Source organism: Hyphomonas sp. (assembly GCF_022844445.1).
Taxonomy (GTDB): Bacteria; Pseudomonadota; Alphaproteobacteria; order Caulobacterales; family Hyphomonadaceae; genus Hyphomonas.
In genome coordinates, this window is record NZ_JALHLS010000011.1 from 54989 (window position 1) to 109740 (window position 54752).

Annotated in this window: 62 protein-coding genes and 1 riboswitch (1 of these 63 cut by a window edge); of the genes, 47 read left to right on the top strand and 15 right to left on the bottom strand. The window is 60.1% G+C overall.

The features are described from left to right. The 14 genes from Q0C17_RS12915 to Q0C17_RS12980 all read left to right on the top strand — a co-directional run. Positions 1–64, top strand: partial view of a helix-turn-helix domain-containing protein gene (locus Q0C17_RS12915; protein WP_291206992.1) — the 3' portion only. The gene continues 146 nt to the left of window position 1, outside the view; the window shows 64 of its 210 coding nt (coding positions 147–210); the start codon falls outside the window, past its left edge; it ends in the stop codon at positions 62–64. A gap of 11 nt (positions 65–75) precedes the next feature. Beyond that, the gene (locus Q0C17_RS12920; RefSeq protein WP_291206995.1) at positions 76–561 is read left to right on the top strand and encodes a hypothetical protein; all 486 of its coding nucleotides are present in this window, start codon (positions 76–78) and stop codon (positions 559–561) included. Next, positions 561–1451 carry an ATP-binding protein gene (locus Q0C17_RS12925; RefSeq protein ID WP_291206998.1) on the top strand — a complete coding sequence of 297 codons (891 nt, stop codon included), beginning with the start codon at positions 561–563 and terminating at the stop codon, positions 1449–1451. The genes Q0C17_RS12920 and Q0C17_RS12925 overlap by 1 nt, the downstream gene beginning before the upstream one ends. Before the next feature lie 15 nt (positions 1452–1466). Next, the gene (locus Q0C17_RS12930) at positions 1467–2162 is read left to right on the top strand and encodes a hypothetical protein (protein ID WP_291207003.1); all 696 of its coding nucleotides are present in this window, start codon (positions 1467–1469) and stop codon (positions 2160–2162) included. Between the two features lie 10 nt (positions 2163–2172). Next, complete coding sequence (locus tag Q0C17_RS12935; protein ID WP_291207011.1) at positions 2173–3855, top strand: DEAD/DEAH box helicase; 1683 nt, start codon at positions 2173–2175, stop codon at positions 3853–3855. 213 nt (positions 3856–4068) lie between these two features. Next, on the top strand, positions 4069–4284 hold the full coding sequence (locus Q0C17_RS12940) for a DUF6511 domain-containing protein (RefSeq protein ID WP_291207015.1): 216 nt from the start codon (positions 4069–4071) through the stop codon (positions 4282–4284). Beyond that, positions 4284–5051, top strand: coding sequence for a hypothetical protein (locus Q0C17_RS12945; protein ID WP_291207020.1), 768 nt, complete (start codon positions 4284–4286; stop codon positions 5049–5051). The genes Q0C17_RS12940 and Q0C17_RS12945 overlap by 1 nt, the downstream gene beginning before the upstream one ends. Further along, entirely contained in the window at positions 5048–7417 is a 2370-nt protein-coding gene (locus Q0C17_RS12950; protein WP_291207023.1) for an AAA family ATPase, read from the top strand. The genes Q0C17_RS12945 and Q0C17_RS12950 overlap by 4 nt, the downstream gene beginning before the upstream one ends. Before the next feature lie 347 nt (positions 7418–7764). Next, the gene (locus tag Q0C17_RS12955) at positions 7765–8280 is read left to right on the top strand and encodes a hypothetical protein (RefSeq protein WP_291207026.1); all 516 of its coding nucleotides are present in this window, start codon (positions 7765–7767) and stop codon (positions 8278–8280) included. Next, the gene (locus tag Q0C17_RS12960; protein WP_291207029.1) at positions 8277–8561 is read left to right on the top strand and encodes a DUF6378 domain-containing protein; all 285 of its coding nucleotides are present in this window, start codon (positions 8277–8279) and stop codon (positions 8559–8561) included. Before Q0C17_RS12955 ends, Q0C17_RS12960 begins: the two co-directional genes overlap by 4 nt. A gap of 3 nt (positions 8562–8564) precedes the next feature. Then, positions 8565–9122: a hypothetical protein gene (locus Q0C17_RS12965; protein WP_291207030.1), complete on the top strand. Its 558-nt coding sequence runs from the start codon at positions 8565–8567 to the stop codon at positions 9120–9122. 125 nt (positions 9123–9247) lie between these two features. Continuing rightward, the gene (locus Q0C17_RS12970; protein ID WP_291207032.1) at positions 9248–9502 is read left to right on the top strand and encodes a hypothetical protein; all 255 of its coding nucleotides are present in this window, start codon (positions 9248–9250) and stop codon (positions 9500–9502) included. A 561-nt stretch (positions 9503–10063) separates the two neighbouring features. Continuing rightward, on the top strand, positions 10064–11335 hold the full coding sequence (locus Q0C17_RS12975) for a site-specific DNA-methyltransferase (protein ID WP_291207035.1): 1272 nt from the start codon (positions 10064–10066) through the stop codon (positions 11333–11335). After that, the gene (locus tag Q0C17_RS12980) at positions 11335–11550 is read left to right on the top strand and encodes a hypothetical protein (RefSeq protein ID WP_291207037.1); all 216 of its coding nucleotides are present in this window, start codon (positions 11335–11337) and stop codon (positions 11548–11550) included. Before Q0C17_RS12975 ends, Q0C17_RS12980 begins: the two co-directional genes overlap by 1 nt. A 43-nt stretch (positions 11551–11593) precedes the next feature. On the opposite strand, the gene Q0C17_RS12985 is transcribed toward Q0C17_RS12980, so the two are convergent. Next, positions 11594–12118 carry a DUF3489 domain-containing protein gene (locus Q0C17_RS12985; RefSeq protein WP_291207040.1) on the bottom strand — a complete coding sequence of 175 codons (525 nt, stop codon included), beginning with the start codon at positions 12116–12118 and terminating at the stop codon, positions 11594–11596. Positions 12119–12215: 97 nt separating this feature from the next. Continuing rightward, entirely contained in the window at positions 12216–12437 is a 222-nt protein-coding gene (locus tag Q0C17_RS12990; RefSeq protein ID WP_291207042.1) for a hypothetical protein, read from the bottom strand. 106 nt (positions 12438–12543) lie between these two features. On the opposite strand from Q0C17_RS12990, the gene Q0C17_RS12995 reads away from it, so the two are divergent. The 12 genes from Q0C17_RS12995 to Q0C17_RS13050 all read left to right on the top strand — a co-directional run bounded on the left by Q0C17_RS12995 (position 12544) and on the right by Q0C17_RS13050 (position 23194). Continuing rightward, entirely contained in the window at positions 12544–13092 is a 549-nt protein-coding gene (locus Q0C17_RS12995) for an elements of external origin (RefSeq protein ID WP_291207045.1), read from the top strand. Next, on the top strand, positions 13034–15013 hold the full coding sequence (locus Q0C17_RS13000; protein WP_291207048.1) for a phage terminase large subunit family protein: 1980 nt from the start codon (positions 13034–13036) through the stop codon (positions 15011–15013). Before Q0C17_RS12995 ends, Q0C17_RS13000 begins: the two co-directional genes overlap by 59 nt. A gap of 5 nt (positions 15014–15018) precedes the next feature. Then, positions 15019–15234, top strand: coding sequence for a hypothetical protein (locus Q0C17_RS13005; protein ID WP_291207051.1), 216 nt, complete (start codon positions 15019–15021; stop codon positions 15232–15234). A gap of 4 nt (positions 15235–15238) precedes the next feature. After that, positions 15239–16741, top strand: coding sequence for a phage portal protein (locus tag Q0C17_RS13010; RefSeq protein ID WP_291207054.1), 1503 nt, complete (start codon positions 15239–15241; stop codon positions 16739–16741). Between the two features lie 4 nt (positions 16742–16745). After that, positions 16746–17726 carry a head maturation protease, ClpP-related gene (locus Q0C17_RS13015; RefSeq protein WP_291207057.1) on the top strand — a complete coding sequence of 327 codons (981 nt, stop codon included), beginning with the start codon at positions 16746–16748 and terminating at the stop codon, positions 17724–17726. 4 nt (positions 17727–17730) lie between these two features. Further along, on the top strand, positions 17731–18096 hold the full coding sequence (locus Q0C17_RS13020; RefSeq protein ID WP_291207060.1) for a head decoration protein: 366 nt from the start codon (positions 17731–17733) through the stop codon (positions 18094–18096). A gap of 47 nt (positions 18097–18143) precedes the next feature. Next, positions 18144–19157 (top strand): major capsid protein, encoded by a 1014-nt coding sequence (locus Q0C17_RS13025; protein ID WP_291207062.1) that lies wholly within the window; start codon positions 18144–18146, stop codon positions 19155–19157. A 15-nt stretch (positions 19158–19172) separates the two neighbouring features. After that, complete coding sequence (locus Q0C17_RS13030) at positions 19173–19523, top strand: hypothetical protein (RefSeq protein ID WP_291207065.1); 351 nt, start codon at positions 19173–19175, stop codon at positions 19521–19523. A 658-nt stretch (positions 19524–20181) separates the two neighbouring features. Further along, positions 20182–21288, top strand: coding sequence for a hypothetical protein (locus Q0C17_RS13035; RefSeq protein ID WP_291207068.1), 1107 nt, complete (start codon positions 20182–20184; stop codon positions 21286–21288). Positions 21289–21293: 5 nt separating this feature from the next. Continuing rightward, complete coding sequence (locus tag Q0C17_RS13040; protein WP_291207071.1) at positions 21294–22394, top strand: hypothetical protein; 1101 nt, start codon at positions 21294–21296, stop codon at positions 22392–22394. 9 nt (positions 22395–22403) lie between these two features. Beyond that, entirely contained in the window at positions 22404–22748 is a 345-nt protein-coding gene (locus tag Q0C17_RS13045; protein ID WP_291207074.1) for a hypothetical protein, read from the top strand. Then, complete coding sequence (locus Q0C17_RS13050; protein ID WP_291207077.1) at positions 22745–23194, top strand: hypothetical protein; 450 nt, start codon at positions 22745–22747, stop codon at positions 23192–23194. The genes Q0C17_RS13045 and Q0C17_RS13050 overlap by 4 nt, the downstream gene beginning before the upstream one ends. Positions 23195–23206: 12 nt before the next feature. On the opposite strand, the gene Q0C17_RS13055 is transcribed toward Q0C17_RS13050, so the two are convergent. After that, positions 23207–23629: a nuclear transport factor 2 family protein gene (locus Q0C17_RS13055; RefSeq protein ID WP_291207080.1), complete on the bottom strand. Its 423-nt coding sequence runs from the start codon at positions 23627–23629 to the stop codon at positions 23207–23209. Between the two features lie 200 nt (positions 23630–23829). Here Q0C17_RS13055 and Q0C17_RS13060 point away from each other — a divergent pair, with 200 nt between their 5' ends. From Q0C17_RS13060 to Q0C17_RS13130, 15 genes are all read left to right on the top strand, one after another. After that, positions 23830–24336, top strand: a complete 507-nt coding sequence (locus Q0C17_RS13060; RefSeq protein WP_291207082.1) for a hypothetical protein — start codon at positions 23830–23832, stop codon at positions 24334–24336. A gap of 8 nt (positions 24337–24344) precedes the next feature. Then, positions 24345–24746, top strand: a complete 402-nt coding sequence (locus Q0C17_RS13065) for a hypothetical protein (RefSeq protein ID WP_291207084.1) — start codon at positions 24345–24347, stop codon at positions 24744–24746. Between the two features lie 41 nt (positions 24747–24787). Further along, on the top strand, positions 24788–24946 hold the full coding sequence (locus tag Q0C17_RS13070) for a hypothetical protein (RefSeq protein ID WP_291207087.1): 159 nt from the start codon (positions 24788–24790) through the stop codon (positions 24944–24946). After that, complete coding sequence (locus tag Q0C17_RS13075; protein ID WP_291207090.1) at positions 24943–25581, top strand: DUF6441 family protein; 639 nt, start codon at positions 24943–24945, stop codon at positions 25579–25581. The genes Q0C17_RS13070 and Q0C17_RS13075 overlap by 4 nt, the downstream gene beginning before the upstream one ends. Further along, the gene (locus Q0C17_RS13080) at positions 25581–28391 is read left to right on the top strand and encodes a hypothetical protein (protein ID WP_291207093.1); all 2811 of its coding nucleotides are present in this window, start codon (positions 25581–25583) and stop codon (positions 28389–28391) included. Before Q0C17_RS13075 ends, Q0C17_RS13080 begins: the two co-directional genes overlap by 1 nt. 1 nt (position 28392) lies before the next feature. Further along, a complete protein-coding gene (locus Q0C17_RS13085; RefSeq protein WP_291207096.1) occupies positions 28393–28818 on the top strand; it encodes a hypothetical protein in 426 nt (141 codons plus the stop codon). Between the two features lie 2 nt (positions 28819–28820). Beyond that, on the top strand, positions 28821–30512 hold the full coding sequence (locus Q0C17_RS13090; RefSeq protein WP_291207099.1) for a hypothetical protein: 1692 nt from the start codon (positions 28821–28823) through the stop codon (positions 30510–30512). Between the two features lie 18 nt (positions 30513–30530). Further along, the gene (locus Q0C17_RS13095) at positions 30531–30902 is read left to right on the top strand and encodes a hypothetical protein (protein WP_291207101.1); all 372 of its coding nucleotides are present in this window, start codon (positions 30531–30533) and stop codon (positions 30900–30902) included. 6 nt (positions 30903–30908) lie between these two features. Continuing rightward, on the top strand, positions 30909–31430 hold the full coding sequence (locus Q0C17_RS13100; RefSeq protein ID WP_291207103.1) for a hypothetical protein: 522 nt from the start codon (positions 30909–30911) through the stop codon (positions 31428–31430). 35 nt (positions 31431–31465) lie between these two features. Then, entirely contained in the window at positions 31466–32389 is a 924-nt protein-coding gene (locus Q0C17_RS13105; RefSeq protein ID WP_291207105.1) for a hypothetical protein, read from the top strand. A gap of 3 nt (positions 32390–32392) precedes the next feature. Next, positions 32393–33688, top strand: coding sequence for a hypothetical protein (locus tag Q0C17_RS13110; RefSeq protein WP_291207108.1), 1296 nt, complete (start codon positions 32393–32395; stop codon positions 33686–33688). Between the two features lie 7 nt (positions 33689–33695). Next, on the top strand, positions 33696–34136 hold the full coding sequence (locus Q0C17_RS13115) for a hypothetical protein (RefSeq protein ID WP_291207111.1): 441 nt from the start codon (positions 33696–33698) through the stop codon (positions 34134–34136). Between the two features lie 63 nt (positions 34137–34199). Further along, a complete protein-coding gene (locus Q0C17_RS13120; RefSeq protein ID WP_366914823.1) occupies positions 34200–34448 on the top strand; it encodes a DUF6127 family protein in 249 nt (82 codons plus the stop codon). Positions 34449–34463: 15 nt separating this feature from the next. Next, on the top strand, positions 34464–35192 hold the full coding sequence (locus Q0C17_RS13125) for a lysozyme (RefSeq protein WP_291207116.1): 729 nt from the start codon (positions 34464–34466) through the stop codon (positions 35190–35192). Continuing rightward, positions 35189–35428: a hypothetical protein gene (locus tag Q0C17_RS13130; protein WP_291207118.1), complete on the top strand. Its 240-nt coding sequence runs from the start codon at positions 35189–35191 to the stop codon at positions 35426–35428. Before Q0C17_RS13125 ends, Q0C17_RS13130 begins: the two co-directional genes overlap by 4 nt. Positions 35429–35563: 135 nt before the next feature. Here the strand turns inward: Q0C17_RS13130 and Q0C17_RS13135 are convergent, their stop codons facing one another. From Q0C17_RS13135 to Q0C17_RS13165, 7 genes are all read right to left on the bottom strand, one after another. After that, positions 35564–36529 carry a GIY-YIG nuclease family protein gene (locus Q0C17_RS13135; RefSeq protein ID WP_291207121.1) on the bottom strand — a complete coding sequence of 322 codons (966 nt, stop codon included), beginning with the start codon at positions 36527–36529 and terminating at the stop codon, positions 35564–35566. 36 nt (positions 36530–36565) lie between these two features. Beyond that, positions 36566–39301, bottom strand: a complete 2736-nt coding sequence (locus Q0C17_RS13140; protein ID WP_291207123.1) for a phospholipase D-like domain-containing anti-phage protein — start codon at positions 39299–39301, stop codon at positions 36566–36568. 24 nt (positions 39302–39325) lie between these two features. Continuing rightward, the gene (locus Q0C17_RS13145) at positions 39326–42331 is read right to left on the bottom strand and encodes an anti-phage-associated DUF1156 domain-containing protein (RefSeq protein WP_291207126.1); all 3006 of its coding nucleotides are present in this window, start codon (positions 42329–42331) and stop codon (positions 39326–39328) included. Beyond that, a complete protein-coding gene (locus Q0C17_RS13150; protein ID WP_291207129.1) occupies positions 42332–42964 on the bottom strand; it encodes an anti-phage-associated DUF3780 domain-containing protein in 633 nt (210 codons plus the stop codon). A gap of 3 nt (positions 42965–42967) precedes the next feature. After that, a complete protein-coding gene (locus Q0C17_RS13155; RefSeq protein ID WP_291207132.1) occupies positions 42968–46087 on the bottom strand; it encodes an anti-phage-associated DUF499 domain-containing protein in 3120 nt (1039 codons plus the stop codon). Further along, on the bottom strand, positions 46084–46281 hold the full coding sequence (locus Q0C17_RS13160; protein WP_291207135.1) for a hypothetical protein: 198 nt from the start codon (positions 46279–46281) through the stop codon (positions 46084–46086). The genes Q0C17_RS13155 and Q0C17_RS13160 overlap by 4 nt, the downstream gene beginning before the upstream one ends. A gap of 102 nt (positions 46282–46383) precedes the next feature. Next, a complete protein-coding gene (locus Q0C17_RS13165; RefSeq protein WP_291207138.1) occupies positions 46384–46509 on the bottom strand; it encodes a hypothetical protein in 126 nt (41 codons plus the stop codon). A 366-nt stretch (positions 46510–46875) separates the two neighbouring features. Here Q0C17_RS13165 and Q0C17_RS13170 point away from each other — a divergent pair, with 366 nt between their 5' ends. The 6 genes from Q0C17_RS13170 to Q0C17_RS13190 all read left to right on the top strand — a co-directional run bounded on the left by Q0C17_RS13170 (position 46876) and on the right by Q0C17_RS13190 (position 51862). Continuing rightward, complete coding sequence (locus Q0C17_RS13170) at positions 46876–47256, top strand: helix-turn-helix transcriptional regulator (protein WP_291207141.1); 381 nt, start codon at positions 46876–46878, stop codon at positions 47254–47256. 13 nt (positions 47257–47269) lie between these two features. Next, the gene (locus tag Q0C17_RS13175) at positions 47270–48331 is read left to right on the top strand and encodes a hypothetical protein (protein ID WP_291207144.1); all 1062 of its coding nucleotides are present in this window, start codon (positions 47270–47272) and stop codon (positions 48329–48331) included. Between the two features lie 144 nt (positions 48332–48475). Further along, a complete protein-coding gene (locus Q0C17_RS18195; RefSeq protein WP_366914824.1) occupies positions 48476–48841 on the top strand; it encodes a DUF2493 domain-containing protein in 366 nt (121 codons plus the stop codon). A 71-nt stretch (positions 48842–48912) separates the two neighbouring features. Further along, positions 48913–49428, top strand: coding sequence for a hypothetical protein (locus Q0C17_RS13180; protein ID WP_291207147.1), 516 nt, complete (start codon positions 48913–48915; stop codon positions 49426–49428). Positions 49429–49497: 69 nt separating this feature from the next. Beyond that, complete coding sequence (locus Q0C17_RS13185) at positions 49498–50790, top strand: hypothetical protein (protein ID WP_291207150.1); 1293 nt, start codon at positions 49498–49500, stop codon at positions 50788–50790. Positions 50791–50944: 154 nt separating this feature from the next. Next, the gene (locus tag Q0C17_RS13190) at positions 50945–51862 is read left to right on the top strand and encodes a hypothetical protein (RefSeq protein ID WP_291207152.1); all 918 of its coding nucleotides are present in this window, start codon (positions 50945–50947) and stop codon (positions 51860–51862) included. Between the two features lie 131 nt (positions 51863–51993). On the opposite strand, the gene Q0C17_RS13195 is transcribed toward Q0C17_RS13190, so the two are convergent. The 5 genes from Q0C17_RS13195 to Q0C17_RS13215 all read right to left on the bottom strand — a co-directional run bounded on the left by Q0C17_RS13195 (position 51994) and on the right by Q0C17_RS13215 (position 54529). After that, on the bottom strand, positions 51994–52272 hold the full coding sequence (locus tag Q0C17_RS13195) for a hypothetical protein (RefSeq protein WP_291207155.1): 279 nt from the start codon (positions 52270–52272) through the stop codon (positions 51994–51996). A gap of 68 nt (positions 52273–52340) precedes the next feature. Next, complete coding sequence (locus Q0C17_RS13200; protein ID WP_291207158.1) at positions 52341–52523, bottom strand: hypothetical protein; 183 nt, start codon at positions 52521–52523, stop codon at positions 52341–52343. Continuing rightward, positions 52507–52863: a hypothetical protein gene (locus tag Q0C17_RS13205; RefSeq protein WP_291207161.1), complete on the bottom strand. Its 357-nt coding sequence runs from the start codon at positions 52861–52863 to the stop codon at positions 52507–52509. The genes Q0C17_RS13200 and Q0C17_RS13205 overlap by 17 nt, the downstream gene beginning before the upstream one ends. Then, the gene (gene metK / locus Q0C17_RS13210; protein ID WP_291207164.1) at positions 52860–54008 is read right to left on the bottom strand and encodes a methionine adenosyltransferase; all 1149 of its coding nucleotides are present in this window, start codon (positions 54006–54008) and stop codon (positions 52860–52862) included. Before metK ends, Q0C17_RS13205 begins: the two co-directional genes overlap by 4 nt. 92 nt (positions 54009–54100) lie before the next feature. Then, positions 54101–54529, bottom strand: a complete 429-nt coding sequence (locus Q0C17_RS13215) for a DUF3293 domain-containing protein (RefSeq protein ID WP_291207167.1) — start codon at positions 54527–54529, stop codon at positions 54101–54103. A 27-nt stretch (positions 54530–54556) separates the two neighbouring features. Beyond that, positions 54557–54659: riboswitch (SAM-I-IV-variant riboswitch) on the bottom strand. Between the last annotated feature and the right edge of the window lie 93 nt (positions 54660–54752).

The following is a 54752-nucleotide window of genomic DNA, read 5'->3' on the forward strand; positions in this document are numbered from 1 at the left end:
GGCTTTCGAAGCCGAGCAGACGCACGGCGCGGAATCGGCAACCTCCCACGCGGCATCGGCGTGAGGTCGGCTGCCATGACCATCCTCAACCGCATCACCATCGACGCGCTCGTTCGCCTGTCCATGGCCGAGATCGTCGCGTTGCCTGCCGCAGAGCTTGGCCGCCTCCAGAAGGACGCAGAAGATGCCCTGCGCAAGGCCAAGCTCACCGTCGCCTGGCTCGACGGCGCGCTGATCCAGAAGTACGCCGAGCGCGCCAAGATTGCCCGTGCCGAGGCCGACAAGGACTTCGGCGTGGCCCGCTTCACTGATGGCGACGTCACTGTCGTGGCAGATCTGCCGAAGAAGGTCGACTGGGACCAGCATGAACTGTCGACCCTCGTCGAGCGCATCAATGCCGAAGGTGAAGATCCTCGCGACTATGTCGAGGTGAGCCTCAGGGTCTCGGAGAGCAAGTACACCTCCTGGCCGAAGCACATCGCCAGGATCTTCGAGCCGGCGCGCACCGTCCGCGCGGGAAAGGAATCCTTCCAGCTCGTTGTCGAGAAGGAGGGCATCTGATGTCTCTTCCCATCATTCTCGCCGATCAGCGTCTCGCCGAGCGCCGTGGCATCAAGGCGGCGATCTTCGGCAAGAGCGGCATCGGCAAGACGACGCTGCTGTGGACGCTGCCGCCGGACACGACGCTGTTCTTCGACCTCGAGGCGGGTGATCTCGCCATCGAGGGCTGGAGCGGTGACACCATCCGCCCGCGCACATGGGAGGAATGCCGCGACTTCGCGGTGTTCATCGGCGGCGCCAACCCTGCGATCCCGGATGGTCGGCCCTACAGCCAGCGTCACTACAATGACGCCTGTGCCAGGTTCGGCGATCCGCGCGCCCTCGACAAATATGCGACCGTCTTCGTCGATTCGATCACGGTTGCTGGCCGGCTCTGTTTCCAGTGGTCGAAGGAACAGCCCGAGGCCTTCTCCGAGAAGACCGGCAAACCCGATGTGCGCGGCGCCTACGGCCTGCACGGCCGCGAGATGATCGGCTGGATCACGCACCTTCAGCATACGCGTGCGAAGGACGTGTTCTTCGTCGGCATCCTCGATGAGAAGCTCGATGACTTCAACCGCAAGATCTACGTGCCGCAGATCGACGGCGCGAAGACAGGCCTCGAGCTTCCGGGCATCGTCGATGAAGTCCTGACGATGACGGAACTGGGCGAGACCAGAGGCGAAAAGACCGTCCTCCACCGTGTCTTCGTCTGCCAGACGCTCAATCCCTGGAACTACCCCGCCAAGGATCGCAGCGGCCGCCTCGACCTCGTCGAGGAAGCCCATCTCGGCCGCCTCATTGCCAAGATCGGCGAGCCCGGCCGCTCTCCCCTCGAACGCCTGATCTTCAGCCGCCCGGCGCCCGTCGCTCCGGACGCTGCCACCTCTCACCCTCAAGCCAAGAACTGAACCAGGAGAATTTCCATGACGACCGCATGGTCTGATTTCAACGACGCCAAGCAGAACGCCAACCTCATCCCCAAGGGCACGATCGCCAAGGTGCGGCTTACCATCCGCCCTGGCGGCTTCGATGATCCGTCTCAGGGATGGACTGGCGGCTACGCACGCCGTGGCACCACGGGGTCTGTCTATCTCGACGCCGAATACACGGTGCTCGAGGGTCCTTATGCGAAGCGCAAGGTCTGGTCGATGATCGGCCTTTACAGTGCCACTGGTCCCGGCTGGGCCAACATGGGGCGCAGCCTGGTGCGCGGCATCCTCAATTCGGCGCGGGGTCTGTCCGACAAGGACAACTCGCCTGAGGCGCAGAATGCCCGGCGCATCTCGGGCTTCGCCGATCTCGACGGGATCGAGTTTGTGGCCCGCATCGACATCGGCAAGGACAGCAACGGCGAGGAGAAGAACGACATCCGCCAGGCTGTGACGCGCGACCACAAGGAATATGCCGCTGTGATGGGAGGCGTTGTGGCGCCTATGGCCTACGCAGCAGCCCCGGCTCCGGCACCCGCTTATGCCGCGCCACAGTCTTCCTATAATGCTCCACCCCAGCAGCCTGCTTATGCGCCAGCCCAGGCCCAGCAAGCAGCCTATGCGCCCCCAGCCCCTCAGCAGGCTGCTCCGGCGCCCGTTGCCGGGGTTCGTCCCACTTGGGCGAAGTGAGGCCATCGTCATGATGCTTCGCCCCCGCCAGAAACTCTTCGTCGAGCGCAGTCTTGCTGCGCTCGACACCCACCGAAATACACTGGGCGTCGCTCCGACGGCAGCCGGCAAGACGATCATGCTCTCGGCTGTTGCAGGCGAACTGGTCCGGGACACCAATGCGAAAGCGTGTGTCCTTGCGCACCGTGATGAACTGACCGACCAGAACCAGACGAAGTTCGCGCGCCTCAATCCAGCGATCTCCACCTCGGTCCTGGATGCCAACACGAAGTCATGGGATGGCCAGGTCACCTTCGCGATGGCGCCGACCCTGTCGCGTGCGGCCAATCTCGACGCTATGCCCGTACTCGATCTGCTGGTGATCGACGAAGCGCATCATGCCATCGCTGAGAGTTACCGCCGCATCATCGATCGCACGCTGCAGCGCAATCCGTCGGCCAGGATTTTCGGCGTCACGGCAACGCCCAACCGCGGTGACAAAAAGGGTCTGCGCGATGTCTTCAACAATGTCGCCGACCAGATCCGCATCGCGGAGCTGATCGCTTCCGGTCATCTCGTCATGCCGCGCACCTTCGTCATCGACGTCGGTGTGCAGGATGAGCTGAAGAAGGTGCGCCGCGTCGCCTCCGACTTCGACATGGGCGCTGTCGATGCCATCATGAACAAGTCACCGGTCACGGATGCAGTGATCTCGAATTGGAAGGAGAAGGCTGGAAACCGGCAGACGGTGGTCTTCTGCTCGACGGTTGATCATGCCCGCAATGTTGCCGCAGCCTTCAATGCGGAGGGTGTTTCGGCGTCACTCGTCCACGGCGATATGGGCGATGCGGATCGCAAGGCAACCCTTGCCGCTTACGACAGGGGCGAGATCCAGGTCATCACCAATGTGGCGGTGTTGACCGAGGGCTGGGACCACCCGCCGACCTCGTGCGTCGTGCTTCTGCGGCCCTCGTCCTACAAATCCACCATGATCCAGATGGTGGGCCGGGGCTTGCGCACTGTAAATCCGGAAGAATATCCCAGCGTCGTCAAGACCGACTGCATCATCCTCGACTTCGGGACATCAAGCCTCATACACGGCTCACTCGAGCAGGACGTCGATCTCGATGGTCGCGAAGTGACGGGCGACGCTCCCACCAAGACCTGTCCCTCCTGCGAAGCACAGGTTCCGGCCGCCGTCATGGAATGCCCGCTCTGCGGCCATGTCTGGGAGCGCGAATGCGAAGACCGAGGCTCCGATACACTTGGCCACTTCGTCATGACCGAGATCGATCTGCTCGCCCGCTCGAGCTTCGAATGGGTCGATCTCCATGGCGATGGTGCTGCACTCGTCGCCAACGGCTTCACGGCCTGGGCGGGTGTCTTTTTCCTGAACGGCCGCTGGTATGGCATTGGCGGCACTCAGGGCAAACCAGCACGGCTGCTGGGGGTTGGTGAAGAGATGGTCTGCCTCGCGGCGGCCGATGACTGGCTCAACAACAATGAATCGGATGAGTCGGCACACAAGACGAAGGCCTGGCTGCGCCAGCCAGCGACCGAGCGGCAGCTCGCCTGGCTGCCACCCGAATGCCGGATGGACTTCAGCCTAACCCGCTACCGCGCCTCGGCCCTTCTGACGTTCCGCTTCAACCGGGAGCGCATCCGCAACCTGGTCTTCGGTGCCGAGAAGGCCCAGTTCGCGGTGGCGGCGTGATGGAGGAGTTACATGTCGCCATCACCCACCTCTACCATCGAACGGCTTGTCCGCTGGCAGCCACGCTTCGAGCTCTGCGCGGTGTGTCGGCAGCCGGCGCGTGGTTTTGGCTGGTCAGAGCCGCAGCGTTTGAGCCGGCCGCGGCCTTCAATGTGGTTCTGCTCCATCACCTGTCAGGCTTTCTTCTGGCAGCGGGCCCGGAGATCTTTCGCCATGGTTGATCTTACCGAGCAGGAAAAGTCAGCCATGCGGCAAGCCGTGAAAATGGTGGTGGAGGTTATGGAGGAGATCGGCTGGAACACCCGGCTCAGCGATCTCACAGAGCCACAGGTTCTCACGATCATCGAGGTCGCCGTGAGTGGCTTCCAGGATGCGATGCGCGAGATCGCCACCGCCAACAAACAGCAGGTTCCGGAGGTGCCGTTCTGATGCTGGATTATAATCGCACAAGCAGTTTCGCGGAAATTCTGAATGGTGCCGTCGACACCGCGCTCATTACCGAGAATTCTAACCGTCCGGCGCGCGACTATCTCGGTGGTTCCCGCGTCGGTCACGCCTGCGAGCGCGCCCTGCAGTTCGAGTTTGCCGGAGCGCCGAAGGACGAGGGCGCCGAGTTCGCGGGCCAGACGCTGCGCATCTTCGCCATCGGGCATGCGCTCGAGGACCTCGCCATCCGCTGGCTTCATGCCACAGGCCTCGATCTCTACACCCGCAAGGGCAATGACCCGGATGGCGAGCAGTTCGGCTTCTCCGTCGCAGGCGGCCGCATTCGCGGTCATGTCGACGGCATCATCAATGCAGCACCTGTAGCTCTGAAGCTTGGCGTTCCCGCGCTGTGGGAATGCAAGACGATGAACGCGAAGAACTGGCGTGCCTGCGTCAAGGACGGGGTTGCCATCAGCAAGCCCGTATACGCCGCACAGATCGCACTCTACCAGGCCTACATGGAGGCGAGCATCCCGGGCCTCGCGTCCAACCCGGCGCTATTCACTGCCATCAACAAGGATACGGCCGAGCTGTACCACGAGCTTGTACCGTTCGATGCCGAGCTTGCCCAGCGCATGAGCGATCGCGCTGTACGCATCCTGCGCACCACTGACGCTGGCGAGCTTCTGCCGCGGCTTGCGCGGGAGCGTGACCACTTCGAGTGCCGCATGTGCGCCTGGGCGAATCGCTGCTGGAGTCTGCCGCAATGAGCGATCATCATGATGAAACGCCCGTGGAAGGTGACAAGGCACAAGGCGAAGACAAGCCCAGGGGTGAAGTCGTCCACTTCAACCCGTGGCGCGACTTCAATGACGCGCCATTGCAGGAAGATCCGTTCGGCGTCGAACCCGATGCTGATCAGCTGGCGACGTTTCTGGATGTGGTCTTCGGCTATTGCGAAGGCCTCATTCCAGTCCGCGGCTTTGGCGACAAGGGGCAGGGACGTGATGGCAAGCCCAACAACATCTGGATCGAGGCTGACGCTTCGGCCTTGGACAAGCTGAAGACTTTCGCCACCTGGGCGTGGCGCGAGGGTGCTGCACTTTATGTGATCCCCGGCACCGTTGCAGAGCAGGGCCAGGCCCGTGCCGCTGACGTTCTGCAAATGCAGGCTGTGGTCGTCGACCTCGACGCCGGTGACATCCTCGCGAAGCTGACGCACCTTGTGAGGCATCTCGGTACACCAACGCTTGTCGTGGAAAGCGGCGGCCGCTCACCAGAGGGTGCCACCAAACTGCATGTGTGGTGGAAGCTGACCGAGGCTGTGGAGGGTGATGATCTGGCAACGCTCTGCCGCTTGCGCGGTGACATTGCCATCAAGGTGGGCGGCGACCCCCACTTCCGCTCGGCCCACCAGCCGATCCGCGTTGCCGGCTCCGTCTATCACAAAGGCGGTTTCCAGCGGCTTGTGCAGATCCGCGAGCATAACGCTGTCGAAGTAGACCTCGCGGAGTTCGCTGAGCGTGTGACGGCCATGCCGTTCATTCCGGGCATGGGAGCCGAACCTGCTGCCGACGGCCACACAAAGCCGTCTCTCGACGCTATCCTCACCACCCCGGTGCATGAGGGCGGCGCTGGCGGTTGGACGCGCTTTGAAGGCGCCAGTGCTGCAATCGGCCACTTCATTCGTCTCGTGCATGAAGGTCGCATCAGCCCGAATGAGGGCTGGGAAGCCATTTGCCAGTACAACGCCGCCATGCTGCGGCCCGCCTGGCCGCCTGAGCGCCTGCAGCAGGAAGCCGATCGTCTCTGGGCGCTGCATGTGAAGAAGAACGGCCCGGCCTTGCTGCGCAATGAAGCGGAAGCACAGCAGCAGAATCTGCCGCTTCCGGTGTTTTCCTTCGGGCAGTTGCTTGATGACCGCTCGCCCATGCCGCCGGACATCATTGCACCACGGGTCCTGACGCCGGGCGGGCTGCTGGTTCTCGGTGGCGCGCCGAAGGTCGGAAAGAGCGATTTCCTGATCAGTATGCTGGCGCACATGGCGGCGGGCGTTCCGTTCCTGGGTTTCACACCGCCGCAGGCGCTCCGCGTCTTCTATCTGCAGGCCGAGATCCAGTACCATTATCTCCGTGAGCGTATGCAGCAGATCCGCCTCGACGCAGCGGTGATCGCCTGGGCGCGCGACAATCTTTTTGCGACGCCGAAGCTGCGTATGATCCTTGATGAGAAAGGTTTGGCGCTGGTCGTCGATGCTGTCCGCGCGCGCTTCCCCGACGCACCGCCCGACATCATCTGCCTCGACCCGATCCGCAATCTGTTCGACGGCGGTGAGGAAGGCGGCGGCGAGAACGATAACTCCGCCATGATGTTCTTCCTCACCGAGCGTGTGGAACGATTGCGCGAAGCCGTGGCGCCTGACTGCGGTGTTATTCTCGCGCACCACACGAAGAAGATGAACCGCAAGGCCGTGTTGGAGGATCCGTTCCAGGCGCTTTCCGGCGCCAGCGCACTGCGGGGTTTCTATACCTCGGGCCTGCTGATGCATCGACCAGATGAGGAGAGCAGCTTGCGCAGGCTGGAGATCGAGTTGCGCAATGGTCCGTCGCTGCCGACCAAGCTGATCGACAAGGCCAACGGCCGCTGGGTCGAGATCAACCCCATGAACGAGCGGCTCGTGCGCAAAGAGGCGGGCGCCAGGTTCGATGCCGAGCGCTTGCGCAAGCGCGATGTCATTCTCGGCATGTTGCTGGATGAGGCCGCCGCTGGCCGTCTCTACACTACCATGCAACTTGCGGAAGCCTTCGAGAACAGAGGTGGGCTCGGCAGCAAGCACACCATCCGCGACCGCCTCAGCGTTCTCGCGACCAAGGGCTTCGTTAAATTCCTCCGGGACGGCACGCACTTCGGCTACCCCGTCGTGCGCTCGCGCTATGGCTATCTTTGCGTGGAAGGGATGGAGTTTCCGCCGCAGGAGACCATCGATGATGTGACGGGGGAGATCACTTACACGCCCCGTCCCGTCTGCCCGAGCCACTTCAAATGTGCCCAGTCGGGGGCCTGTCTCGACGTCGAAAACCCTGCCGCCTGGGTCTATCCGGAGGCGGCGGAAGATGACCTAACTCCTCAGGAGTGAGGCCTAACTCCTCACTCCTCCCATTCACGAAATCAAGTCGGATCAATGAGTTAGCGGATTGGGAGGAGTTAGGTCCTCACTCCTCCTGAACTCCTCCCTAACTCCTAAATAATCAAGGAAAACAGTATGTTACAGCGCTTCGAGGAGTTAGGTGTCAAAGCTCCCATACTACGTATGGGAGGGCCAACATGAAGAGTTGGCCCGTCATCCCATACGCAAGGACGCCCGCGAATGCCCGGGCACCTCCCCAACAAGGTGAGACCAATCAGACGGACGGCAGCCAGTACCGCCAAGCACAAGGCTGCCGCCGTCCTCCACCACGACAATCACTTTTGAAGGAGACCATCATGGTACCCGCGACTCTGCCTGCGCCCGTGGCAAAGGCAAGCCCATCGATTCCATCCATCCTCGCACTCGACCTCGGCAGCACGACAGGCTGGGCTCTGCGCAACAGCCGCTGCCGCATCCTGCATGGCACGGCCGAGTTCCGGCCCACGCGCTTCGAAGGCGGCGGCATGCGCTACCTGCGCTTCGGCAAATGGCTCGACCAGACGCTCGACGTCACCGGCGGTATCGATGCCGTGTACTTCGAAGAGGTGCGTCGCCATGCCGGAACCGACGCCGCCCACATCTACGGCGGCTTCCTCGCCGCGCTGACCGCTTGGTGCGAGCAGCACGGCATTGCTTATCAGGGCGTGCCGGTTGGAACTATCAAACGTTTCGCCACCGGAAAGGGAAATGCGGACAAGGCCGCAATGATCGCCGCCGTGCGCGAGCGGGGCTTCGAACCTGCTGACGACAACGAGGCCGATGCCATCGCTATCCTGCTCTGGGCCCTCGAGACAAATGGAGGGGTGGCATGAGCAGCACAGCCGAGATGTTCCTCAAGCACGCCGCCAACATCGTCAGCGAGCGTCGCGCACAATACGGCGCAGCGACCACTGCCATGGCAGCCCTTGCCGCACGTTGGTCGGTGACGCTGGGCCAACCGGTGACGCCGGCCCAGGTGGTCCTCTGCCTCATCGACCTTAAGCTCGCGCGCCTCGCACATGACCCTACCCACGAGGACTCAGTTGTGGACGTCTGCGGCTATGCCGCAGTGCTGCGCGAACTCGTTGCAACATCAACACTGGAAGGGAAGTGAGCCATGGTCCGTGGACGCAAACGCAAGCCGGGCAAACGCTACCCCTGTGGTAAGCGCACGAAGCAGGAACTGGAGAAGGATGCCATGTCGACAGTAATCGAGGCCCGCCGCAGGCAGTTCGGAGTCACGGCGAAGCAGGCTCAAGACGAGCGGCTCGGCACAGCACTCGGGCGCCTGGCTTTCCGAGGTCTCCTCAGCGAGACGCAGTACCAGGCCGGTGTCGCCTTCGCGCAACTCTATCACCACCATCACGTGGTGATGGGCTTGCCGTCGCCAAGCCCGCGCTCAGTTGCGGGTCTCCTCATCAACGAGGGGATCATCGGCAGTGCGCCCAGCGAGCCCGTGCTGGAGGTCATCGAGAAACTGAAGCGGCGGTTCCGCGATGCGACCGATGCGCTCGACGTCTGCGACCGTGAACATCGTCTGTCCGCAGGCAGGCGGCCGACGCTGGTGATCTACCGTGTTGTCTGCGCCGATGAGGAGGCCATGCACTGGAAGGAGGAGGAATTGGGAAACCTGCGCGTGGCCCTCAATGCACTGGTGCGGGTGTTTCGGATGTAAGTCGACGAGTCTTTCATCCACTTGCATGAAACCCTCTGGGGTCGGCCCGCGCCGGCCCCAGTTCTTTGACTCGACAGCCCTTTATGTTCTTGTTATGTTCCGAATGCTAAGAGTGGAGTATCGTCATGGCCAATGTCACGTTTTTCGTAATGGTTCCTTTCAGGCAGTCGGAGGGAGAGGTTATTGCCGAAGCTGGTGTGCAATGTCCTTCGAAGCACGTCGCAATTGCCCAGGCACGCGGTGCTGTCGCGCGCGGTGCCGTCGGCGCCATCGCTTTCATGCGTTCTGGAGATCCAGCCCTCGGGGAATACGGCGAGGCAACACTGATCTGCAAGGAAGGTGATCTGCCGGATGGTTTCGAAGACTCGCTTGCTGCCTGATCGTCATAGATGTGACTCGAGATCGTTGCAGTAGGTGATCATGCAGGTGCAGTTTTCAGCAGAGTCAACTGGTAGGCGAGAAGAACTGAAATCCAACTTACCAATAAAATGTGTGCTTACTTGAAAAACAGTGTTGACATGCATCTGCAACACGAATAGAAGTTCCGTTATTGAAAGATCATCACTGCGTCCGGAAGTCAGATCCTCCGGACGTTTTGATTCCCGAGCGTAGTGCAGCGTATTGCTGCGGCGGGCCTGAGCGAAGGCAAACGAATTCACGGGTCCTTCCGCGTAGAGAAGCGTAGAGGGGGGGCTCAGCGCAGCATCTCGCTAGCGTCAGGGTTCCAGTTTGGGGTCCCAGTTTCCAGTTTCCACCCCGCCATTCATACATCACGCCGACAGCATCAATCGAAAGCAGGCCCGTTTCGCCGGGCTTTTTTTGCGTTTGAGATTGCGCGGTGCTGGTGGAAACCTCAGGTGGAAACCCCGGTCAGGGTTCCAGTTTCCAGGCATCAGGTTTCCACTTCGGGTTCCACCCGGTTTCCACATCATGAGGTCCTGATGATCCCCGAGAGCTACGCCCTCGAACGCATGGACGTGTCCGTGCTGACAGGTTTTGCCGGCAATCCGCGCACGCACTCCGATGTGCAGGTGAAGCAGATCGCCGCCAGCATGCGCGAATTCGGCTGGACCAATCCGATCCTGGTCGATGCCACGGGCACGATCATCGCTGGCCATGGGCGACTGGCAGCGGCGAAGGAACTGGGACTGCAACAGGTGCCGGTCATCCGGCTCGGTCACTTGTCGGATGCGCAGCGCAAAGCGCTGGTCATCGCCGACAACCAGCTGGCACTCAACGCAGGCTGGGATGAAGCCGCGCTGTCGGTGCTGATCCAGGAACTCGATGCCGAGAAGTTCGAGCTCGACCTGCTGGGCTTTGCGGCTGACGACCTCGACCGCTATCTCGTTGGCCTCGATGGCGACGCTGTCGGCGAGGCGGAGGAAGGCGATCTTCCCGAAGTCCCGATCACCCCGACATCTCAGCCAGGCGATCTCTGGATCCTCGGCAATCATAGGCTCCTTTGCGGTGATGCCACCGTGATGACAGACGTCGAGCGCCTAATGGATGGGCAGTTTGCCGACATGGTTTTTTGCGATCCGCCTTACAATGTTGACTATGGCAACTCGGCCAAGGACAAGATGCGCGGCAAGGACCGGCGCATTCTCAATGATGCGTTGGGTGATGGCTTCTACCAGTTCCTCTACGACGCCTGCCTCAACATGCTGATGGTGACCAAGGGCGCCTGTTACATCTGCATGAGCTCATCCGAGCTCCACACGCTGCAGAAGGCTTTCACCGACGCCGGTGGCAAGTGGTCGACCTTCGTCATCTGGGCCAAGAACAACTTCACGCTGGGTCGTGCTGACTATCAACGGCAATATGAGCCGATCCTCTATGGTTGGAAGCAGGGAACCGACCACTACTGGTGCGGCGCCCGCGACCAGGGCGATGTCTGGTTCGTGGACAAGCCGCGGGTCAATGACCTGCATCCGACGATGAAACCGGTCGAACTCGTCGAGCGGGCGATCCGCAATTCCTCGAAGAGCAGGGACATTGTCCTTGACCCCTTCGGTGGTTCTGGCACCACGCTGATCGCGGCCGAGCGCACCGGACGGTCGGCAAGGCTCCTCGAACTCGATCCCAAATACGTCGATGTGATCATCGAGCGGTGGCAGAACCTCACTGGCGGTGTCGCGGTGCTGGACGGCGAGGACCGGACCTACCAGGATCTCCAGGCGGCACGCGGGTCGAAGCCCAAGGATGGCGCGTGATGCAATCGCGTCTCATGTCTGCCGTGGAGGCCACCGCCAACGTGGCCGTAGGCTATGGCATTGCTGTGATAACGCAGGTGATGGTCTTTCCCCTCTTCGGGTTGAATGCCTCGCTCATCGAAAATCTGATTCTGGGGTCTATTTTCACAATTGTGTCGCTGATCAGGTCCTACACGTTGCGGCGAATGTTCAACGCCTTGCGGCAAAACGCATGAAGCCCGCATCGAGCGGGCTTCAGCTTCGGTCGCATCTTTCAGTTCAGACTATGCGGTAGACACGACCTCGAGCTTCGTCCTTCTCGGAGGCAATCGTCAGACCGAGTTTCTTCTTGAGGGCGCCTGCGAAGAACCCACGCGTGGTGTGTGAGGCCCAGCCGGTGGCTTCGACAATCTCGGGGATGGTCGCTCCCTCGGGGCGACGCAGCATTTCGATCACAAGCGCCTGCTTCGTGCCCTCGCGGGTCTTGCGCTCCGTGGACGCAGGCTTCGGTTCTGGTTTCCGGGCCTTGGGCTTCTGAGGTTCGACCTCGATGCCGATGGCGGCAAACCCTGCCTCGGTGATGATCAGAGTGATGCCGTGCCCATCGCCGGTTTCGCGCCACAGGGGGTCACCAAGCTTGAGATTTGCTTCGACCTCCTGAAGGAGGCCTCTCTCGATGAGTGGCTTGATGACCTTGTGGGCAGCACCGCCTTTGAGGCTCTTGGGCAAGGGGAGTGCAAGGCGATCGGTGCGCTGCGCGGCAGCGCTGAGGACGATAAGCTGGGTATCTGTGAGTCTGGTCATGATTTATCCTTCAGGGTTGTGGACCGGACCGATCTCCGGCTCCTACGACCCCGAGCCCCGCGTCCAAGCGGGGCAGAGGCTCGGCAATTGAAGTAGGTTATTCCGCGTGCTCGCCTTCACGGAAGGCGCTGTCGGTGATGCGCTTGAGAAGTTCGGCGTAGTGGCTCAGCGTTCCAACGTGGCCCCAATGGATGGTCTCCGGGTCGGCGTCGAAGTGATCGTCGCTGAGATCCTGCAGGCGGACGAGCATCGCATCGATCTCGGCCTTTTTGCTCATGAAGGCGGCAACCACCTTGCTGTTGTCTGAGGGTTTGCGCATCTGCGTGTTCCTTGGGCTCGTTTGATGAGCACACATTTGCTCTGTATGCAGATCATATCCAGTCCATAAGCAGCAACATGATTGCTTTTTCACGAGGCCGTCGATCATGGGATTGTCCATCCGCGGTTATGCTGCACATCGCGGCGTCAGCCACACCAGCGTAAGGAAGGCCATCGCCTCTGGACGGTTGACGCTGGAGCCGGATGGCTCGATCGATCCGGCAAAAGCCGACCGCAGCTGGATGCGGAATGCAGATCCTTCGAAGACGCGACCATCACCAAAGCTGAAGCCTGTGCCGGAGGCGGCCCTCACTGCCGTGCGGGAGACGCTTTCGGAGTCAGGCTCTCCTCTCGTCGGCGGCATGAGCTACCTGCATGCCAAGACAGCAGAGAAGGTACTCACCGTGCAGTTGCTGCGCGAAAAGCTCCGGCGTGAGAAGGGCGAAGTGGTCGAGCGGGATTATGCCATTGAACAGGGCTTCGCCTTTGCGCGCAGGATCCGGGACGCATGGACCGGCTGGCCGGCCCGGGTGGCAGCCCTGATGGCGGCCGACCTCGGGGTGGACGTCCACAAGCTCGAGGCGCTGCTCAACACCCATGTCCGTGAACAGCTCAAGGCCTCAGCCGGAGACGACCTCAATCTCCACGGCACATGACTACGAAGGTAACCGCCAGTTTCTCAGGAGCCTCACCGACGGCCTGACGCCGGACCCGCCGATGACGGTGGCCGAATGGGCAGACACCTATCGCATCCTGTCAGGCAGGGCCGCGGCGGAGGCCGGAAAGTACCGCACATCGCGCACGCCTTACATGCGCGAGATCATGGAGAGCCTGTCGCCCTCAAGTCCCGTCGAGCGCGTGGTCTTCATGAAGGCTGCACAGACCGGAGCAACGGAGGCTGGCAACAACTTCATCGGATTCATCATCCACCAGGCGCCGGGGCCGATCCTTGCCGTGCAGCCGACGGTGGAGCTTGCCAAGCGCAATTCGCAGCAGCGCATTGATCCGCTGATCGAGGACAGTGCCGAGCTCCGCAAGATCGTGGCGCCGGCACGGTCCCGCGACAGCGGCAACACGGTGCTGGCGAAACGCTTTCCCGGCGGACAACTCGTGCTGACGGGGGCCAACAGTGCCACGGGCCTGAGGTCCATGCCGGCCCGCTACGTGTTCCTCGACGAAGTAGATGCCTATCCAGGCGATGTCGATGGTGAAGGCGATCCCATTGCACTTGCCGAAGCCCGCACCGCCACCTTTGGGCATCGCAAGAAGCTGTTCCTGGTGTCAACGCCAACCATCAAGGGCTTGTCGCGCATCGAACGCGAATACGAGGCTTCCGACCAGCGTCGCTACTTCGTGCCGTGTCCGCATTGCGGAACAATGCAATGGCTGCAGTTCGAGCGCTTGCGCTGGGAGAAGGGCAGACCCGGAACAGCTGCCTACATCTGTGACGATTGCGAGGCGCCGATCACGGAAGCCGCCAAGACGGACATGCTGGCCAAGGGGGAATGGCGGCCCACAGCAGAGGGCAGCAATCCCAAAACCCGCGGCTATCATCTCTCCGGCCTTTACTCCCCGGTGGGTTGGACCAGCTGGTCCGACATTGCCAGAAGCTGGGACGAGGCCCAGCACAATGACGCAGCGCTGAAGACAGCGAAGAACGTGTTGCTCGGCGAGACCTGGATGGAGTCGGGAGAAGCGCCCGACTGGCAGCGGCTCTATGACCGGCGTGAACAGTGGAAGGCCGGCACTGTCCCGGAGAAGGGCCTCTTCCTCACCGCAGGGGCTGACGTTCAGAAGGATCGCATCGAGATCGATGTCTGGGCCTGGGGGCGGGGGCTCGAAAGCTGGCTCATTGATCATGTGGTGATCGAGGGCGGTCCCAGCGATCCGACCTGCTGGCTCAAGCTGACCAGGCTTCTGTCGCAGACCTGGGCCCATGCCAGCGGCCAGCACATGACGATTGCGCGGCTGGCCATCGACACCGGTTTCGAGACCAGTGCGGTCTACGCCTGGTCGCGGGCCGTGGGCTTTGCACAGGTCGCACCCGTCAAGGGCGTCGAGGGCTTCAATCGCGCGAGCCCGGTGACAGGCCCGACCTTTGTGGATGCGACCATCGCGGGCAAGCGGCTCCGACGCGGGGCCAGGCTGTGGACCGTCGCCACCTCGACCTTCAAGGCTGAAACCTACCGCTTCCTGCGGCAGGACCGGCCGACGGGGCAAGAACTTGAAGCCGGTGCGGTGTACCGGCCGGGAACGATCCATCTGCCGGACTGGGCTGATGGCGAATGGCTGAAGCAGCTGACCGCCGAACAGCTGGTGACGGTCAAGACGAAGCGCGGCTTCCAGCGGCTCGAATGGCAGAAGCTTCGTGAACGCAACGAGGCACTCGATACCCGCGTCTATGCCCGCGCGGCCGCATGGATTGCCGGTGCCGACCGCTGGTCGGAGGCGCACTGGCAGGAACTGGAGCGGCAGTTGGCTGTCGCTCTTGTCGGACCCACAAGCGCTCCGGCGGTCAAATCTAACGCCCGCCCGTCAGCTCAGCGTCGGACGGTCAGATCGAGCTACATGGGGTGACCATCATGGCGACACTCACCGATCTCCGGGCCAGGCGGGAAGCACTGGCTGTGCAGCGGTCCTCGGGCGTGGCCCGCGTCAGCTACGAGGGACGGAGTGTCGAATATCGCAGCGTGGCCGAGATCGACCGGGCCATCGAGGCGCTCGATCGCGAGATCGTGGCCGCCGAGGGACGCCGCATCGTGCGGCAATTGCGCGTGACGACGGCGAAGGGGCTCTGACACCATGGGCCTGTTCGACCTGTTCCGCCGCCCTTCACGGGGCGGCCCGTCCGCCATGCGCGCCCGGCTCGAAGGGGCGATGGCGAAGCGACGGCTCAGGGGCTGGAACCCGCCGCTCGAGAACATCAACACGCTCGTGGCTTCAGGCGGTCCACGGCTCCTGGCACGCGCGCGCGAGCTGGTTGTTACCAACGGCTATGCGGCGAACGCCTGCGAAGCCTTCGCGGCAAATCTTGTCGGCGACGGGATCAAGCCCTCGTCGCTGGTCGGAGACACGGATCTTCGCGATCGGATTCAGCGGCTGTGGCTCGCCTGGACGGACGAGGCGGATGCCGACGGGTTGACCGATTTCTACGGTCTCCAGGCCATGGTCGCTCGAGAGATGTTCGTCGCGGGTGAATGCTTTGTACGGCTGCGCCCGCGCCGGGCTCAGGATGGACTGCTGGTGCCGCTGCAACTGCAGCTTCTGCAATCGGAGATGCTGCCCTTCGACAAGATGGAGACAGCGGCGAATGGCAACCGCATCCGCTGCGGGATCGAGTTTGACGCAATAGGCCGGCGTGTCGCCTATCACTTCCGCCGCCGCCATCCCGGCGACAGCACCGACCAGGGCGGGGTGATCCCCGAGACGGTGCGGGTGCCGGCTGCCAACGTGCTGCACATCTACCGGCCGATCGACGCAGGCCAGATCCGCGGCCTGCCGCATGTCGCACCTGCGATGGTGCGGCTGTTTCTGCTCGACCAGTATGATGATGCAGAACTCGACCGCAAGAAGACCGCGGCGATGTTCGCAGGCTTCATCACCAAGACCGCGCCGGAAGAACCCTTGATGGGCGAAACGCAGGCGGACGCGGACGGCGTAACGATCGCCAGCCTCGAGCCCGGCACCATGCAGGTGCTCTTGCCGGGGGAAGACGTGAAGTTCTCGAGCCCTGCCGACGTAGGTGGTGGCTATGAGGCCTTCCAGTACCGCACACTGCTTGCCGTCTCCGCCTCTCTCGGGTTGCCTTATCATCTGGTGACGGGCGACGTGCGGCAGGCGAACTATTCGAGCTTGCGCGCCGAGCTCGTGGAATTCCGCCGCCGCATGCAGCAGCTCCAATACGGCGTCATGGCACATCAGCTCTGCCGTCCGATCTGGGCACGCTGGATGGAAACGGCATTGCTGGCGGGGTCACTTGACCTCGATGATGCAGATACTGCGCGCGCGGTGCAGTGGATTCCACCGCGCTGGGACTGGGTCGATCCGTTGAAGGACATCCAGGCGCAGGTGCTGGCTATGGAGGCGGGCATCACCTCACGGCGCAAGGTGGTAGAGGCCACCGGCTACGACATCGAAGAAGTCGACCGCGAGAACGCCACGGATATGAAGCGCGCCGCCGATCTGGGCCTCGGCTATCGCACCAGCCCCGGGGCGACGCAGGGTGCGAAGGCAACGCCGCCTGCACGGCCGGAATCCGATGGAACGGACGACGGCGCTGCCGCCGAACAATCCGAACAGGAGTGACAGCATGACGAGCTGGTATGAGATCCGCGCCCGGGCAACGGGTGCGGAAGTGGTAATCTATGACGAGATCGGCGCCTATGGCGTCTCGGCCAAGGGTTTCCTCGCGGAACTCGGCGCGTTGCCCGAGGGGACGCCCATCGATCTCAGAATCAACAGCCCGGGCGGGTCGGTCTTCGATGCGGTGGCGATATACAACGCCATCAAGCGGCACGAGGGGCCGGTGACGGTCTGGATCGATGGCATCGCGGCCTCGGCCGCCTCCTATGTGGCGATGGCGGGTGATGAGATCGTCATGCCTGAGAATGCCTTCCTGATGATCCACGATCCTGCAGGGCTTGTGATGGGCACGGCGGATGACATGCGCGCCATGGCCGAGGCGCTCGACAAGCTCAAAGGTAGCCTGGTGCAAGGCTACGCCGCAAAGTCCGGCCGTGACCCGCAAGACATTGCCGCTCTGATGGCGGCAGAGACCTGGTTCGACGCGAAGGACGCGCTGGACGCAGGACTTGCCACTCGCATTGCCGAGCCGGTGCGCATCGCCGCACGCTTCGACATCGGCTGCTTCCGCAACGCGCCGCCGGCGCTGGTCGAGATGGTGGAGGAGGACGAGCCCGAAACCGTTCCCGACCGGAACGGTTTGGAGAACGAGCAGGATACCCCTTCTGTCACTGCCAAGGGGCATGTCCAGCCCGACAACATGCCCCCGCCTGCGAGTGATCCACCTGCCGATCCCGCAGCGATCCGGGCCGACGCCATCGCACATGCGCGCGCCGTGATTGATCTCTGCCGCCTTGCACGCCAGCCGCAGATGGCCGGTGGATTCCTCGAGCAGGATGCAAGCCTCGACGAGGTACGCGCAGCGCTTCTCGCTGCGAAGGCCGACGCTGAGCCTGAGATCACGCCGCATCACCCGCAACCCGGCCGATCTTCGGCTGCGCGCCCCTGGGGCGAAATTGTCGCCCGCACATTCAAGCTGAAAGGATAACCTGATGACCACACTTGTTGAAGGCAAGCACGCCGGCCACTTCCTCGTCTGGGAAGCCTTCCGGGACTACACCCGCGAGACGATCACCATCGCGAGCGGCACGCTGGAGCCCGGCACCGTGCTGGGCAAGATCACAGCCAGCGGCAAGTATGCGGCCTTTGCGCCTGCTGCCACCAATGGCACCGAGACGGCTGTTGCCGTGCTCTGGGGCAGGGCCGACGCTTCTGGTGGTGATGCACCTGCCGTTGCCGTGGTGCGCGGTCCCGCTGTCGTCAATCGCCACGACCTCGTCTTCGCCGGCACCCCGTCCGGGCCCGAAATTGCTGCGGCGCATGCTGATCTGCTCGCAGTCGGCATTCTCGTCCGCTGATCCCCAACACCAATTCTCACCGCAATTATTGAACCGGAGGCATTCCCATGGCCACAATGGACATCTTCGAAGGCGATGCCTTCACCATCATCGAACTCACCCGTGCGCTTGAGAACATCCCCTTCAAGCCGGCACTGCTCTCAGGCTCGAACCTCTTCAGCCCCCGCGGTGTTCGCGCCCGCACCGTGATGATTGAGAGCCGGGACGGCACGCTGTCGTTGATCCCGTTCTCGGAACGTGGGTCCGCCTACGAACAACAGGTGCCTGAACGCCGCGAGATGCGCGCCTTCATCTGCCGCCAGTTCAAGAAGCAGGACGTGATCTGGGCCTCAGAAATCCAGTCGGTGCGTGACTTCGGCTCCGAGTCTGCCACGGCCCAGGTCCAGACAGAGGTGGCCCACCGTCTGCGCAGGCTCCGCCAGGATGCCGAGGCCACCTTCGAATATCACCTTCTGAACGGCATCCAGGGGATCGTGAAGGATCCCAGGGACCAGGCCACGGTGGTGAACTACTTCACCGAGTTCGCGATCACGCTTGCGACCGAGATCGACTTCGACCTCGATAATGCAACTCCTGCCTCAGGCGCACTCCGCAAGCGCTGCCAGGCGCTGATCGAAAGTGTCGAGGACTCGATGGGCGGACTTGCTGCCGGTGCGGTGCAGGTGCGTGCTGAATGCGGCTCGGCGTTCTTTGCTGATCTCGTATCCCACAAAGAGGTGAGGGAGACCTATCTCAACACCGCCGCGGCTGCTGACCTCCGGGGCCGCATCGCCGACGAGGTCAGTTTCGGCGGCATCACCTTCCGCCGCTACCGTGGCGGAGCAGGCTTCGGGGTACCGACCGACAAGGCCTTCTTCTATCCTGAAGGCATCGAGGGGCTGTTCGAGATCTACTATGCGCCTGCCGATACGTTCGAGACCGTCAACACGCTGGGCCTGCCGCTTTATGCCCGCACCATCCCCGATCGCGATCGCGATGAATGGGTGCGCCTCGAGATCGAGAGCAATCCGCTGCCGATCTGTACAAGGCCGCAGGTGCTGCGCTCGGCACGCCGGACGTGATGAGGCGGGCATGCCATGGCTGCCACCCATGAGCTGACCGGCCTTCGCCGCGGCAACAGCTTCGAGCGGCTGTTCCGCTTCAAGGACAGCGCGGGCGTTGTTGTCGACCTGACGGGCTCCGAGATTGTCTTTATGGCAGAGACTGCCGCGTCCACGATCCGCAAGACAACGGCAGATGGCACGCTGCTCATGCCTTCACCGGTATCGGGCGAGGTGACACTGAAGCTCACACCAGCAGAAACCCGTCTGTTTGCCGTCGGCCGCTTGAGAAGCCGCTACGAGTTCGAGCGGCGAATTGCCGGCACCGAGGAAACCTTGGTGCGCGGGTGCCTCGTCATCGAGGAGGGTCTCAATGACGACGCCTGAAATCATCGAGATCATTGTTCCCGGACCCATTGCCGTTGTTGAAGTTGTGCAGCCCGGTCAACAGGGCCCGCCCGGACCAACAGGAGCACCGGGCCCGGCAGGTCCTGTGGGCGAAACAGGCCCGATCGGCGCCACCGGGCCTGTCGGTCCAATGGGACCGGAAGGTCCACAAGGACCCACTGGTCCTGTTGGTCCCCCTGGTGAGACAGGCGCAACAGGCCCGGTCGGCCCGCAGGGTGAAGCAGGCCCGGTTGGTCCCGTTGGCGAGACCGGAGCTACCGGCCCGCAAGGTGAGACGGGCGCTACTGGACCACCCGGTCCACAGGGTGAAGCTGGCCCAGTTGGTCCGGTCGGCGAGACAGGCCCCTCGGGCCCGGCAGGTCCGATTGGTGCCACGGGGCCCGTCGGTCCAATTGGACCAGAAGGTCCGCCTGGTGAACCCGGGCCTGCTGGCCCAACTGGCCCCGCCGGCGAGACGGGTCCCTCAGGCCCGATTGGAGCAACAGGTCCATCAGGCCCACCCGGACCAACCGGTCCGCAAGGTGAAACCGGTCCCGCAGGGTTGCAAGGTCTCGCTGGTCCAGCAGGTCCAATCGGGCCTGCAGGTGAGACAGGTCCGGCGCCCTCGGACGAGGTCGTTCAGGATCTGATTGGGGCGATGCTGACGGCTGGCACCCATGTCGGTGTCAATGTCGTCCATGATGATGCTGCCAACAGGATTAGCATCGAACTGGTCGAGGGCGATTACGAGGAAAGCGTCCGGCTTGGAACGACGGCCGCGGATGGTAACATCACCTTGTCCGGTACACCTACCATCCAGGGTGTCACACTTGCCGTTGGTGATCGCATTCTGCCTGCCGGGCAGACCGTTGCAGCAGAGCGCATCATCTACGAGGTCCAGGACGGCGCATGGACTCCCGCAGCAGGATGGGAGCCGGCAAGTACCAGCATCTCGGCGGGACGCATCGTCCCCATCGATGAAGGCGACAATGCAGGCGCCATCTTCCAGCTGCTCACAGCCGGCGCGATCGTGCCGGGAACGACACCGCTAGAATGGAAGACCAGTGTCCAGTCGACGACAGCCCAGTTCGTGCCGAAGAACATCAACGTCGCAAGCTATACGCTGCTCTATGGCGACCGGCGGCGCTGGATCTTCGCCACCCGCAGTGGCGACCAGGACTTCACGATCCCGAACCGCAACGATGTCTTGTGGCAGAACGGCACGGAGATTGTGTTCTTCCACAATGGCACTTCCGGCATCAAGACGATCACCGGCGCCACAGGAGTCTTCATCAACGGCGTGGACGGCGGAAGCATTGTACTCGACACCCGCTATGACGCGTGGCTGCTGAAGCACCGCAGCAAGAACCAGTGGTTTGCGGTGCCGTGGAAACAGGCCGCGCCCCAAGTACCTGTCACGAAAACTCTCGTCGTAGCGGCATCCGACGAAACCACCGCACTCACGACGGGCACGAAGGTCACCTTCCGCATGCCCTATGCCATGGTACTCAGCGCAGTGAGGGCCTCGCTCGCCACCGCGCAGTCTGCCGGTGCGATACTCACCGCGGACATCAAGGAGGAGGGCACCTCAATCTTCGCCACGAAGATCACGATCGACAACACTGAGAAGACCTCTGTGACGGCGGCCACGCCGGCGGTTTTCTCCGATACGGCACTTGCCGACGATGCCGAGATGACCATCATCATTGACCAGGTCGGAACGCCCGGTGCGGCCGGTCTCAAGATCGCACTGATCGGGACCTGAGGCCCATGAGCTTTCTGATCAACCCGTATCGGTTTGTTGCCCCGCTTTACGTGCAGGTCTTGCCACTGATCAACGCGAACGCCGAGGCAGGCAACATTACGGGCTGGACCAATGCCATTGCCACGAGCTTTGCTGCGACGGCGGCGAACCCGCTCAGCTCCACCGAGGTCGGCAGCGGCATCGGTCCTTATGCTGGTTCATACAGTTTCTCGTCTGGCGGCACTTCATTTGCGGCTGCCTATCAGGATATCAGCCTTGCAGGCCTGGACGCCAACATTCTCGCCGACATCGACGCCGGCAGGATCACCGCCGACTGCGGTGGCTTTCTGGTCACCGACAAGGACAATACCGACTGGGGTCACGTCGACCTGATGTTCTATACGAGCGGTGGCGCCTGGCTTGGCGGCGCCATGCATGATGGGCGGCTGTCGCAAAGCGCATGGAGGGCATTCACTGAAACAGCGCTCAAGGTGCCGGAGACCACGCGTATTGTCCGCCTCATGCTGCGTGGCTGGCGCAACGGCGGTGATGCCAACACGCAAGTCTATTGGGACGAAATCTCCGCGCGGCTGAACCGCAAGGCCGGAACTCACACTTGTATCCTGTCGCTCAACGGCGCCAGCACCGCCGGCTGGACCAACGTCGTGAACACGCTCATCACAGCAACCGTCGCATCATCCTCCACAGGCGGCAACGCCTGGGGCTATGATCCCGGCCTGCGCTGGGGCACGGGGAGCACATCAACTGGCCACGCCTGGCATGCACAATCACTGCCTTCTACATGGCAAGGCGCAATCGATGCCGGTGTTGTAACACTCGAAGCCAACTTTCAGCTCGCCTGCACGACCAGCACGCCACAAGCCTCGGGCCGCGTCTATGTCGAGTTCTATGATGCCGGTTCTTCACAGCTAGGAAGCAGGGTCTATTCGGACCCGGCTGAGGCCTCACCAGCCCGTCAGAGTGCACGCCGCAAGCAGTTCTCCACACCGGTTCCAGCGAATGCCCGATCCATACGCTTCGGCATCATGGGAACGCGCGTCTCCGGGACCTCGCTCAATGCCATCTTCTCGAGCTTCAGCTACATCAACGTCTTCCTGGAGAGGTAGGCACACAACGTGATCGACTTCTCCAGCCTTCTCTACGCGCCGATCTACGAGGCATTCGGCGTGCCGGCCAGGATCCTTTGCCTTTATGATGCACACTTCGAGATTACCGTTATCGACAAGACCAGCGGTGTTGAAGTTTTCGATGGCACAGCAAGCGTCAAGACCATCCGGCCTGCTGCGGTGATGCGAGTATCGGAACTGTCCGCACTCGGCCTTTCGCAGCGGGATCTCGAGGGTGTCAGCATCGAGTTCTCGGGCAAGATCTGGCGGGTGAAGGCGACGATGCTGAAGCCTGCGCCAACCGGTGAAGCCGGTGGCGAGCTTTATCTCTTCCTGATCGAGGACGAGTCATGACGGACAGGCGTGAGGCGATCCTTGTCCGGCTGCTCGAGATAGCGAGGGCAATCCCCGGAATCGCCGCCGCCTTCCGCAATACTGACGAGATCAGCGACAGGCAGCGCCCGTGCATCCTGATCCTCGATGCCGACGAGGCGGCCGATGATGGCGACCCCTCAGGCCTGTCCAGGCGTCCCGGTGCGCCGCGGCGGGTCGGCATGACACCTGAGCTCTACATCATGCTGGGTGCGAAGCCGGAGCACATCGGAACTCAGCTCAACGTGTTTCGTGCAGCGATCCTCAAGGCTGTACTGACAGATGCGGTGTTGGCGAACCTCGTCGGTACCAACGGTGATATTCGCTACGAAGGCTGCGCCACAGCGCTCGCACGCGGCCGCATGATGGAAGGCGAGATGGGTCTGTCCTTCACCTTCTCTTACGTGCTGCGACCGGACGCGCTCTGAGACGGCCAGCAACTAAGCCGAAGCGGAATGTTCTTTGACGACGCTCAGATGAGCATGCACCATCTTCCACTGACCGTCCCGCCAGAACCACACTTCGGTTTGATAGTATTCGGTGTCTGTCACTCGCCCATCAGCAAAACGGAATTTTTCTCGCCATGGGTAGCAGAGCGTCGCCGCATTGGCATCTTCGCTGAACACAACATGGGAGCGGTCTCCGGTGCTGAACTCCAGAATCTTGCCGCCGCCCTCGAACATCGACCAAATGAATCTACAGGCCTCGTCGTAATTCGAAACGACACCTTCGAAGTATGACGTCAGATCGGTGGCATAATGTTCCAGGTACCCCGCAACGTTGCCGGATCCGTATATGCCCGGAAGAACGCGCAGGATCTCGCGGAGTTCGTCTGTTTTTCCCATAGCGACGGCTTCCTTCATGTTGGCCACTGGTTCGATCGAAGATCCAACGAGCGATCGGTTCAACGAGGCTGAGACTTCAGCAAATCGAAGTCACATGCAAGACAGGACTTCGGCACATGGAACGGCAACTCCCGAGGCAAGGCTGGGGTGTTCGCTGAATCAACATTTGGCCGAGCACCTGATCATTCACATCTGGAATCTCAACATGGAGTCTTCACATGGCAGCATCGATTGACAATTACACGGTCGGCAAGGGCATCGTCTCGTTCAAAAAGACAGGAGGCGCCAGCTATGTCGACATGGGCAACTGCACCGAGTTTGAGTTCACGCCTGAGATCGAAAAGCTCGATCATTTCTCGTCGCGCGAAGGTGTGCGCACCAAGGATAAATCCGTGGTGTTGCAGAAGAGCGGGACGGTGCGCCTGGTGCTTGACGAGTGGAGCGTCGATAACCTGAAGCTCGCAGTGCTGGGAAGCTCGGCGGTCGTGGGCGGTACTGACGTGATCCAGATCTTCGATGAGAGCTCGGTGTCGGGCAGCTTGAAGTTCACGGGCACCAATGACATTGGCCCCAAGTACGAGTGGATATTCAGCGCGGTCGACTTCATCCCGTCATCGGCTCTGAACCTGATCTCGGATGAATGGGGCACGATCGAGCTGACCGGCGAGTGTGCGGCCGTCTCAGGCTCGTTTGGCACCGTCACCGAACTTCTTCCCACTCCTTGAGGTGAACCATGGTCGGATTGATTGATATTGCACCGCTGACGAAGACCGTCACCATCCGTGATGTTGCCGTCGAAGTTTCTGGTGTATCGGCTCGTGGCATCGCGCAGCTTCTGGCTCGGTTTCCGGAGCTTCGCGCTCTGGTGACGGGCCGCGAGGTCGCGATCGAGAACCTCCTGACGCTCGGTGGTGATGTCGTGGCTGCCATCATTGCCGCGGGCACTGGTATTCCCGGCGACACGGCAGCGGAACAGGCCGCCGACAGGCTGTCGATCGATGAGCAGGCCGATCTTCTCGTCGCCGTTATCGAGCTCACCATGCCGAGGGGGCTCGGCCCTTTCGTGGAGAAGCTGTCGCGGCTGGGGCTCGGTCCCGACGGCGCTTCCGCGATGCCGGTTACGAGATCGCCGTAGCCCTCGAGGCCCTCATCGCCGCCGGGCACTCTTCCTTTGACGTGTGGAGTTACACGCCACGACGCATTGCGGGATTCCTGTCCCTGTCCTCGAAGCGCCACGCACGTGAGGCGGCACAGTCGCTTTCGATCGCCGCCCTCGCGGCGCGGGGAGAGCCGAAGGACATCAAGCGCCAGCACAAGGACCTGACGCGCGAATGACCAGGATCCTCTACCGCTCGGAACCCGGGATCTTCGAGGGGGCGTTCATGGCCACCGGCGAAGCAATGGAACGTGCGGCACAAGCCGCCGTCAAGGCCGCGGGTGAACAGGCGAAGGCGGACGGGAAAGCCAACATCCTGTCGGCAGGCCTCGGCACCCGCTTTGCCAATGCGCTTCGTCTCAACGTCTATCCGAAGAAGGGCTCGAGCCTTCGCGCGGCAGCCCTGATCTATCACAAGATCCCCTATGCCGGCGTGTTCGAGGAAGGTGCCACCATCCGCGGGCGACCAACACTCTGGCTGCCATTGCCCTCGACGCCTCAGAAGTACGGCCGCTACAGGCTGACCCCTGAGCGCTACAGCAAAGAGATCGGCCCCCTTCAGTATGTAAAGCGGCCGGGCAAATCCCCGCTGCTGTTCGCCAAGGTCAAGTCGACGAAGAGCGGCAAGGGATCGAGAGTCACACTGTCCCGGCTCAAGGCCGGAACCCGGGGTCAGGGCAAGACCACGGCGGTCCCGATCTTCGTCGGCATCGACAGCGTCAAGATCCGCAAGCGACTCGACATCACCGGTATCGTTCGCAAAGCCCGTGACCGGCTGGCCGACCTTTATGCTGAGAACATGCGGAGCGAATGATGGCAGGCGGCCGCAATGTGATCAGCCAGTCGATAAGGCTCGAGGGCGGGGAAGAGATTCTCCGCCAGCTGCGGAGCTTGGGCGAGGAAGGTGAGCGCTCGGCCCAAAGGCTTCAGCAGGCCTTCGGCCGTGTGGCACTCGGCAACAGTTTTGCAGCGCAGTTCGCCAGGCTGCGCATGTCCTTTGGTGAACTGACGACTGCTGGCGCCAGGGTCGCAACAAGCTTCACCGGCCTGACGCGGGGCCTGAGCGACGTCGGCACGGCCTTCTCCTACACCACGAGCCGCATTGCGCTGTTCACCGCCGCTGCCGTCGGTGCGGCCTATGCAGCCACCCGGTTCTTTGCCGGCGCACTCAACCGCGCCGATGAACTTGGCGACCTTGCATCCAGTCTCGGTGTTACGGCCACGCAACTGCAGTCATTGCAAGCTGCTGCAAAGGTCGCGGGCGTCGAGGCCGGCACGCTGAACCGCGGCTTCATCAGCATCGGCGAGGCTCTGAGCGAGCTACAGGCGAAGACGCAAGGGGCTACCTCTGCAGGCAGCGACCTCAACGACGCCTTGGGCCAGACCGCCGGTAGCACGGTGAAAGTCATTGGCGGATTTGACAGCTACGGCGCAGCTGCCGCCAAGAGTGCCGGTGAGACGAAGAAGCTGTCAGAAAGCGCCAGGGCGCTGGCCGGCATCCTCAACAACGTCGGGCTCAAGCCGGGTCAGATCCTGCCGATCGATGCCTTCCGGGCGGTTGCCGACCAATTCGCCCGGATGCAGGATGGCGCGCTCAAGACCGGTCTTGCCGTCGATCTCTTCGGCAAGAGAATCGGGCCGTCCCTCATCCCGCTGCTCAACATGGGCTCAACGGGGATCGCGAAGTACGAGAAGGTGCTGGCGGATCTCGGGCTCACTGCTACCAATGCCAGCACGGAAATCGCCGGCAAGGCCACCGATGAACTGGCCTTCGTCGGCTTCCTGTTCGAGCAATATGCCAACAAGTTCGCCACCCTCGTAGCGCCCGCCATCATCAATGCCACCGATGCCATTCTCAATGCGCTGAGGAGCAATTCGGGAAAGATCAGTGCTATCCTGCAGCAGATGGCGGCGGCATTGTCCTCAGTCATCGTCGATGTGGTGAATGTCATCTCGGGGCTCGATGATGCATCGATCGAAAACAAATGGCTGCTCGACATCCGCGATGCGGCGCTCGCCGTTCGCGACACCTTCGTCAATGTCCTCATCCCGGCCTTCCAGCTAATCCGGAATCAGGCGCAACTTGTGGCATCCGCCTTCAACCTCATCTTCGGAACGCAACTGACGGGAGATGCGGTCCTGATAGGTGCGCTTGTGCTGAAGCTTGTCGGCGGATTCCGCCTGCTGTTCAGTATCGTGAACGTCGGCGTGCAGGCCATCATGCTTCTGGTCAACGCGCTGCGCTTCATCGGTCCTTTGGGAGCGACCATAAGCATGCTCTTCCAGACGATCGCCGCCGGCATCGGCCTGGCGGTCCGTCTGCTGCCTGCACTTGCTGCATTCCTTTCGCCCACGGGCCTCATTGCCGCCGGTGTCATCGCGCTGGGTGTCGTGCTGGCCAGCTTCTGGGACGAGATTGTTGCAGGTGCGACCGCTGCATTTGATGGCCTCACCGCACTCTTTGGTGCAGTCTGGGATGGTCTGACCGCTGTTGCACAAGCCGCCCTCAGTGGTCTTACAACGGTTGTTACGGATACGTGGACGGGAATTGCTGCCGCCACGCAGGCAATCTGGGCCGGGTTCACAACGGTTTGGAGCGATCTCTGGCTGGGACTGACGACGGTCGTGTCTGATGCGCGAGCTGGTCTTATTGCCGTGGTGACGGCCATTTGGACGGGCATTACCAGTACGGTGGCGCTCGCGCGCGAAGGCCTGTTTGCCGCTGCAACACTGACCTGGAGCGCCATTGCCGAAGCGGCGACGGGTGTTGCCACACTCATTCAGCCGATCTGGGATGGCCTGGTCACGGGTGCCACGGCGGCCTTGACCGGCTTTGCCGAACTCGTCCTGCAGGCGTGGTCGGGTGCCACGGAAGCTGTCGTTGCCAGTGCGGAAGCCATTCAGGCAGCAATCACCCGCGCAACCGAAATTGCAGGCGACATGGAAGGTGCTGCTGCACTCGCAGAGACACTTGTGCAACCTTTCATCGACGCTGCAGCCCAGATCGAGCAGATCATGGGTACTATTCCCCAAATCGCGGAGGCAGGTTTCAGTGCGGTCGCCGCAGTAATCGATCAGGCGGCAGCGCGGATCCAGCAGGCGATTGCTGCCATTCTGGCCTCGATCCGGGCGGCAATCGCCGAGGCTGCGCGGTTGCGGTCGCAAGGCAGCAGTGGTGGCAGCGGAAGCAGCAGCAACTTTGCTTCAGGTGGTTATGTCTCCGGCCCGGGCTCGGCAACCTCCGACAGCATTCCGGCGTGGCTGTCGAACGGTGAGTTCGTCATCCGCGCTGCGGCCGTGCGTCGCTACGGTGTCCAGTTCCTGGCGGCCCTCAATGGCATGCGGCTGGGCAACTCTGTCAAGGGCGCTGCTCCGGGCTTTGCACTGGGTGGACTGGTCGAAAGCTTTAACCGGTCGATGCTGAATGCCGCGCCCGTGCCTGTGCCGTCGCTCAGCGGCGCCGGTGGTGCCTCGCTGCCAGGCAAGAGCTTCGACCTGGTGATCGGTAACGAGCGCTTCTCGAACCTCTTCGCGCCCGAAGAGACGGCCGAGCGGCTGGTGCGTTTTGCGGATGCGCGAAAGGCCCATTCCACCGGCCGCAAGCCAGGCTGGTACGGAGCCTGAGATGTCGGACACGCTTCTTGTTCTCACCGGCATCGGCATCCCGGCGTATTCGGCGCGCGGATTGACCCAAACGCTGCAGCCCATCGAAGCCGCGGGCAGCCAGCGTCGCACGGTCAACGGCACACTTGTTGATCTATCGCTGTCTCAGTTCCGCAAGTACCGCTCGACCATCCGCTGCTCCGACATGGAAGCGCCGGCCCTCGACGGCATCTGGCCGGGGCTCGTGGTCACCGTCGACTGTGTCGTAGAGCTCAGTTGTCCGTCTTCAGCGACACCTGCAAAGACTGTCGTCCCTGGCTCGCAGCGGCTGCAGGGCAGCTTCACATTCTATCGACCGCGTCTCGTCATGCAGGTGATCGACCATTCCATCGAGAAGAACGAATGGGGTGCTGTCACCGGCTGGACGCTTGAGCTTGAGGAAGTCTGAGCATGGCGTTCACCTTCGCCTGGGTCGATGAAGGCGAACCGTTCGCCGCGCGCAATGATGAGGACGTCTTTGCCTTCGACCTGTCGCATCTCGAGGGCGAGTTCGCGACGCTGAGCATAGAACTGCGCAATCCGCGTGTGGGCCTGTTGACTGCAGGCCGCAAGCGCTGGTGCTGGTTCGGTCTTAATGGAACGCCCTTGTTCAAGGGCCGGCTAACGGCACTGCCAACGAACCTGCGTGAGGAGATTGTTACCCTCAGTTTTGTGGCAAGACCGTCCGACTATATAACGAGAAAGAAGGCCGTAGCAGAAACCATGCGGGTGTTCCCATTCTATGACCCCCTGTGGGTGGCTGAAGAGGCGAGGGAAGATCCCGACATCGTCCTCGAGGCAAGGCCGGAACTCTGGCACACCGACCGCATCACACACGAAGTGACATCCTCCAGTCTCATCGAAGGTGAGGATGGTACCATCGAGCTCGGCGGTGATGTTTTCCAAGATGGGGTTAGTATTGCCTTCAAGGGTGCGCCCCTGCGCAAGGTGCGGGTGGAGGCAACCTGCCAGTGGACACAGCTCGGCGCCGGCCGCGTCGATATCAGCAAGCAGATCAAGAAACTCTTTCCCGCCGACCGGGTGCAGAGCCTGACGTCCAAGGGACTGCTCGATGAGTGGCCAGAAGAGGGCGACAAAATCGGCTCCGGCTGGACCTTTGGTCCCTGCAGCTGCAGGGGCGACGCCAATCCTCTATCGATGCAGAGTGTTCTGACCTACACACGGTCCGGGCGCTGGATCCGCTTCTTCATCATCGAGCTCCTGCAGTCGACGACACTTGTCTACGACTCCAGCCGCACACTGATCGAACGGATCACCTTCGAGGTCACCTGCGACACGCAGGAAATCATGTCGGCGGCCGATGATGAAGAGGCTGTGACGATCACGCTGCAAACGGAGGATGTTGACAAGCCTGTCGATCCCGGAGGGCTGACACCGGTCCGCGATCCCCGGCGCCCGTCGTTCTTCCCCACGGACCGTGGGCTGCAGAGCATCTCGTATCTCGTCGCACTGGCGCGTGCCGAACTGCTGGCCCGAGCGCGGGCCGTCGAGATTTCATTCGAGACATCGTTCGAGAACGGTCTCGGCCTCTCCTGCCGCAAGAATATCCGGATTGCGGACCCGCGGCTGCCCGGCGGAGAAGCGCTCGGCAAGGTCGCAGGCTACTCGCTGATCCTCAGCGGTGATACCGGACAGGCATCAACCCGTGTCCTGGTGGCCTGTACTGTGGGCAAGGGCGGAAGCCTCAGCCCCCAGGAAGCAATATCCGCCTATGTCGAAGGTTACGTTGATCCCGGTTATCAGCAGACTTCAGGCGGACAGATCGGGTTCGAAACAGGAGACGTGATTTACGGCGCTCCTGAGGTTGACGTCGATGGCTATGACGGCGTCGACTTCTTCAACATGACGCCGGGCACCGTCATCGCGGATCTCTCCCTCTACAATGACCTCGATGACCAGCGCGCCATCGTCAACCTGACCTGGCCCGACATCAATGATGTTGTGGCAGCGCTCGCACGCGCACCGACCCAGATCGACATGACGTTGGTCCCGCTCGAGGGTGGTCCATTCCAGACGGATTACAGCCTCGCCGTCGAGCCAGTCCTGGTGTCGAAGACCATCGACCTCGAAGCGTCCGCATGAGCAAGGACCCTCACTGACATGCCGTCACCCGTCCTGAGCTATAACTTCTTTGCCGCGATTGCCGAGCGCCGACTGGCAAAAAGGCTGTCCCGCATTCCGCCCGAGAACGAAGACCTTGCTGCCAATGTGCGCTGGGGTGGCCCTGGTGACGTGGGCCAGCCCATCCCCTGGACCTATTACAGCTGGCCCCGCAATGAACCCGAACCTGATGACGAGCCTGAGCCGCAGGAACTGACCATCAATTACAACGAGGTCAGCCGCGAGACCGACAAGGTCCGTGTCGAAAACCCCGAGGACAAGGAGATCTACGTGATGGTGGAGCGTATCAAGTCCATCACGTTTTCGACCAGTGGCGACGGGAACCAGCGCAAGTTCGTTCTCAAGTGGTGAGAGAACATGCCTGGCACAGACTCCGATCCCGTTCGGCTAGACCCGTTCCAGACGATCAAAGAAGTTGCCTGGGCCTCGGACACGCTGCTGTCCATACGATACGACTGGTTTGGCAGCGGCATGCGCGATCTCGACACCGTGACAGGTGTCGGGAGCCTTGAGGAGATTGGCTATGGCTATGGCTCCGACATTTATGATGGCGACAAGGGCGTCGTCTACTGGGGCGGCGATACCACTGGCTACAACGGGTCAGAAACCATTGATGTCTGGGGCCGGCACGTCCGCAAATTGACGGGCTCCAAGATCATCAGCGTGCGCTGTGCAGCCCATTGGTATCCGCAAGACGAGGGCCCGGCGCTCGTCACCATTACCATCGACAGCTACACGGGCGTCAAGTACCCCAGCACCAATGGCAAGTCGAAGCAGAGTTTCACCAAGACCATGACGATTTCCGCGCACTACGACAGTCCGCAGGCCATGGCGACGGTGCAGTTCGACACCCTCAAGGGCACCTTCACGGTCTCCTGAATCCCTTCCCCCTGAGTAACAAGGAATGAACCAGCATGGCGATCGTTTATCGCACGGCGGGCGCGTGGGGTCCTGGCGTCGGGCAGAATCTCTCTGCCGCCCAGGTCGACGGCAACTTCCGGCATCTCGACCAGCGGATGACCGGCCTCGAGGACAATCCGCCCCAGGCCGTCAGCATTTCGAATGTCACATCGACCGGCGCCACCATGACAGTGCATTTGACCGACGGGTCAACCATCGGTCCGCTGGTGCTGCCGGTTGCCGCCTTCTACGTTCACGGCGAGTGGCAGCCCAACACGCCTTATGCCCTGAACGATGTGTTCCGGCAGGGCAATGCGGCCTATGTCGTGCGTGTCGATCATACCAGTGCTGCCACATTTGACCCGGCCCGCGCGATCTCTGGCGAGAGCGTCTACCAGCTGATGACCTACGGCTTCGAATTCCGGGGGCTCTGGCAGCCAGCGACCGCCTACCGTGCCTATGATTTCGTGCGCGATGCCGGCGGCAGCGTTTACATCGTCCGGCAGGACCATGAAAGTGCAGCGAGCTTTGATGCCGGCGCAATCAACTCCAACAATGAGCCGCTCTACGACCTGGTCTTCGCGCAATATGTGCCGCCGCCGCAGTATGTGACCATCGGCGCTGCTGTATCCGGCAAACCATCAACTGGCCAGGTTGTTCTCATACCAATCACGCGCGCGCTGACGCTTGCAGCTGGTGCGACAAGTTCTTACGCCAGCGCTGCAGTGGCTGCGACGGCAGAAGCTGACATCACGATCCAGAAGAATGGCATCGCCATCGGCATCGCGCGCTTTGCCGCGGCAGGCACGGCCGCCAGCTTCGTTGGTGTTGCCGAGACGGCCTTCGTGGCGGGGGACCGGCTGAGTTTCGTGTTCCCGGCCGGTGCCGACGTGACACTGGCCGACATCGGGATTGCTCTCCGGTTCACGGAGGGCTGAGTCATGGCGACCTATGCACTTGCCGACGGCAACAATTCCGCCATCTCCGATGACGATGGCATTCATGCGAACGGCATCTTCACGGTTCCTGCTGCCTGGAACGGCCGCAAGGTCCGGATGCAGTTCCAGACCCTCTCGGAAATCCCCGGCGCCACGCTTTATCTGACACTCCTCAATGGCTCTTCCTATGATGGGGCTGCAGCGCAGTATGCCGAGGACGTCAATTCGCCCGACCGCATCAATGCCGTCAGTGCGCCGGTGGTGGTGTCAGCGGGTGACCAGTTTGCTGTCAGCGGGACGCTTGGTGCGTCGCCGCTATCATGGCGGCAGGTTGAGGTTTTTGCTGCCGGATTGCAAGGTGCGCTGGTCAGCCGCTCTGCCTCCGGCTTTGGTATCGGCACTGTTGCGACTGCGGTTGAATGGAACAACGAGACCTATGATACCGGTGGGTACCACGATAACGGCGTCAATCCTTCACGGCTGACGGTTCCGGCAGGATCAAGCGGCCTGGTCCGCCTGAGTGTCGGACTTGAAGTCGATGCGGGCGGACAGCTCTATGCGGAACTCCGCAAGAATGGCGCCTATGTCAGCGGGTTGTGTTTCCGGGCCGATGTGCAGGCGACTGCGCTGACGGCGGTCTCGCCGCCTGTCGCGGTGACGGCAGGAGATTTTTTCGAGGTCTATGCCAACACGAGTGCAGCATCGAATCTGCTGGCAGACAGCAATTGCTGGTTTGCGATCGAGGAACTGCCGTCTGATCTCAAACATGCCATTGGCCTGGTGACGTCCAACCAGGCGATCCCGTCAGGGACCACCTATACCGGCGGCATCAACATGGACGCGGAGGTGGCTGACACAGGCGGCTGGTTCAACGCTGGCGATGATCACTTCACGGTGCCCGCCGGGATCTCGAAAATCCGTTTCGGCTTCTCAGCCCAGATGAACCAGAGTCTCGGCTCCATGTATGCCAGCATGGGCAAGAATGGTGCGACGGCAAGCAACATTGGTGCGGGCTTTGCACAGCATGCCGCAACCAGCGACGGCATCGATTACATGCATGGCTGGTCAGGTATTCTCGATGTTGTGCCAGGTGACGTCTTCTATCCCATTGCCGCGACCAATGCCGGCGGTACGTCAATTGCATCCCCTTCCTTCTGGTGGGTCGAGGAATACCGGGCGCCCGACGATATTCCGGTGGTGCTGGAACCAGGCGCCGGGGTCCTGGCCCTGACGGGCTACACACCGCTCGTCTCCGGCGCCGATACCGCACGCAACAGAGTCACAATCTTCATCTATTGAGGTTCCCATGGCCGCCGGCCCTTTCACGCTATTTGACTCGTTCAAAGAGAAGCTGGGTAATGGTCTGATTGATCTCGACACATCGGCGTTTCGCATGACGCTGCATGGCGCCGGTTACACGCCATCGGGTACCGATCATGCCGTGTTTGCCGACACCAGCAACGAACTCGCCACTGCCAATGGCTACACGGCTGGCGGTGCTGTCCTGACGGCGAGCTGGACGCGCATTGGTGCGAGTTGCAGCTTCACCTGTGATCCAGTCAGCTGGCTGGCATCGGGCACAGGCCTTACTGCACGTGTCGCTGTTATCCATGCTGTTCGCTCCGTCAGTGACAATCCACTGGTAGGTTACGTGCTGCTTGATGCCTCTGGTGCAGCCGTTGCCGTTACGGCTGGTAATACGCTCACCATCACGCCGCATCCGAACGGGCTGTTCACGCTGACCTAAGACCAGCGGGACCTCAAGTCTCGACGTCCGACTTTGCCTCATTCGCAACGCGAGGTCCTCATCATGACCGAACTTGAACTCGAACTGCTGATCGTGCGGGCCGCTGCGGCTGGCGCCAGGAAAGCACTGGCTGACGTAGGCCTTCACGATGAGGACGCTGGCAAGGATGTCCAGGAACTGCGTGGCCTGCTCGAAAGCTGGCGGGACACCAAGCGCACTGTCACCCAGACCATCGCCCGCATCATCACCGGCGCCATCCTCTTCGCCCTCGCAGCAGGCGCCTGGTTGCATCTGGCCAACCGCAATCCATGACAAGGAGAAACCACCATGAACATCAGTGACGAAGGCTTGAAGCTCATCATGCAGTTCGAGGGGCTCAGGCTGAAAGCCTACCGGTGTCCCGCGGGTGTGTGGACCATCGGTTATGGCCATACCAATGCCGCCGGCGCTCCTGACGTGCGAGAGGGCTTCCGCATTACAGCTGAGGAGGCTGAAGTTATTCTGAGGAAGGACCTTGCAGCGTTTGAAGCCGCCGTGGCCGGCATGGTCAAGACGAAACTGACCCAGGCCCAGTTCGATGTCCTGGTGTCCTTCGCCTACAATTGCGGGGTGGGGGCGCTTACGGCTTCGACCTTGCTGAAGCGCGTGAATGCCGGCGCCTTTGATGCCGTGCCGGCCGAACTGATGAAGTGGACGAAAGCCAAGGGCAAGGAACTTCCCGGCCTTGTTCGCCGTCGCCGGGCTGAGGCAGCACTGTGGCGGGGGCTGCCCATTAGCATCGACAAGCAGGAAGCCCGCACTGCACCTGATCTGCCGCTGCCACCGAAGCCCATCACCAGATCCAAGGAGGCCAATGCTGCGATTCTCGCAGGCGGGGCAGGGGTTGTTGCAGCTGCCAGCGAGGCCATGCCACTCGTCAGGGACGGTGTGAGCCTTATGCCGGTCGTCGTCGATGCGCTAGGTCGGCCAGCGTTCATTGCTGCTCTCATCACGGTTGCGGCTGCAGTGGCGATCTGGTTCTGGCGCCGCCAACGTCTGCTGGAGCAGGGCGCATGATGATCTCCTGGATACTCTCGCCCCTAGGGCGCTGGCTGTCACTCGCAGGTGCCATCGTCACCGCGCTCGGCATTGCCTGGCTTAAGGGTCGCGCCGCTGGCAAGGCGGCGTGGGAGGAAAAACGTCGAGCCGCACGCGAGAAGGCCATGCAGCAAGCAACGGAGATCCGACATGACGTACAGACTGACAGCGATGCTGCTCTTGATCGGCGTCTCGATCGCTGGATGCGCGACTGATCCACTCACCCGCAGCGACTGCGACTGGGCACAGCCGATCAAGCCGTCGCGCATGGATGTGCTGACTCGGCAGACCAAGGAGCAGATTGCGGCTCACAATGAGATCGGATCCCGCCTGTGTAGATGGCAGAGTCCTTAACTGCCAGGCTCGCCAGGAATCCCAACTGCGATATGCTGGGGGCCTTCCTGTCCCGCCTCCCAGTCCGCATAGGTATGTCCATCAGGCAGCTTCCACAGGATGCGGCCGTTCGCACTGGCACCAATGACTGCTGCAGCTGCGGCAGAAGCTGAAGGAAAGCTGTAGCTGTTGGTGAACACCAGAAAGTCACCATCGCGCCGAAGCACGCCTTTTTCCATCAATGTCTCACGCAGTGCTACCGTACCCCGTGGAACAGTCGGTGTTGTTCGGGCTCGGGCCTTCGATCCCTCGGTCACTACAAACTCCCCAGAGGGGCCGACCTTCATCTTCGCCGCATATCCCTCGCCAATGAACGAGAAGACTGCAGTTACGTCTGGGGGTGCCTTGGCAACATCCGTCGATGGGCCTGACATCTCCGGCCCACGCCCCTTCATCTCCCGGAATAGATCCCACCCCAGCGCTCCAACGAGCGTCTTTGTTTGGTCAACAAACTCGTCCATATCGACGCGATCCTGAAGAGGCAACTTGCCTGCATCATCAGACGGTCTCTTGGCGTTCGGGATAGACCACCGGACGCTGCCGCCGATATTCCGAATGAGAGAAGATTCCACGTAACGAGCGTGGCTTTTCGTCAGGTTCTCATCCTTGCTTATCAACACGACCGTATCAGTCCAGAAGGTCTTTGCATCTCGGCTAGATTCATTCGAATTGTGGTAAGATAAGCGAGTGCCAACGCCCTCAGACTCGCCTATATACGCATACTGTCTGTCTTGGTGGTTCTCGTCGGCGCCTATCAAGATATAGACACCAGGCCGCTCGATCTCAGGGAACGTCTCACGCACACGCCGCAGTTGATTGCGACGAAAGGCGATCGCCTGAATCGTGGACATCGAGATTTGCGCCACCCGGATGCCATTCGGGTCGCCGTCGAGCAGGAAGATATTGATCGAGCGTGGTTTCAAGTCATTGCTTCTCAAATGGCATTTCCGGAAATCGGCTTACGTCCAGCCATTCCTCATGAGCTGAGCGAAGTCTCGCCGTGAAAGAACCTCCGTGCATTCCCGCCAGTCTCGATCGAAAGGTTCCGCGGTTGCATTGTAGCGAAGATCAAACCCTGTCGCTTCCCGCTGTGCATTGATGTATTCATCCATCTTCTCGCCCAGCATCTCGATGTCGTCTATCCACTCATCTCTAATTGTGTCTGGTAGCGAGCCGAATAGGTCAAAACGATCTCGCATGCGCTCGGAGAGCCTGTCGTACACTTTCTCATCAACAGTGTGCTGGTTTACGAGATTGAGCATATCGACCTTTTCTCTGGCTTGACCGAACCGCTTAATCCTCCCAATCCTTTGTTCTAAGCGCGTTGGATTCCACGGGAGATCGATATTGATCAGAGTGCCGAGAGTTTGCAGGTTCAATCCTTCACAAGCAGCATCTGTCGCAACCATGACTTTTATCTCGTGCTCAGCGACCATTTTCTTGAGCGTCTCGCGCTCAATGCTGACGCTGTCGCCCTTCTGGTAAAAGCGACTCCGGGATGCGCCTGCATAAAGCCCTATCGCCAAGTCGGGATAGAGAGCCGCTAAAGAATCGGCAATCCACTTCGCGGTATCGTAGTATTGACTGAATATTATCACCCCGTGATCTAGCCACTTTTCTCTATCAAGAAAGTGAATCGTGGCCTGGAGCTTGGGGTCTCTATCGATTCTTTCTAGGCGAGAAATGAGGCGCTCCAGTGCCAATTTTTCCTCGGAGCTCTCCGCAGTTAGCTCGACAACCTGATCTTCGGTTTCTTCCTCGACAGTTCGACCGGCCAAGAGTGTTCGAGCGGTGTTCAAGCCTGCTGCGATGCTCGAGCAAATCCGCTGCTCCATGAGATTCTTCATAAAGCCGCTTCCGTTCCCGCGCTTCGAGAGTGCCTTGCCGAATGCTCTGGCCTCTCGATACGCTTCCCGGAAATCATCATTGGTCCGAAGCGCCTTGCCTTCGAACAAGGCGTCGAAACGCTGTGTGTCGCGGATGTATCTGCGGTCAGGATGCAGATCGACCCCAATCCTTGGCAGCAATCCTGAGGCTTCGAGGTCGGCGCGTTTTCGAAGGACAATGTGTCGGATAAAGGGGTTCTCTCGCTGGAAGAATGTTGCACCCAATATCTTCCGCTCAAGGTCTTCTTCGAGGATTTCTCGGGTGTCATCGCTCAATTGCGTGATAGGTGCCGAGGTATCCGTCTGTCTTTCGTTGAGGCCGAGATCTTGGCGGATGGCGCTGAAGAGCCGCCGGGCTCTCGGTTCATCCGTGGAATTCACAACGGGCAGAGGTGAGCGTAGCAGCTCCCATCCGAAGTCTGGATCTTCTACGTTGGTCTGACCGGAGATCAGTGGCAGGACCTCATCTGGCTGGTGCCATCTCGAATACTCGTTACCGAGCACGAAGCGTCCCTTGCCTCTGTGGAGGATGCGCATGAGGTCCCACAGATCCTCTGACTGCGTTTGGATCGGAGTTGCGGTACCGAGCAATACATGGTCGCTGCGTTCTGCGACTGCGGTGGCGAAAGCGAGGAGCTCATTCGGGGTGCCAGCGTCACGACCGAAGCCTTGTCGACTTCGCGCCTTATGCGCTTCGTCGAGGATCACCAGCGCGAAGCGCAGGCCTAGAAGATGCTGTTTTTCGAGGCTGTCGCGCATCATAAGACCTGTGGACACGATGCCGATCCGCAATGGGCAGCGCGCGATCTGTTCTCGCCCTGCGGGAGAGATCACCCGATCATCGTGATCGAGCCAGACTTTCTTCTGCGTCTCCCATCTCGCGCATGGTATCCCGAGCTTGTCAATCATCTCGGTCTGCCACTGCTCGCAGAGCGTAGCGGGTGCAAAGATCACGACAGGCTTTTGCCCCCCGCTATCTTTGTCCTGGAGTAGGCACAGGGCGAGCGCCGCAGTCCCCAGCGAGAGCGTCTTTCCAAGACCGACTTCATCGGCAAGCAGAAGCCGGACGATGCCGTGGTTGGAGTAATGGCGGAGGCACTCAGTCAAGAAGCCTTGCTGCCACGGCTGGAGCGAAAAGCCCTCTCGATAGAGCGGCGACTCAATGAGCGCAGCCGGGGCTATATCTTCTGGGTCATCAAGTTCCTCGAACAGAACTTCACGGCGATAGCCGCGCCGATGCACCTCGCGGATCACTGCGCGCGGCAATTCCTTTGCCGCTCTCCAGAGGAAGTCGAACTCTTCCTCGATCCAGGAAACGCCCTCGGGGGACGAGTCCTCCCACAGGATTTCATAGTGACGCTGCCAGCCGCTGCTGGTCTCATTCATGGACCCGATGAAGCCGAGCTTTCTGCCGTCAGCGCACTCGATCACGCCGGCCTTGCCATGCAGGAATCCACACACGTTATCGGGGGCGACCCGAACCGCCTGGCCGTGCTTCTGCAGAAATGCGTCGAGCCGACGGTACCGCTCGCGGTTCAGAAGGGCCTCTGCTTCCAGCGCACGTTCGTTCCACCGCCCGATCATCTTGGCTTCGCGCAGCTTAGCGACCTTCAGATCGTCGGGGTGAATATCGACGTTACAGACGATCTTCACCTCGGGGATGTAATCCAGCAACTCACCTGCCACCTCGAAGAGCGAACTGGTGAAATAGCCGGCGATCCGCTTATAGCTGCGAGCGCCCTTGAGATGCTCGAGCAGGATCGTCTGATCGAGACGATGGGTCCGTGAGGAGAACCGACGTATGGTCATGTCGCGGGTACCTCCCTGAGCGCGTTACTGGCTGAACGCGCGGAGGTTCTTGAGACGACCGCCGAGGACCTCGGCGGCATCGCGCACCTCTCTTTCGGGGGCTTTCCGCTCGACGAACGAGAGCATGTCGATTAGCTGCCGGCGGATTTCGAGGAAGTCCGACAGGTCTTCCTGGATCTGGCTCACGACGACCGCCGGTTCCGTTTCCGCCAGAAGCTGCTGCAGCCCGATGATCAGTCGGCCGAGCCAGGTCGGCCCGATCTCGGTGCTGTCCGTCAGGTCGCGGGAGGCGAACTCGGTCACGCGCTTGAGGCGTGCGCTGTTGGCGGCCATGTTGCCCATCACCTTGGCATAGTCGGCAACCCGAAACGCTTTTGCGAAATTCTGGTAGTTGTCGAGCTTGCTGGCACCCGTCGTCTCCATGTCCATCATGCGGAAGTAGAACCGCTGGATGCCGGTCAGGCGGGACCAAGTCTCAGCCTCAAGACCTTCGGGTACGAGAAGGCTGTTGGCCGCTTCTGCAGCTTGCTGGACGATCTCGTCGACGACAGTCTCCTCGCCACGCTGGCGTGGGCGCAGCGCGAAGCTCGTCACGTCGTCTCCGCCGATATGGGTGTAGGCGGTGAGCACTTTCAGCGCCGCAGCATACCCCGCCATCTGCAGGTCGGAGTCGTTGAAGACCGGCTCGCCGAGCTTGTCCTTCACCTCGTCATTGAGGTGCATCATGCTCTCGATCTGTCGTTCTACCTCAGTGCGGACGGCGGGGAGGATGCGCTGTTTGAAGCCGGAGCGTTCGCCGGCCGGCCGCTTGCGCAGCATCAGTATGACCGTGCCCTGGACGTAGCCGCCCTTCTTCAGCTCAGAGGTCGTTTCGGTGGCGATGTACCAGGCCGCCACAACCTGGAGCCCTGCAGCCCAGAAAATCCCAACCATGTCGGACCAGACGCCGGTGTCCTGATGCGTGAACATCACACACTGCATGCCATTGTCAGGCATGTGCTCGGCCATGGCGCGATATGCGTCGACCATGCCTCGCCTGAAATCGTCATCCACCCCCTTGATCGCCAGCGCTCTACGCGAGTCCCAAACCCATCCATCGAACGGAGCCGGAGGATTCTCACGCAGCCAAGCGATGAAGAATTCTGTTATCTCATGGTAATGCACCGCATCTGCATAAGGCGGGTCTGTGATAAAGATATCTTGCTCTTCTGCAATGTTCTTTGCTTCGTCATTCCTGATTTTATAATGTGTATCAAATTCGCTGGTAGAGAATTCCGTTCTCATTGTGGACAGCAGGCTCAAGCATGACCTTGCTCCCCAGGTGAACATTGTCTTCATGGACTGTCCAGAAAACAGCTGCTCAGGATAGTCGCCCCGAGGGCGCCATTGGCTAGACTTATTCGAATAATCAAGCATTTTCGCTGCTATCAAGCGACATTCCGGGCAGCCAATACTGTGCTTTGCGTAAAGTGCGTGGGTCAAAAGCTGCCGCGGCGTGAACATATGATGCCAGTACGCCCAACCATTTGTTCGAATTGGGCCCTCATTCTCCTTCCCAATTTCAATGGCCATGTCCGGAAGGAAGCCTGCCGACTGCCATTCCTCAAAATTCTCAGAAAGTACGAATTCAATTTTTCTCTCACGCGCAAGGTCATCGTCTGAAACGCTTCTAAAAAACACCTCTGGACGCGCGTCGTACAAGGTGTCTTTGGTTACCCATTGAATGGCGTAGAGTCTCTCTTGAAGAGTATCATCTGGGCGCGGCCTAAACTCATGCTTTTCCCAAAGCCTAAGACGGCTCCTTGAATAACCATCAGAGTCACGATAGTCGCCACGGATCGTTCGGATCGGCGTACGGTAAGTTCGACCGACAAGTTCGTAGAAAAGCGCTTCGTTTTGAACTGTTCCTAGTTCTGCTCTCTTAAACGCTCGACTCGAAACGTTAGAAGAAATCTTTATATCAAATCTCTTGGCGGCATAATCTGGAACAAGCTCTGCGATGCACCTCTTGCCTTGGGAAATGATCCATGACGGTGCAAGTGGCACCATCCATCCAGTTTCAGGGCACCGAGTTTCCAGGCAATAGAGAAAAGCCTTGGCGCGATTTCCATCGGAGTCATGTTCCACTCCGAGCTCTATAATCTCCTGGTTTACGAGAGACGCAACCCGGTCCAAGTTTTCTCGTATTTTTTTGCGTCGACTGCCCGTTGAGCTAGTGAGTTCTAGTGCTCCCCAAGTCAGCATGCATGCTACCGGGTTCAAGTCGGAGGCGAACGCGTTGCAGCCCAAGCGAGCCGCTTCGAACGGTATGGACCCGCCTCCAGAAAATGTGTCAGCTACTTTTGGGCGTCGGCCATATCGAAGGCTCCCAAATTGCTCAAAAATATCGTTGATTGATCGGGCGTGAATACCAAAGCCGGAGTAGTGTGCGTTAACCTCGTTCCAAATCGGCTGATACAGCCATTTTTGATCAACTTCCTCAGGGCGCTTGCAAAAAGACGCTCGCTCTTCATAGCTACTGAATGTAGCGAGTGTGCGCTCTATAAGCATAAGTTTGTCGGATTCGACTACGTCGCGACGCCAGCAAAGGCTTAAGCCGTTGTCTTCTGGGTCAAATGGGAATTCGATGTTCCAGATCGGATCCCCTGCCTCGAAATCATCTTGTCCGGGGAAGGTGAAGTAGTCCCATGGGTTATTGAGTGAGACTCGTTTGGCAATGTCCTTCGGCTTGAGTAAGTTGTGCGCATAAGCGCGCCTTGCTAGGCCATGGTCGTCAAATGCCATGAGCTTTTCAAATATCTCAAGGTCTTTCTCGGCGTTCCCGGTCTGCGGGAGAACACTTGCGAGGAGTACCGCTCGAACAAGGATCAGCGGCTTTCGTCCCTTCCAATACGATCCCAGAGAGGTGAGTGTTTGGCCAGAACCTGCCTTTCTCTCTCTCTGCGCCTCATATGAGACCTTTTGTGCCGGAAAAACCGCTTCGATCAGTGCAGGGGCATCTTTAAGGGCGAGCGGGATTAGGTTGTTCATTCAGATCTCGTCGTCAAAAAGGTCGAGGGTCGGCCGGTCGCTGGCCTTCCCGATTTGTCGTCTGGCGCGGGGCTGCATCAGATCGCTCTGTGCGACATCTCCAAGCGCGTGTCGAAGGGCGAGCCGCCAGCCGCGGCCGGCGTCCTTTACTGTTCCGGTGGCCATGGCCGTCATGCCGAAGAGCCACCACCGTTCCTCCGGGCGAAGCGCCAGCCAGTTGCGGACTGCGACGGGGATCTTGTCCATCTCCATGTCCTCGACCGCCCAGGCCAGAACGCAGAGTTCCTTACCAAGCAAGCGATCGACGGGGTTTTCCCCAACCTTCCAAGCGGAAGTTTTCAGGTCATGGGCCTTCAGCCGCGCGTTGAAGGCGCGCTGGACTTCGCTGCGGATCGCGGTCCAGCGTGGGCGGTCCAGAACGACCCGGTCCATCACCGCGAACTCATCGCTGCTGGCCTGCAGTCCGAGGTATTCGCTGATCTGGACCTTTCCGGAGTTGGCCGGAGGGATCCTGACCTTGAAGTGGTGAGGATCCGACGTTGCAGGCACGCCGAACCCAAGCGTCGGCTTGGCCTCGCGGCCATCACCAGCGTCTGGGTTCGTCTTCTTGCCTGCCGTCTGCCCTCTGGGCATTCTCTACGCCTCCTGAACCAGGTCTCCGGGTTTAAGATCCAGCCCCGCGATCTTCGCGAACTCCCTCACGGCAAAGCCGTTCTCGAACTCCACACCGTCGCTGATCGTGATTGCGACCGGCGCCTGATCCTCCTTCAGGACCACGCGGAGACTGTTGACCACGCCCTCGATCATGCCGGCCGTGACGGCGCGCTCCTGAAAGCGCACGGTCACCGTGTTTTCGCCTTCGCCGATCTCGATGCGAACGCCTCTGAAGAGCGTGTTGTCGTTGTCCTTGAACTGGTTGATGACGCCGTAGACCCGGTCGGTCGTGTCGAGAGAGACACGCTTCCCCTGAAGCCTCGCAGGTTTCGTATCGTCGATCTGAACCCGCTTGTCGCCGCTTGCAGGGATCTGGAAGTCCGCCGTCTTGTTGGCTTCGCCGGCGCGTGCATAGACCAGCAGGCGGAGTGCCTCCGGCCCGATTTCGAATGGCTCCGTGTATTCGGTGCCATCCTTCGGGTTGGAGCCGTCGAGCGAGTACGTGATCGCCGCTCTGGGTGTCGACTGCAGAGTGACGCAGCGCTTGTACCCTGCTGGATCAACCTGATGCCGTATCTTCAGCTCTGCCACCCAGCGAACAGGTGGTCCGCTCTCGAACTTGCCGGTCGGATCCTTGACCCAGAAATACAGTGACCCTTCACTCGTCGAGAAGCTGTCCTGGTCGTCGACCTTCGGATCGGCCTCTGTGACCTCGGCCTTTGGAGAGTAATGAACTACGGGGCTTTCCCCTGCGTTGCGGGGCGTGAGGCTCAGCAGGGACTCGCCGGTGTCCGTGCTCCCCTGAAGCGAGACATTGATCGTCGTCTTTTCCTTCGGGAACGGGCCCTTCTCGATGTAGCCGTCTTCACCAAGACGCCACCGCCCTTGCTTCAGAGCCTCGGTCTTCAGCGCCTCCAGACCACCGGCGCCCGGCATCCATGGCCACACCGGGCTGCCTTTGGCGCGGCTGACGACGTCCTTCCACGGTGTGCGCCGGTTGTCCTTGCCAGAGGGCCAGAGGTACTCCTCAGCCATCGCGAAATACTGGCTGAACTCTTCCGCCATATCGAGCGCGAGCTTGTAGTTGGCACGCGGGCTCGCCAGCAGGTTCTCGATCTGCAGCTCCGCCGACTGATCTCCATGGCCAGTTCGCAGCCCATTGTCGATGGTCACTGCCATCAACCGTTCGCTGCCGTCGGTCTCTTCCAGCGCCGGGTAATAGATGCGGTTGTACCCAGCTGACAAAGCCTTGTGAAAGCGATCTTCTGCGTCCTCAAGGCGGTCCCGCGCCTCTTCGAACAAGGTATCGCCGGGCTTAAGTCGCTTCGAGATCTGCTCGATCGCGTAGAGCTCCCGTAGCCGATCCTCTACGGCGTCAGCGAGATGACTGTCCTGACCAGTAAGCACCAGCAGATTGTTCTTCTCCTGCTGGTAGTCGAAGAAATTCTGCAATTCGTTCGGCGGCACCCGACCGTCTGGGCGGATCACAATCAGGACGCGAGGGCCGCTTAGGCGCAGGTCGTCAAGCTTGGGGAGAACTTGTAGCTCCTGGTATGCCCGCTTGCTGGACGGCTGCAGGATACCCATAAGTCGATTTATCAGCGCTTGGTCGATCTTGGGCTGCGGTATTTCCTTTGCGGTACGCTCAATCTGTCGCGAGAGATTCTCCGTCTCTTTCACGAAGAAGCGCTGTTCCTCTCGATGTAGGTACCAAGCCTGCTCGCGGAGGCGTTCGAGTGCCGATAAGAACTCATCCGGCTTGCGATTGGGTGCGGCAAGAAACTCGATGATCTCGCTGTCTGACAGACCAATTCTGCCACCCACAGCCCGTGAGAGGGACGATGCGAGCAAGAGGGTCATCACCTGTTGGGCGGCGTCTGCGCCCAGCTCGCCATCGATTGTTTCGGAGATAGAGTTGCCGGAGTCGGCAATGTCTCGGGTAATAGCAGGGAGAAGCTTGGGAGCGATGCGTTCAATTTCATCGCGAACCTGGTCGTCGTTCAGGTCCAGATGCTGAGTGCCAATGAGGAACACATCATCTGACTTCCGCTGTTCAACGCTCTTTAGAAGTCGTGCAGTGAATTGCATCAAGCCACGAGTCTGTCGGAAGCCTTCATTCTCTTTGAACAGCGCGACAAGATGCTTGAACGAAGGATGGAATGGATACGTCTCACGCACTTGCTCAGCGATCTGCTCTATGCTTGACGCAACGATGTATCCGCCGTCTTCTGCCTTTTTTACCTGCTGCGCATATTCTTCAGCGATATCGGCGACTGTTCTTTCATCCGGCAACCGATCGATCAGGCGCTTTTTCAGGATTTCGTAAATCTCGTTCCCCGCCAGCTGGACCGGGGTGATCGTCATTGCCTGGCGTCTCGCCTCCTGCTGCAGATTCCCAACGGCTTCAGCGAGTGCCTTTGTTTGAGTCTTGTAGCTGCCTGAAAGGTTGGCGATAACGATGGCGCAGTTCGGAAGTTCTAGAGCTGCGCTCATCAAGGAGCTCAGGGAATAGACGACCATATCCGCAAGCGTGCCAGCGCCCACGGATTGAGTTGCGGCGTTTTGAAGATAGGGTGGGAGCTCGTCCAGTAGGATTAACGTTGGCTTATCGCCAATGATCTCTTTCCATTTTCTTTGGTCGACTGCCCGAGGCCCGTTCGCCCAATGCGGCCGTATGGCTTCATCGGCACCAAGTTGGGAAGCTATCTCACCCCAGATGTAGTTGTCGGGGCTGTTGCGACCATTGAAAGCTGCAATCCTTGCCTCTGCAAAGTCGACTCGCTTATTCAGCTCCCCCGGGAGGACTTCTGGCCGTAAATGCGGATGGCGTGCCAGCAACCCGAGGGCAACCATCATGTGCGTCTTACCACCACCCATGGCTTGGGTTAGCTCGAAAACCGCCTGGTCAGATTTCCCGGAGAGACGCAGCATACCCTCCTTGAAGAGCTGCTCCATTCCGTGCGTTACGAAGTTACGGGCAAAAAAGTCGCGCCCATCACCATTATCAGCGATCAAGTCGGCGAGGTTTTCGATTCCCTCGGCCATCCGATAATCCTTGATCACCGGATTGAACGTACAAGCTTGCTTGATTGTCTTGATCACTTTGAATGCTCCCCACGCTTCGTCTCTTCCGCAGCGCTTGGAACCGCATGACTGTGGCGACCGCAATAGTCCAAGATCATGACTTCGACCATGTTGGCCAGCGACCGATGCTCTTGTTCGGCCGCATTTCGCAACGCGTCCTTGAGGGTTGGATCGAGCCTCAGCGTGAGCGTTGCCGTTTTGTTGCTGGCCATCATGGGGATCCGCATATGCTGCAAAAGTGATGCAGAGTGCAGTATCGCACGCTAGCGCATCAAGGGAAAGCCCCGAAACCTGTATGGATTGATCGCTTCCGCTCATCCCGCGAGCGCATCTTTGAGGGACGCAGCCACCGCGTCCGCCGCCATCTCGCTGTCCCAGACAAAGTATTCGGCGGATTGGTCTTCTGCGGCGTCGACGAGGCGTTTGGTGATCTCGGGCATGGCGCTCTTCGGTGTTTTATCTCCGTTCCACAGTGCTGAAGCGTGAGCGAAAGTCAACTAACACATTGAAATCGCGAAGAAAAAAAGGAAATACTTGCGCTTCCGCGCAAGGCGTTTCGGCGCTTTGGCGCGGGAAATCGACGAGCTCAGCGAATCAGAACGCAGGTTCCGGACCCCGTGAACCGCTAATAGGCTCGGGGAAAAGAAGCTATCTTCGATGCCCTCTTCGTAGTTACTGCGAGCAGCCTCCTTGGCCATGGCTGCTGCTTGTAGATCCGCGTGTTCATTCCGGCATCTGATAACTCAACCGAAAAAACCACAGCAGAACTGATTGACTCGTAGAATGATGTAACCTATATAGGCAACATGCAACAACGAGAACCATTCGCCCTTGGCGCAGCTTTCGGAGATCACGTCCGCAAGCTGCGGGAGCGGCGTGTCGAGACGGATCCGGCCTTTTCCCTTCGGCAGGTTGCGTCGAGGTGCGGCGTCACGCCCGCCTATCTGTCCCGTGTCGAGCGGGGCGAGGTTGCTCCTCCCGGCGAGGAGACGCTCATCAAGCTTGCTCACGAGCTCGGAGAAGATCCTGATGTCCTGCTGGCGATGGCCGGCAAGATTTCGACCGATCTGCGCTCGGCCATCCTTGCCCGACCGCAGCTCTTCGCCGAGCTAATCCGATCCATCAAATCCATGCCGGACAATGCCGTGCTGCGCATTGTTCGGGATGTTCGCGACGGCAACTGGTAATTGGAGGTTTCGCATGCCAACACTCGAGCACGACAGCCTTGTCTTCCGCTTCGCGCAGATCGAAGAGGAGGCCAGCTTCTCGATAAACTTCCAGCGAACACTCCGCATTCCCGACACGGAGGAGACCTATGCCTTGCCGCCGGGCCTTGGATCTTTCCCGCTGCGCCACGTGGAAGATCACGCCGCAAAGCTCCCGGCTCAGACGACGTCGCGAGGCGGTGTCATTCTGCCCATGTGGCAGGCCGAAGCGCTGTGGTTAAACTTCAAAAACAAGGGTCCTGACTGGGGTCTCGATTTTCCGGTTGCCATCAAGGTGGCGGCGGGGAAGATCAATGCTGTGACCGGCGAAACCTGGCGAGCAGGGCTGCATCGCGAACCGCAAGATTATATGGTCTCACCAGATCAGCCGTGGCTTGATGGCTTTGCCATTGAAAAAGGCGTTATCCGTCAGTTTGTCGCCATGCCGCTTGGTGACGGGTATTCCGTCGAGGAACAGCTCACGGGTGAGGCCGAGTGGGGCGGTCTGCAGATTTCTGTTGCCCCGCTCAAGGCTCAGGTTTGGAAAGCCAAAAGACAAGAATGGGAAGAAGAGCAAGAGAAGCGTTTGGCCATGCGGGCGTGCCTCCATGAGGATGCCGTCATGGGAAGTCTGGGGCGCCTATCCTCTGTGTCCATGGGACTGGCCGCCGGTGGCAGAATGCGCCAGGTCATTCATCCGGATCCGTTCAACCTGGACGACTGGGATTTCGCTGCCGCAGACCGAGTGTTCGTGACGCTGGTCCATGCCAAAGACTGGAAGAAGGTCACGGGTGATGCAGCTCCCAATAGCCCTCCGACCGCTGAAGAGTACAGCAGTGCCGGCCTCCCATGGTACGAACATTACGGTAAGGATCGATCAGCTCTTCCCGGAAGCTCAACACTCGCTGGCGTCAACTCCGTCGCGAAGCTCTTCAAGAAGATCACTGGTGCCACGCTACCCAATTCCAAAGACATCGCAACCAGCACCCCAAAGGCTCTCGGTCCGGGCGCCAAGGAACATCGCCCAGTCCGGACAACAGGCTCTTGGGACCACTGACAATGAAACCGACCGGAATTCTGCAAACTTGAGGAGGGCTATGACACAAGGATCCCTCTGTCCATGTCATAAGATCTGCTGTTTGACGACTGACTGTCGCCTGTTGCGAGAGGCGAGCCGAGATGCTCGTGTGGCGTCATTAACATGAGAATACTGGTGTGTGGTGGACGAGACTTCGTGGACGCCAGCTCGCTGGAGGCATTCCTGGATGCGTTCCATGTTGGTCCTCGTGGCCCGATTAAACTTGTCATTCATGGCGGGGCACAGGGAGCGGATACGATGGCCGGAGAGTGGGCGCAGAGTCGCGGGATTGCGTGCATGGCCTTTGCAGCAAATTGGGCAACAGAGGGCAGGGCGGCTGGACCAATACGCAATAAGCGGATGCTTGATGAGGTGAGCCCCAACGTCGTTGTTGCATTTCCAGGAGGGCGCGGAACCGCGAACATGGTTGGCCAGGCGAGAGATCGAGGTTTCGAAGTGCTGATTCCATCACAACAATCAACGAGGTGATCACAGAGCAGCGACCACAATCTCCTAGCCACCCGGTCAATCACATGCATCATGCTAGAATGTGGAAAGTCATGACAGAAGACAAAAGCGGTATGAGCATCCTAGTTGCAGCAGGTCTGCTGCAGGGCTGCTTGCGACTAGTTCTGCCTCGCCGACCCAGCAATCGGGCGAAGGTGAAGGACTTTGCCATTACACTCAAGTTTGATCGTGGAGAACGTATCATAGAGGTCATGGATGCGCGGCACGAGGTCAGATCGTGTCAATTTCCCGTCTTTGGCGAATGGCCAGAAGACGTACAAGTTGAAGGGAACCGCTTAAGGGCGTTGCTAGACAAATTCTCCGTGAATGATCAAATTGACATGTGTGCGCGTGCTCAAGACATCGAAATCCGCTCAGGCAAATTCAAGATGTCTTTGGCAAGGTTGGATGGGCAGAAGCGTATAGAGCCAAGACCGCTGCCTCAGCAGATTCATGCCGGAAAAGTTGAGGTCAAGATTGACTCACCGAACAAACGTGTCGCTTTGGACGATACGTGGGGATTTAGCGCCCGGGTCCCAATGCCTCAACATAGAGAAAAGCTCAAGTAACTTTTACATTTCGAGGCAAACTATTCCAGCAAACTGAGATGCTCTTTGATACTGGCAGGATGATCTGACATGCCCCGCGTGTTCACCACCGCTACCGACGACGCGATCATCGACATGATTCGATCTGCCCGAAATCGGCTTGCCATAATTGGTCCAGGCGTCACCACGCCAGTAGCCGAGGCTATCGCTGACCGGATGTCAGATCTCTCGGTTCTGTCGCTGACGGTGATCCTCGATGCCGACCCTGAAGTTTATCGCATGGGTTATGGCGACACCGAGGCGCTGAAGATCATTCGCGAAGCCAGCAAGGCGGCCTTTTTCGATCTGCGTGAACAGCCCGGCATCAGAATTGGTGTCATCATCTCGGATGAGCATACAATGGTCTACGCGCCGGTTAGCCGGAACGTCGAGGCTGGCCCAAGTGCGGGAGAGCGACCCAATGCCATAGCGCTCGTCGGCGCAGTGACCGACGCATTCGCCGTCGCCGCAGGGTCGACGCCACATCCTGAACATGTAGGCGGAACCGAGGTGCAGCAGGAAATTGGACACCAGGCTTTAGCACCAAAGAAGGTCGAGGCGATGGAAGCCGACCTTCATGCCAACCCGCCACGTCCGTTCGATCTGACACGCCGGCTGACCGTCTTCGTCACAGAGGTGCAGTTCGTTGAACTGCGCTTGACAAATGCGTTGCTAAGCTCGCGAGAAGTGAGGTTACCGCAGCATTTCCTGAAGTTCAATGACGCAAGGCTACGTCAGGATGTTAAGTCAACGCTCAAAATCCCCATCGATCTCTCCGAGAAGCTCGAGGTGGGTTTCACGTCTCACCTGGGTGAAGAGAAGCTGAAGGTGAACGAAGCAGACTTGAAGGGACTTCGTGACCTTATTGAACAGCGGTACTTCTACGAATGGAAGGGTCGTGGAAAAATCATTCTTCGCAAGGACAAGGAACAGTTCAAGAAGGACCTGGAGCGCCTACTCGAATTGACAAGAGCCTACCAGGAGTCCCTCAAGAGCCAATTCCAACAGATGAAGGCAGAGTTCCGAGAGAGTGTCGTCAAGGAGTTTTTGGATTTTTGGAAGTCTGAACCGCCAGAGCATGTCCGACTAAGCGGTGCCACGAGCGAGCGCCACTGCAGACAAGATATTGAAAAAGCCGCAGACATTATGTTCGAGAAGGCGGTAACGCTTGGTATGCCCGAAGCGAAAGATGTCTACAAGGATATATCGATTGAAGACCTGAAAGATGAAACCCTGATGACCGAGCTTAGAAAACTCATGGAGAGAGCCGGTGTGGCAGAACAAACACTGAGCAAATTGTTTCAGTCAGGGGACGCCGTCGCAGTTCAAGGATCACTGCTCTGACAATTGCCGCAATTCTGCATGGGTCTAGTGGAGGGACGAACACTGGGTTAGTATAGAGGCCCACCTCTGCTCCGGCCGCATGCAATCTACAAGACGGAGCGGAGAACACCTTCTCCTACAGTCATCGCAATGGAAAAGAAGGATCCAGCAAGTAATGGGAAACGATGTCGAAGTCCTTCTGCTGGCCAATCCGCAGCGGTTCATGGAAGTGGTTCAGGATGACGATGCGGAGAGCCGAGTTCGAAGTCTGAATACACTGGACGACATGATGACGTGTGAGGCCTTGCGTCACGGACTTTATAACGATCGGGCGAATCTCCCAGCACTGGCAGATTTCTATCGACAGGCTTTTCTCCTTGCTCCCGTCGAGAGACGTAAGCAAATCTATAGCCACGTAACGATGATCGTCCAGCAGATCGGTGGTTGGACCGTCGGCGCAATCACGCCATTTATGTTGCTGGATCCGGATCTTGCAATCGTGTCAACCGCGACAGTAGATTATGCAAGTGTGGGCTCACTTCTCGATGAAGATCCAATGACGCGTCCGAAAGACGCTGTCATGATGGTCGAACGGGGAATTCCCGAGAATCCGGCCGCCTTGCTCGGCGGGCTTTTGGCTTTGGGGGATCCCAGGGTTTGCAAGCTTGTTAAACCGTTTCGCACTTTGCTGAGTGCGGACCAGGTAGCGACAATTACGAAGTGTCAGTCAGGCTTCACAGCCAAATGCGTTGTAGAATTCTACCTCGAGTGGCTGGAAGAGCTGGTCGATCAAAGGGATCATGACGCCGAAGCCACATACGGAAATGTTGTCGCTGGCTTATACCGGCTGGCTAGAGAGCGCCGCATACCATTTATAGCTGACGGTTTTCGCCCCTTTCCGGTGCCTGGGGACGGCGAAGAAGGATGGCCCGATTTACGACGGTTGGATCCTAGTGTGTTTGCCACATCAATCGAAAGGCGACTGCTCGCTATCGAGAGAAGAGAAGCTGTTCCGCGGGTATTGCCTCATGCCATTCGCGCCTTTGAGCTAATTCCACTGTCTCGCAATGATGAAGTGGCGGCTGTACAATAACACCACGGGCTTGCGCACGCGCTTCTACTGTTAGAACGCCCCGGCAACGTCGATGGCCCAGACTGGAATCATTTCTCCTTAGCAACATGGCTGGCGGCACACAGAAGTCTAACAGAAGCAGTTTAACGGGATCAGCTGATGGCGATCGTCATCGTTTCGATTTCGATTTCCGAACGAATTCCCTGAACGATCTCCATACGCTCCCGCCAGGCCTCGCGTGCCCTATCGCCGTTGACCGGTGACGGGGGATCGTAGTCGCAGTCGGCGGACATCGACGCTTCGAAAGCCGCGAGCAGGGTGTCGAATGCTGCAAGGATTTCAAGGCGCGGTCCAGCCAATTCAGCCTTGGATCTTCCGGCACTGCTCGGAGAAGGCATCAACAGTGGTTTCAGAGTCAGACTCCGGTACATGCAGTTCACCTTGCTGTTGCTTGATGATTTCTATCCGCGGGTAGCGCCTGGTACCGACCGATGAGCCTCTAATGCGGCAGGTCGTCCAGCGCTTCGGCGACTTCCATGGAACGACCATCCGTTGCGATATGAATGTCGTGGAGGATCTCGTCGCAGGCATCCCAGCCTTGGTCGCCGTTCTGGTAATGGCTGCGGACATCGAGAATGACCTTGATCGCGAGCTTCAGTCCGGACTCAAGTTTGCACGCCATCTTGCCTCCATGGAATGATCCGTCGATAGCTCAGTGCGCCGTTCGCATCCGGGCCTGAGAGGCCGACGCCAAGCTGGTCCTGGGCTACGGCGATCTCACGAGCGAGGCCAATGATGAGATCCTCGTCGGCCGTCGCGATATGGATCACCAGCGTCTCTTCGGCCTTGCCGCGAAAATAACCGCGTGCCTCCGTGCACGTGAATGACAGAAATCTTGATTCACACATCTCGATTATCCGGCAGCGGTCCGCGTCGGCCAGTATGCCGGACGGCCCCGAACCGACGTAGATCATGTGAACCGGCCCGATCGGCTCGATCGAGTATTCCCATGCCCGACTCATTGAACGTGCTCCCAGGGAGCCGTGATGTCCGTCCGGCCGAAGTGGCCATAGGCGGCAGTCGGGTAATAGATGGGCCTCTTAAGGTCGAGGCGTTCGATGATCGCCTGTGGGCGAAGATCGAACTCCTGCGATAGAACGGCGGTGATGTCCCGTCCGGAGTCCTTTTCCGTGCCGAAAGTCTCCACGGCGAAGCTGACCGGTTCCGCAACGCCGATGGCGTAGGACAGCTGCACGAGGGCGCGAGAGGCCCAGCCGCGGGCGACGGCCTGCTTTGCAAGAAAGCGCGCCATGTAGGCCGCCGACCTGTCGACCTTCGACGGATCCTTGCCGGAAAACGCGCCGCCGCCATGGGGCGCGGAGCCGCCATAGGTGTCGACGATGATCTTGCGCCCCGTGACACCGGTGTCGCCCTTCGGCCCGCCGGTGACGAACCGGCCGGTTGGATTGATCAGGGTGCGAAAAGTCCCGGAACGAGGGTCTTGAGGTATGACCGCATCGATGATGTGCGTCTGGACGGCGGACCGGACTTCGTTGAGGCTGATCTCGGCGCCGTGCTGGGTCGACAGCACGACGGCCTCGATCTCCATCGGTCGTCCATCCTCATAACGGAAGGTGACCTGAGACTTCGCGTCGGGACGCAGCCATGGCAGGCTGCCGCTCCGCCTGAGCTCTGCTTGCCGCTGTACCAGGCGGTGGGCATAAACGATTGGCGCGGGCATCAGCTCCGGGGTCTCGTCGCAGGCGTAGCCGAACATCAAGCCCTGGTCGCCAGCACCCAGAATCCCGTCCTCGCGGTCGACGCCCTGGTTGATATCCTGCGATTGTCCGTTGAACCTGACCTGGATCTCGCAGCGGTCGGGATCGATGCCAGTGGCGCTGTCCGTATAGCCGGCGTCCTGTAGCACCTGCCGCACCAGCCGGACGGCTTCCTCGCGCACTGAACGGAAGTCCTCGGTGCGGCGGGTCCTGAATTCTCCGGCAACGACGACGCACTGGTCGGCGAGTAGGGTCTCGCAAGCGACCCGAGCGTCGGGATCGAGTTTCAGGAAGGCGTCGAGGATTCGATCAGAAATCCTGTCAGCGAGCTTGTCGGGATGACCTTCCGATACCGATTCCGACGTGAACAGGCCATTGCGAATGGACATGCGCCTTCTCCTTTTAGCCGCGTTCGACATGATGTCGGGGCCGGCAATCTGGACCAAATCCCCCAGCCAATAAGGTTGGCCAAGCCCGTCAATCAGCGCAAAAGGATCAATCGGGGTATCGCATCATCGCTAACCCAAACCACTGCATCCTGATGAAAGTCGCGGCCAAGAAGACGCGCAGTGGCCTCGCTGATGCCGAAGGCGAAATAACTTTCCTCGGGCGGCCAAAGACCTGTCGGATCAGTCCCGTCTCCATCAATGACCTCTGGCGTCAGCGTGCGAAGATGGTCTCTCAGCCGAATATGAGCGGAGATGTTCGCTTCGTCACTCTGCGCTTGTCCGAATGGATTGTAGGCCGTTATGAAGACCCCACAGCGCTGACAAATGGCGCCATAGCGGGTTGAAAGGGCAGGGCAATGCTGCCCGATGCGAAGCACCAGCGCCCCCGTTCCCGAACCAATGCGATAATGCGTTGCCTCGTATGCTTTGATTTTGTCGTCGGAGATTTCTGACTGAGCCAACAAAAAACCCTCACAAATGAGGGTCGACGCACCCCGATTGGTTGCTCTTGCGAGCCGCATCTCCTTTCGGAAACCACCTTGCCCGGGTAGGCAGGTTGGTTTGGGCGTCGACCCAATCTAGATACTGGTGATCTTTTTAACGAACAGAGTTGCGGCTGTCAATGGCGTCGTGCTGTTTAACCTGTTGTAAGCTGCTACTTTTGACCGTAGCTATACAGATCGG

Excerpts from the sequence above, each read along its gene's own strand:
- Q0C17_RS18195 (WP_366914824.1), top strand. The coding sequence starts at position 48,476 with ATGAGAATACTGGTGTGTGGTGGACGAGACTTCGTGGACGCCAGCTCG.
- Q0C17_RS13200 (WP_291207158.1), bottom strand. The coding sequence starts at position 52,523 with ATGGCGTGCAAACTTGAGTCCGGACTGAAGCTCGCGATCAAGGTCATT.
- metK (WP_291207164.1), bottom strand. The coding sequence starts at position 54,008 with ATGTCCATTCGCAATGGCCTGTTCACGTCGGAATCGGTATCGGAAGGT.
- Q0C17_RS13130 (WP_291207118.1), top strand. The coding sequence starts at position 35,189 with ATGATGATCTCCTGGATACTCTCGCCCCTAGGGCGCTGGCTGTCACTC.
- Q0C17_RS13100 (WP_291207103.1), top strand. The coding sequence starts at position 30,909 with ATGCCTGGCACAGACTCCGATCCCGTTCGGCTAGACCCGTTCCAGACG.
- Q0C17_RS13040 (WP_291207071.1), top strand. The coding sequence starts at position 21,294 with ATGAGCTTTCTGATCAACCCGTATCGGTTTGTTGCCCCGCTTTACGTG.
- Q0C17_RS13115 (WP_291207111.1), top strand. The coding sequence starts at position 33,696 with ATGGCCGCCGGCCCTTTCACGCTATTTGACTCGTTCAAAGAGAAGCTG.
- Q0C17_RS13060 (WP_291207082.1), top strand. The coding sequence starts at position 23,830 with ATGGCAGCATCGATTGACAATTACACGGTCGGCAAGGGCATCGTCTCG.
- Q0C17_RS12940 (WP_291207015.1), top strand. The coding sequence starts at position 4,069 with ATGGTTGATCTTACCGAGCAGGAAAAGTCAGCCATGCGGCAAGCCGTG.
- Q0C17_RS13050 (WP_291207077.1), top strand. The coding sequence starts at position 22,745 with ATGACGGACAGGCGTGAGGCGATCCTTGTCCGGCTGCTCGAGATAGCG.
- Q0C17_RS13190 (WP_291207152.1), top strand. The coding sequence starts at position 50,945 with ATGGGAAACGATGTCGAAGTCCTTCTGCTGGCCAATCCGCAGCGGTTC.
- Q0C17_RS13035 (WP_291207068.1), top strand. The coding sequence starts at position 20,182 with ATGCTGACGGCTGGCACCCATGTCGGTGTCAATGTCGTCCATGATGAT.
- Q0C17_RS13150 (WP_291207129.1), bottom strand. The coding sequence starts at position 42,964 with ATGCCCAGAGGGCAGACGGCAGGCAAGAAGACGAACCCAGACGCTGGT.
- Q0C17_RS13080 (WP_291207093.1), top strand. The coding sequence starts at position 25,581 with ATGGCAGGCGGCCGCAATGTGATCAGCCAGTCGATAAGGCTCGAGGGC.
- Q0C17_RS13030 (WP_291207065.1), top strand. The coding sequence starts at position 19,173 with ATGGCTGCCACCCATGAGCTGACCGGCCTTCGCCGCGGCAACAGCTTC.
- Q0C17_RS13020 (WP_291207060.1), top strand. The coding sequence starts at position 17,731 with ATGACCACACTTGTTGAAGGCAAGCACGCCGGCCACTTCCTCGTCTGG.
- Q0C17_RS12935 (WP_291207011.1), top strand. The coding sequence starts at position 2,173 with ATGATGCTTCGCCCCCGCCAGAAACTCTTCGTCGAGCGCAGTCTTGCT.
- Q0C17_RS13180 (WP_291207147.1), top strand. The coding sequence starts at position 48,913 with ATGACAGAAGACAAAAGCGGTATGAGCATCCTAGTTGCAGCAGGTCTG.
- Q0C17_RS13120 (WP_366914823.1), top strand. The coding sequence starts at position 34,200 with ATGACCGAACTTGAACTCGAACTGCTGATCGTGCGGGCCGCTGCGGCT.
- Q0C17_RS12980 (WP_291207037.1), top strand. The coding sequence starts at position 11,335 with ATGCAATCGCGTCTCATGTCTGCCGTGGAGGCCACCGCCAACGTGGCC.
- Q0C17_RS13095 (WP_291207101.1), top strand. The coding sequence starts at position 30,531 with ATGCCGTCACCCGTCCTGAGCTATAACTTCTTTGCCGCGATTGCCGAG.
- Q0C17_RS13145 (WP_291207126.1), bottom strand. The coding sequence starts at position 42,331 with ATGAACAACCTAATCCCGCTCGCCCTTAAAGATGCCCCTGCACTGATC.
- Q0C17_RS12960 (WP_291207029.1), top strand. The coding sequence starts at position 8,277 with ATGAGCAGCACAGCCGAGATGTTCCTCAAGCACGCCGCCAACATCGTC.
- Q0C17_RS13055 (WP_291207080.1), bottom strand. The coding sequence starts at position 23,629 with ATGAAGGAAGCCGTCGCTATGGGAAAAACAGACGAACTCCGCGAGATC.
- Q0C17_RS13110 (WP_291207108.1), top strand. The coding sequence starts at position 32,393 with ATGGCGACCTATGCACTTGCCGACGGCAACAATTCCGCCATCTCCGAT.
- Q0C17_RS13170 (WP_291207141.1), top strand. The coding sequence starts at position 46,876 with ATGCAACAACGAGAACCATTCGCCCTTGGCGCAGCTTTCGGAGATCAC.
- Q0C17_RS12990 (WP_291207042.1), bottom strand. The coding sequence starts at position 12,437 with ATGCGCAAACCCTCAGACAACAGCAAGGTGGTTGCCGCCTTCATGAGC.
- Q0C17_RS13010 (WP_291207054.1), top strand. The coding sequence starts at position 15,239 with ATGGGCCTGTTCGACCTGTTCCGCCGCCCTTCACGGGGCGGCCCGTCC.
- Q0C17_RS13015 (WP_291207057.1), top strand. The coding sequence starts at position 16,746 with ATGACGAGCTGGTATGAGATCCGCGCCCGGGCAACGGGTGCGGAAGTG.
- Q0C17_RS12965 (WP_291207030.1), top strand. The coding sequence starts at position 8,565 with ATGGTCCGTGGACGCAAACGCAAGCCGGGCAAACGCTACCCCTGTGGT.
- Q0C17_RS13025 (WP_291207062.1), top strand. The coding sequence starts at position 18,144 with ATGGCCACAATGGACATCTTCGAAGGCGATGCCTTCACCATCATCGAA.
- Q0C17_RS13175 (WP_291207144.1), top strand. The coding sequence starts at position 47,270 with ATGCCAACACTCGAGCACGACAGCCTTGTCTTCCGCTTCGCGCAGATC.
- Q0C17_RS12945 (WP_291207020.1), top strand. The coding sequence starts at position 4,284 with ATGCTGGATTATAATCGCACAAGCAGTTTCGCGGAAATTCTGAATGGT.
- Q0C17_RS13140 (WP_291207123.1), bottom strand. The coding sequence starts at position 39,301 with ATGACCATACGTCGGTTCTCCTCACGGACCCATCGTCTCGATCAGACG.
- Q0C17_RS12920 (WP_291206995.1), top strand. The coding sequence starts at position 76 with ATGACCATCCTCAACCGCATCACCATCGACGCGCTCGTTCGCCTGTCC.
- Q0C17_RS12955 (WP_291207026.1), top strand. The coding sequence starts at position 7,765 with ATGGTACCCGCGACTCTGCCTGCGCCCGTGGCAAAGGCAAGCCCATCG.
- Q0C17_RS13205 (WP_291207161.1), bottom strand. The coding sequence starts at position 52,863 with ATGAGTCGGGCATGGGAATACTCGATCGAGCCGATCGGGCCGGTTCAC.
- Q0C17_RS13090 (WP_291207099.1), top strand. The coding sequence starts at position 28,821 with ATGGCGTTCACCTTCGCCTGGGTCGATGAAGGCGAACCGTTCGCCGCG.
- Q0C17_RS13065 (WP_291207084.1), top strand. The coding sequence starts at position 24,345 with ATGGTCGGATTGATTGATATTGCACCGCTGACGAAGACCGTCACCATC.
- Q0C17_RS13125 (WP_291207116.1), top strand. The coding sequence starts at position 34,464 with ATGAACATCAGTGACGAAGGCTTGAAGCTCATCATGCAGTTCGAGGGG.
- Q0C17_RS13075 (WP_291207090.1), top strand. The coding sequence starts at position 24,943 with ATGACCAGGATCCTCTACCGCTCGGAACCCGGGATCTTCGAGGGGGCG.
- Q0C17_RS12925 (WP_291206998.1), top strand. The coding sequence starts at position 561 with ATGTCTCTTCCCATCATTCTCGCCGATCAGCGTCTCGCCGAGCGCCGT.
- Q0C17_RS12970 (WP_291207032.1), top strand. The coding sequence starts at position 9,248 with ATGGCCAATGTCACGTTTTTCGTAATGGTTCCTTTCAGGCAGTCGGAG.
- Q0C17_RS13160 (WP_291207135.1), bottom strand. The coding sequence starts at position 46,281 with ATGGCCAGCAACAAAACGGCAACGCTCACGCTGAGGCTCGATCCAACC.
- Q0C17_RS12995 (WP_291207045.1), top strand. The coding sequence starts at position 12,544 with ATGGGATTGTCCATCCGCGGTTATGCTGCACATCGCGGCGTCAGCCAC.
- Q0C17_RS12975 (WP_291207035.1), top strand. The coding sequence starts at position 10,064 with ATGATCCCCGAGAGCTACGCCCTCGAACGCATGGACGTGTCCGTGCTG.
- Q0C17_RS12930 (WP_291207003.1), top strand. The coding sequence starts at position 1,467 with ATGACGACCGCATGGTCTGATTTCAACGACGCCAAGCAGAACGCCAAC.
- Q0C17_RS12985 (WP_291207040.1), bottom strand. The coding sequence starts at position 12,118 with ATGACCAGACTCACAGATACCCAGCTTATCGTCCTCAGCGCTGCCGCG.
- Q0C17_RS13165 (WP_291207138.1), bottom strand. The coding sequence starts at position 46,509 with ATGCCCGAGATCACCAAACGCCTCGTCGACGCCGCAGAAGACCAATCC.
- Q0C17_RS13085 (WP_291207096.1), top strand. The coding sequence starts at position 28,393 with ATGTCGGACACGCTTCTTGTTCTCACCGGCATCGGCATCCCGGCGTAT.
- Q0C17_RS13195 (WP_291207155.1), bottom strand. The coding sequence starts at position 52,272 with ATGTACCGGAGTCTGACTCTGAAACCACTGTTGATGCCTTCTCCGAGC.
- Q0C17_RS13105 (WP_291207105.1), top strand. The coding sequence starts at position 31,466 with ATGGCGATCGTTTATCGCACGGCGGGCGCGTGGGGTCCTGGCGTCGGG.
- Q0C17_RS13005 (WP_291207051.1), top strand. The coding sequence starts at position 15,019 with ATGGCGACACTCACCGATCTCCGGGCCAGGCGGGAAGCACTGGCTGTG.
- Q0C17_RS13185 (WP_291207150.1), top strand. The coding sequence starts at position 49,498 with ATGCCCCGCGTGTTCACCACCGCTACCGACGACGCGATCATCGACATG.
- Q0C17_RS13000 (WP_291207048.1), top strand. The coding sequence starts at position 13,034 with ATGTCCGTGAACAGCTCAAGGCCTCAGCCGGAGACGACCTCAATCTCC.
- Q0C17_RS12950 (WP_291207023.1), top strand. The coding sequence starts at position 5,048 with ATGAGCGATCATCATGATGAAACGCCCGTGGAAGGTGACAAGGCACAA.